Here is a 57,671-nt window from a genome sequence, read left to right as displayed (position 1 = left end):
CACCTCGCGTTTTCGGCTGTCAACGGTCATTTAAGTTTGTCAGCAAAGCTTGGTCGAAGCAAATGCGGAGAACCACCGTCCCGCATCCGCAACTCGAGCCGGACACTGCAGGTCGGGCTTAAGATGGAGCAACAGCTAGGGGTCGGCAACAGTCTACAATGCGCCTCCAAGGCTGGCCGTTCACGCCATGCACCGAAGCTCCTGAAAGCCGCCCTTCAGCCTCGCTACAGTAGCAAGGTCCCGAACGCGCACTCATTGCTCGCCAGCGAGATCGAACTCTGATCCTGGAAAGGGGTGCCCCGGCAACGCTGGGAATACCAGTCTTGAGCCGTTGCCAAGACGGCGAATGGTCATGCGCTTCTCTCGTCATGGTCGTGCAGAATTTCCATATTTCCATCTTCGAGGTATCATTCGCAGGCGCATTGGGCGCGACACAGGAGTCGGCTGGTGACCAGCATACGAGTTTCGCAGGACGTCTGACATGGACGCGACCTCAAGCCGGAGAGCCACAGGTGTGCGGCAATTCCTTGATCTCGAGCAGCAGCGCGATTGGATCGCGGGCAAGATCGACTTGCCGGACGGGGGCGACCGCTCAGAGTCCCTGGAACAGCGCTTCAAGTATGTCGCTCGATTTGAGAAGCTACTTAGTCACCCGCAAGCGGGGGAAGTGCTGGAGATCCTCGGGCTGTACGGTCCAAACTGCATTCCCTTGCTGCGCAAGACCGAGCGATACTACTGGTCGGTTTCCTGTCTGCCGTCGACATCGGACAAGCCGCTCGTACGCGTCAATGCGAGCTGGATGGAGCTTTTCACGCTCTATGCTCAAGGCGACGATATCCGCGCCAGATTCATCTTGCATCTTTCGGATTTCACAACCGATCGTTCAGCCACGCCGAGCCGGGTGGACGAAGCCTTTCTCGAGCAAAGCGTGGTGGAGCCAGAGGACATCAGTTATTTCTTCCCGCGTGGTGCGGACATTTTCGGCATCAATGTGCGCGGCTCTGTCTCGATCCGCAAGCTGCTCGGGAGCCGCCGCGTTGTGTGCGCCATTCGCACGTTCAACCTGACGCACATGAACCGCGGGCGAAATGCCTATCAGGCAAGCCACTGCTACAGCGTGGCCGATTACATGCAGGCAGTTTGAGGGGTTTTGCAGGCCATTCGACGTCGCAGCGCCACTTCGTGATCCCGAGAACGAAGCTGACAGCCGATGCGCGCATGTCGAGCGGCTTTGCGCCCCCATGTCGGCCGCAGAGACCAGCTTGTCCGCTGCCCGGAAGCAGACGTCGCCAGCGACCGGGCTGGACGACTTGTTTGCGCCTCATGGTGGTCATTGAGCCAGCGGCCGCTTCCGCTGCAAGGCGGACATGACGCATTGACAAGGCGGGTTGCAGTTGCGCAACAAGGAGGCGTACTCATTCCGAACCGTCCGACGCAAACACGCAAGCGATGCGATTTAGTATGGCCTAGTCTGAAGTTTTGGCAAATCGGGACTCAAGCTCCACTGGCTGGCCGTGATGTGTATGCAAATAGGCTTGCCGCCACTCTTCGCGCCGGCGTGCCAATTCTACGCATGAGACGTTCCCTCCAGCATCGAGAATACGCTCGAGCGCGGACAACACGGCAGTGTAATAGGTGGACGTATCGTCAGCACTGTCGGCGAGCCTTGCGAGACGGAGCTCTTTGCCCAAGGTTTGGGTCCATTGTGATTGCGGAATTGGGCCCGACCCAATCAATAGATCGGCGATTGCCATTATTTGGGCGTGCCACGGCTCAGCGAAAATCGGTTCGCCGTCTCTCCTCCTCAACGGCCCGCAGCCGCGATCAGGCAAGTTCAAGGTAGCTCTCCCAAAGATCGACAAAAACGCAATCCCGCCGGTCCTTTGCTTCCGGCCAAAGCTCCGACGCGGCGAAGCTGATCGTATAAAGGTGCTCCGCCCTTTGTTCTCCCCGTGCAGACGCATCCGGAAAGACATGCCCGCCATGATGGGCGAAGATACTTCCCCTTCTGCCGCGGACATAACCGGGAAGACGAGTATGTCCCGAATGCCCCGACATCTTCCCACGCACGGCCCCCCCGAGGGCAAACAACGCCGGAGCGTCGATTTCAACCGCGTAGCTGCGTGGATTCTTGACATACGCTCTCGCCTCATCGGCGTGGTAGTCCGCGGGAACGATCAACTCGCGGCAGTGCCGGAACCAGTCAATCGACCAGTCGCAGTCGCAGTCGCTGTCGCCGGCGGGGGCCTGCGCCAATCCGAAAGCGCGCATTTCCAAGTCTTCATGGAAAAGTTCACTATCGCCCAACCCTTTAATTGGGCCAAAGCCTTCCCGCCCCCGAGATCGTGGACTCCGTCCATCAGCGGCCTCTTAGCAACGACGAAAGATTCCTTTCAGTGCCGATCATCGAATTGCGGGTCGCGAATCGCGCGAGAGTCCTCGTCCAGGCCCTCTGTATCCTCCGGCTGTTGTGGCAGCACGAGGTATCGCCTTTCCGCCGTCGAGTCCCAGACGCGCACTTCTGCGGTGTCTTCGAGTTCGACGCCGCCTCCACGCTAGCAGAGTCGGCCCAGGCGCCCTTCATGGAGGCTCCCAGCATCCGGCTCCAGGCGCGCCGACCTCGCTTCGGGGCAGGTTGGTCGTGGAAGCGTCCATGCCTCCACGACGTCTTCATCGAAACCCCCCGGAGGCCCTTACGGCCGTCTGAGCGGCTCCGGAAGCAGCTCAGCCGGGAAGTCCTGGTAGGAGACTGGCCGCAGGAAGCGATAGATCGCCAGCGTCCCGACCGAGGTCGATCTTCCGTCTGACGTGGCCGGATACGGGCCCCCATGGACCATCGCCGGGGATACCTCGACCCCGGTTCCGAAGCCGTTGACGAGAAGTCGGCCCGCGAGAAGCTCTAACTGCGGGATCATCGTCGAGGCGGCCGCGAAGTCCTCGGCATCCACGTGCAGGGCGATGGTCAACTGACCATCCAAGGATTCGACGACTCCACGTAGCTCCGCTTCGTCATGACAGCGGACGATCAGTCCCGAGGCGCCGAAGACTTCTTCCTGAAGCTCCGGGTCGCCGAGGAACGCTGTGGCTGTCGTCTCGAAGAGTGCGGCAGCAGCCTGATGGGGAGTTCCGTCCTTCCCTGCAGCGACCTGTGAGACGGACGATGACGACGACAGCCTTGCCACGCCCTTGCGATAGGCCTCGCAGATGCCGCCCGTCAGCATGGTCTGGGCCTGCGCCTTCGAAATCGCTGCAGTGGCACTTTCGATGAACGCGTCGAGCGCCGGACCGTCGACAGCGATGATCAGGCCCGGATTGGTGCAGAACTGGCCAGCGCCAAGGGTTAGAGCGGATGCAAACGATGTTCCGATCTCGGATCCGCGATTACGAAGCGCGTTCGGATAAAGAATGACGGGATTGATGCTGCTCATCTCGGCATAGACGGGTATCGGCTGCTTCCGCTCCGACGCGATCTTCATCAGCGCGGTGCCGCCCCGGCGCGAACCGGTAAATCCGACGGCGCGGATCCGATGGTCGGCAACGAGGGTCTGTCCGACCTCGAACCCTGCATCGAACAAAAGCGCAAACGTCCCCGGTGGAAGCCCGCATGCCGCGACAGCATCCATGACGGCTTTGCCAACGAGCACGGACGTTCCGGGATGGGCGGAGTGCGCTTTGACGACGACAGGACAGCCGGCGGCGAGGGCGGACGCGGTGTCACCGCCAGCGACAGAGAATGCCAGCGGAAAGTTGGATGCTCCGAATACGGCGACCGGGCCGAGAGCGATGTTTCTCAGCCGAAGGTCGGGTTTCGCGACGGGTTTGCGGTCAGCGTCAGCCGGATCGAAGCGAAGTTCCTGAAACTTGCCGTCGCGGACCTCTTTCGCGAACAGACGAAGCTGTCCGACGGTTCTGGCGCGCTCGCCTTCGATTCGTCCGCGCGGCAGGCCAGTTTCGTCGATAGCTCGCAGGACGAGATCGTCGCCGAGTGCGACGATGCCATCAGCGATGGCTTCCAGGAAGCGCGCTCGTTCATCGAGCGACGTCTCCTTGTAAGCCGGGAAGGCGTCCCACGCCAAAGCCGTGGCTTTCTCCACCTGTTCCTTCGTCGCGCCGGCGAAGCTCGGTTCCATCGGGCTGCCGTTGGCAGGGTTTGTTGCGGAGAAGGTCGCAGCCGCGCCACGCACGTTTGCGCCGCCGATGCGAAGGTCGCCGGAGAGTGTCATGTGGATCCTTTCGAATTGGGGAGCCATGACCGCCTCCCTATACAGAATAGGAGGATCGACATAAGTCGGCAGCGATTGGCTTTCGAACTCAGATAGGTGCCGCCGAGGGACCTGCCAACCCTTGAGAGCAAAAAAGTATTACTTTTTAATTTTTGATGGGCGATCCGGCGTGCGCGTGGAAGCCCGCGGGGTGCTGGTGACCGCCGAGATGCAAGCTTACGCCGCTTATGCAAGTGCGATCGCCGCGACGGCTTCCTTGGTGTCGACGATAGCGCTGGCATAGCTGGGAAGGTTGACCTCCAGCGCCGCGTGCATCATTTCTGAAGAATAGTCCGCAACCGCATCTTTCACGACCGTCACGTCGTAACCAAGCTCCGCTGCGTACCGGACGGTGGCCTCGATGCAGGTGTGGGCCACCAGCCCGATCACGATGATCCGCTGGATGCCGTGTCGCTTAAGCTCGAGATCGAGATCGGTGTTCGCGAAGCCGCTGGAGCACCAGTGTTCGGACGCGACGACCTCGCCAGATACCGGCACGAATTCGGCACGGAATTCACCGCCCCACGTCCCGAATTCGAAGCTTTTGCGGTGCCAGGCCGCACGCTGGATAGGCGCCACGAACTTCCAGTTCTCGTAGTCGCCTGCCCGATAGCGATGATGCATCGCAAAGAAGACCCGGAGGCTTGCTTTCCGTGCAGCAGTCAGCACCTCGAGCATGTGCGGAACGCAGTTGTTCGCCTCGGCGACCTCCTTGATCCGTGGCCAGATCTTCCCGCCTTCGGAGATGAAGTCGTTGTACGGATCGACCACCAGCAGACCGGTATTGTTCCGGTCGAAGGACAGTTGGGCCATGTGATACGCCTCCGCTCGTCAGGCCGCTTTCGTGGAGGAGGCGTTCTTCAGCGCCGCCCGCTCGATGCTCGCCGCAAAAAGGGGCGTTTCACCCTTGTTGTGTGCGATCGACATCGGTTGCCGCTGGGTCCGGAAAATCTCGAAGGGAATGCCTTGGCGGTCGAGGAAGGCCATCATTTCGTCCGTCGCATATGACCTGACACGGTTGGTGAATTCGCATCGGCCCGCGTCGAGTTTCTTGACGCTTAGCTCCCAGGTGACATGGATCGTCACCCGGCCATTCGGCGTGAACACGTCGGAATCGGAATCGAGGATGAGATGATCCTTCTCGCCAAGGGTTTCGAGGTAATGCTGGACCATCAGGCTGCCACCGATCGTCTCGACATTGATCGACATGCGCGTGCCGTCAGCCGCGGTCGTGAAACCCGCGGCAATGTGCGCCGGCGAGCAGCCCTGGTATTCCTTCTCCGGCAGAGTGAAGCACCATTTCGGAATATCCACCTTTTCGATGGGAGCGTTGATGATTGCCGAAAAGCTGGAATCGACGATCTGGTTTTCGATGCTGTGCATGTGACGTCTCCAAGGCTGGTTGGGTTGTCGGTGCGAATGACCACACCGCCGTATTCGCGGCTGGGAACCGCGCGATTCCCTTTGGTGGACAACTGGCAGGATGAACTGTGCGCCCGCGCGGCCTGCCGTTCTGACGCGCGGGCGCGGCTTCGGCCTACTTGTCGGCCAAAGTCTGGGTGTAGTGCCCGAGGCGCGCCTCGATGTCAGGGTTCGTCTGAAGCCCATTTCCATCAAGCACCTTCGTCTGACCGGAAAGAGCGAGCACGGGAAACAAGAGCAGAGCTGTGGCGGCCAGAGACGTCGACGACAGGGCGATGGTGCTTGTCGCGGTTGGTGGTCTGGTTTCCATGACTGCCTCCACTTTTGGGTTTGGGAGCGAACGCGTTTCGCTAGGATTCAATCTCGCAGACGAGTTCGATCTCGACGGGCATTCCAAGCGGTATGCTGGAAACGCCAAGCACGATGCGGGGCGGGAGCCGGGCGGCGCCGAATACGTCGCGCAGCAACTCGGAAGCCCCGTCGGCGACCTTGGGATGCTCATGAAAATCGGACGGGCAGGCAATGTAGACGCCCAGCTTGGCGATTGACCGTATTCTGTCGAGCGATCCAAGATGAGACCGGGCAGCGGCAAGACCGCTCAGACATGCGGTTCGAGCGGCGTCGTAACCGTCTGCGACCGAGATGTCCTTGCCGACCAGCCCAGTATAAAGCGGGACGTGCACGACGACGGGAAGCATGCCGCTCAGGAAAAGTAGCGAGCCGACCCGTACTGCCTCGACATATGCCCCGAACGGAGTGGGCGCGGTGGGGATGATAAGGCCGAGTTCCCGTATACGCGCTTCCGCGCTTGCGACTACCATTTTCCAAGATGTGCGCCGTTGTCGACGTGCAGCACCTCCCCGGTGATATTCGAAGATTCCGTTAGATAGACGACGCCATCCACGATCTCCTGGACAGCGGTGATTGTGGCCATCGGCGAGAGGGATTCCAGAAAATCCCTGGGGTTCTTCGCATGCAGGGGTGTGTCCACGACGCTCGGCGAAAGCGCGTTTACACGGATATTATCCCTGGCGAATTCGAGCGCGAGGCTTTTGGTGATCGCGTTGAGGCCGCCCTTGGTAATCATCGGCAGGGACGCCGTCACGCCGGCGATTGGGTGGTCCGTCAGCGACGACGTGATGGTGACCACGCTTCCCCCGGACTTCTGGCGCAACATCTGCCTGACGGCATGCTTGGTGAAATGAACGAATCCTTCGACGTTCGTCGCCGCCAGATGACGGAAGTCCTCTATGGTGTATTCGAGAAAGGGCTTGGTGAAGAACACTCCGGCATTGTTGACGAGCGCATCGATTGAACCGAACTGCTCGACTGCTGTGTTGGCGACGCGTTCGGCGGTTTCCGGATCCGCGACGTCCCCGTTGATCAGTTCGAGGCGGCCAGCGCGGTCGAGCTGCGTCGTCTCGCTGATGTTCCGGGACGTGCCGACGACGTTCCAACCCTTGTCAAGGAACGTCTTGACCAATCCGGCCCCGATGCCTTGCGAAGCCCCGGTGATCACCACAGTCTTGTGCTCATTCATGCCTGCCTCCGTTCTTGCTACGCGGAAACCTTCGTCTGCCAGGTGGCGGTCGATCGCTTGGTCGTCGATTGATCCGTCAATCCGGCTACGACCCGCGAAGGTGGCGGACGACCGCGGCGTCCTTCGCTCTGCCAGGATCATCGCGCCAAAAATCGAGCCGCGATATTGTACCAAGGTGTCTGCGATACCTTGGTATTGGTATCCACGTCAGGACACGAAGGGCCAATAGACGTGAGGGATCGCCCGAGGTATCAGGCTCGGGGGCCCAATAATGCTGATTTTCCCGAAGGCTGTCGGCGTGGACGGCAGCAATGACGGTCTCCAGGTCTTCCAGTGCGAGATCGAATTGCTCGGGATCGAGCCTTTTCGGATTTGCGGCCGAAGGCAGCCTATTTGAAAGCGGCGACACGCTTCTCTAACCACTCTGTCCGGATCCTTGCGAACTTCACGCACCTGAGCCGCCGCCAGCAGTGTTGTCGGTGATGCGCCTGGTATGCCAGGCTCGATATGGCGAAGGTCTAACGCGTCAGAACGTCATCCAACCAATCGAACATGCGCTGTTCCGTAAGCGTACGCGCGAGCGGCTGGCAGTGAAAATTAGCACCCTCTGCCGCCGTAAACGTCGAGAGCATTTTCTCGCCCGGGAGCATATCGGCCAGCTGCTTGGCCTGGCCCGGCCAGAACTGCTCATCCTCTGGGTCAGTGATGAACATCGGCGTCCGGATACGACCGACCACGTCGGTCAGATTGTATTTCAATACCTCCTGGATCGTTTTGAAGTAGCCGTCTTGCCGATAAGGCCTGGCCCGGAAATTCCACATCCTGGACGTCTCGCGTGAAAGCTTCATTCCCAAGGACATCTCAAGGTCGAACCGCCGCTCGTTGCCCTCGGCGAGCAGTTTCCTCAATCCCGACGGAAGATGCTCAATCCAGGACGTTGAGACTTCGACCACGCCCGGATCGGCCACTGCCGCAGCAATCCGATGTTCGAACGCCAAGGCGCGCGGCACCCAATAACCGGCTTGGCTGACACCGTAGATAGCGAGACGATTCGAGCCGACGTCCGGACGCTCGAGTAGGAAATCCACTACGGGGGTAATGACGGCTTCCGAATCGAAGCGGAATGGCACGTCTTTTTCGAACAGGAGCGACTGTTGGCCTGGTCCGTCAAACATCAGGACAGCATAGCCCCGCTCCAGAGCGGCCTTGGCGCAACCCCAAAGGCCGCTCAACGTGCCGTCGCTACCGTTCACGAGGATCAGGCAGCGTTCTGCGTCGGTGCCCGTGAGCTTGAAGAGATACCCCGGCATGGTTATGCCCTCATAGGGAATTTCCACCCGCTCGGTCTTGGCCGATGTTGCATCGACGAACCTGTCCCAAGCCTCGCGATGTCGTCGGAAGGTCGGTACTAGCAGTTCATCGCTATCCAGCCGATCTATGCTGCCAAGAGCGACGCCGAAATATGTCGATGCGCGGAGATACGAGCCGGCTGCACTGACAAGATGGCCACGCGCGGCACTTTCCTCTGCAATCGTCTGAACCCGCTCGCCGAGTGCCATCCACCGGTCGAACCAAGCCTGAGAATCCCCTTCGTCGATCTCGGCAATTGTCGACAAAACCTCCCCTATATCAGCGGCACCTGATGCCACTCTTCCAAGCGTTGTGCGCACCTCAAAGTCGGGGTCAGCATCCCTGTAGAATCCCGAGCTAAATACTCGGTTAGGATGCAGGAAGGGGTTTCTCATCATGCAGTCCTCCTGGCGGGGCTCAGATGAGTGAGTTTCTCAGCTTCAGTGAAATCCGCAAGATCTTCAAACATGACGTCTCTGATCGAAGATTGAGATTGCTTACATTGGCAGAATTTGTCCGAGCTGAATCCGGGTTGACGATTACTGGCGGCAATCCGCGTATGGACGAAAGTGATGTCTACAAATCGGAGACCGCGCCCTTGGGGTCGTCAGTCCGCTTCCGGCACCAGATCGGTCATTTCTCCAGACAGTGTGCGAAGTTTGTGCCACCTGCTATCAGGTAGAACGGCGGAGCAACGGACCTACGGCTCAGGTGACGCTCCCAGGAAGCCAAAATTGCAGCCGAATTGGGCGTTGTGTAGCTGCGGTAGCGCTGAGCCTACCCTCGAGCCGGCTCGTGCCGCGGAGGCACAAAGGCGCCACGGCACGAGGAAATGCGTCTTTCTCTCGGGAGGCACCGCAGCCACGAGTTTGGGCTGCCCTTCAAGGAAAACAAAACAGGACGGACAGGCTCCCAATGTTGCCAAACGTAGGAAGCCCGCTGACCGTTCTATCTGGCCGATAGCGTGTTTGTGACAGCCTCGACTACTTCGGTCGCCATCTTGAATTCCTTCTCGCGAGTGCTGATGCCGTGGCGTCGCGCAATCCAGTCGAAATCCGTGTAAGCGACGTGCACCGAGCTGTCTTCAGCCTGGTAGACGAGAACGCGCACCGGCCAATCCAACCCCGCGACAGGGTTTGCGGTGATGAATGTCGTGCCCAACGCCGGATTGCCGAATACGATCAGGCGCGACGGACGAACCTTGTTTCCCGCAGCATTGCCAAGTGCCGCCTGGTCGATGTCGTCGAAGAGAGTGATGTGCTTCTCGGCGACGTTATCCTTGATCTTCTGCACGGTCTCTTCGATCGAATACTGACTTTTGAGGACGACAACGCCGTCGGAGGGGTCAGCCTGCGCGCCGGCAGCCGGGCCGATCGCCAAAGCGAGTGCCAGGGCAAAGAACGGACGGTGTAGGTGTTTCATATGCGCTCTCCATGGATTTGGTGTGCGCGCCGTGGAAGGGAGGCGATCGAAAGGAGCGCACGTGGCCGTTCGATGCCCTGCGGATGGTCATTCATTGACGGACCGGTGCGACGTCGGCCTGCAGCCGGTTTGCCAGTCTTATGGCAAGGCAAAGCGCCACCACCAGTGCAAGAACACAGGAGTTCCAACCGAAGCGGTCGTGGAGCTGGCCGAGGACGAGACTCCCAAGGAGGCCGCCCGCATAGTACGAGGCGAGGTAGATGCCGCTCGCTCCCGCCTTGTCGCTTCTTGCCCTGCGGCCGACGACGCCCGTGGCCATCGCCTGAGCCAGGAAGGTGCCGACGGCGATCAACGCCAGGCCGGCCAGTACGACGGGAAGCTTGTGGCTGACGAGAGCCATGAGGCCAATGACGGCCATAGCAAGCGTGAGAACGATACCTAGCCTCGACCCGACCCGGCCAGCCAGTTGCCCGGCGAGAGGTGTTGTCAGGATCGACGGCAGGAAAACCAAATAGACGAGGCCCAGCGCCATCGGCGGCACGCCGAGCGCAACCAGTCTGAAATTCACATAGGTGTAGGTCCCGATAAACACGAAGAGGATCAGGAAGCCTATGGCGAAAGCGCGTGTGAGCTCGGCATCGCGGAGATGGGCTCTCCACAGGTGCATGGAAGACGCCCCAGTCTCGTTGACCCTCATCATCCGGGCGGCGGTGGTCATGGTGAAGGCGGCTATGAGCGCGCCGACAAGGTTGAGGCCCGCGAACATGATGAAATTGACTGGGAGCCCGCCAAGTCCGGTGACCGACGCCGAGAGGATGCGACCGAAGAGGTTGCTGGCGACATTGCCCGTGACATAGGCTGCGAGCGCCGTACCCGCCGTGTCGGCGGAGAAATGTTCGGAGAGGTAGGCGGCCGTCAGGGTGAAGGCCGTCGACATGCAGAGCCCCTGCGCGATGCGAAGGACAGTGAACACGACGATGTCATCGGTGAAGGCCAGCAGCAATGTCGGGATCGAAAGAACTGCAAGACTGATCCAGACACCGCGACGTCGGTCGATATTGCTTCCGAACAGCGCCACGACAAGACCGGCGACCGCCATGCCGAATGTGCTTGAGTTGACAGCAAAGCCCATGGTCGCGCGGCTGACATTAAACTTCTCTACCAGCGACGGCAGCACCGCCTGGGCCGCGAACAGGTCCACCAATGTCAGGAAAGCGATGATTGCTATCAGCGCGTAGCGCCAGTTGTTCGCTCTGGACGCCGCCGCGACGGCCTGCGTCCTGTGCATGATGTCTCCGAGGTCGGCCATGGCTGTTCCTCCTTTGGGGTGGGGCATTTCCGGCTGTGGCGCCGGAAATACCAAGATGAGGCGCTGATGTCGGCTTGACGCCGGTCACATCGATTCATTCTGCTGTGCTTCGGACGTCAGGATGTCGGCCGAGTAGAGTACGGCGGGTACCTTGCCGTTGTTCTTCCACCAATGGGACAAGTGGCCGAACTCCGCGGTAACGTCGCCCTGCTTATGGAGGATCGGGACTTTGCAGGTGCTGCGGTATTCCGTGATCGATCCGGACACGACCAGAATATTGGCGGGACGGCTGTCATGCGAATGCCACGGCACTATACCGCCCGGCTGTACCACGAGCTTGCGCATCCGCAGCATGCTGGCCTTCCACGCATCGCCCTTGGGCGAGAGATCTATCGAGGAAATCACCTCGTCGGTCACGCCCTTCGGCATCATGGGCCCGGGGGCCATGGCCATTTCGGCGACCTTGCCGGCGGGGCAGTCGCCTGCAAGGGCCGAGGAAGAGGTCAGGCCTGCGCCGACCGTCACCGTGGCGAGCGCGAGCATTGCGGCAAAGGGCATGCGGTTTGTCTTGCGTTCAATCGGCATGAAGGTTCTCCTCTGTTGGCCCGCCGGCTGAGTTGCGGCGGGCATGGAAGGATCATGGCGAACGAGGCTGCTGGTTTGAAATGCCGCCTGTTTCTGGTTTTCATAGCTCCACGCTATCGCCGGCGCCGCGGCGCAAGGAGGTGCCGCGCGCCGGGCGGACCGGAGCGGAAAAAAGAGTTGGGGCGGGCTAGTTCAATGCGGGCGCGGCGAAGGGCACGCCCAGCCGTAGGACTTCACGGCGCCGACGAAGGTCGAAACCGCGGGAGAGAAACGACGACCGGCGACCGTGACGAGGCAAACCTCCCGCGTTACTTCCGGCTTTGTGACGGGGCGGATCTGCAGCCCCGGAATGACGGCGCTGTATTCCGGGATGAAGCATATCCCGAGTCCGCCGGCCACTAGGTTCTGGATCCAGTCCTCGCGCTCGCTGGAGTAGGAAACGATCGTCTTCACGCCTTGCTCGTCACAAATGTCGGTGAGGTAGTCCCAATACTCGCAATTGACCCGTCTCAAATAGATCTCGCCGTCGATCGCCGCGATCGGGATGGCATCGTACTGGCCAAGCCGATGGCCGGCGGGAAAGGCCAGCATGAAGCGTTCGCGGAACAGCGACGTGACGTCATAGCGTTCGGGAAAGCCGGTGGCGTTCGACATCAGGGCGACGTCGATCTCGCCCGATTCGAGAAGATCGGAAAGCCTGGTGGGAATGCCCTCGACGAGCTGTAGCTGGATGCCCTTGTGGCGCATGTTGAAGTCGGTGAGCAGGCCGGTGAAGCGACGCGGTCCGATGGTGCACATGATACCCACCTTGAGATGCGCTTCGTTGAGACAAAGGAAGCGCGAGGCCTCCTGCCGCACCCCGAGGAGTTCATCCTGGACCTGCTGGAAGCGCGGTCGGAGAAGGTTGCCGAGGTCGGTGACATGGGTGAGATTGCGTTCGCGCCGAAAGAGCAGGCCCCCGACCTCGTCCTCCAGTTGTTGGATGGCGCGGCTCAAAGCCGGCTGCGTTACATGGCACTTTTCTGCCGCGCGGGTGAAATTACGTGTCTCGCATACGGCCAGAAAATATCGGATATGATGAATATCCATTGCCGTCCCCGGTTTTAGAGCCTCTTACGATTGGATCGTTCGCACGCATTCTAATTGGGCCGGCATTTTCCGCCAATGCGACCCAATTATCAATTCCATGCCGAGGCGGCATTTCCGCGAAAAGGAATGTCGTTCCATTGTGACAGCCATACGCCTCTGAGCGCCGCTGACTGCAATGGAGAACGCCATGCTGAACGCTCTTGATTCTGAAATGAACGCAATGGTTGGCCGCAAGCCGCTGGAAGGGCGAAGCGCGATCGTCACCGGTTCGACGAGCGGGATCGGCCTCGCCATAGCCCAGGCGCTCGCGCGGGCAGGAGCCGCGGTGATGCTCAACGGCTTCGGTGTTGCCGCCGAGATCGAGGCGCTGCGCGCCGAACTCGCCGAGGAGAATGATGTCGATGTCGTCTATGACTGCGCCGACATGTCGAGCCGCGATGCCATCCGGATGATGGTCGAGCGCGCAAATGCCCGCTTCGGCCAGATCGACATCGTCGTCAACAATGCAGGCGTTCAGCATGTGGCGCCGATCGGCGAGTTTCCGGCCGAGAAGTGGGATGCGATCCTGGCGATCAACCTCTCCGCCGCCTTCCACCTCGTGCAGGCGACCTTCGACGGGATGTGCGGCCGCAACTACGGCCGGATCATCAATGTCGCCTCGGCCCACGGCCTGGTGGCCTCTCCGTTCAAGTCGGCCTACGTCGCGGCCAAACACGGCATGGTGGGCTTCACCAAGACGATCGCGCTCGAAGGCGCCGAGTTCGGCGTGACGTCGAATGCCATCTGCCCCGGCTATGTCTGGACGCCGCTTGTTGAGCACCAGATCGACGACCAGGCCAAATCCCACAACATCCCCCGAGACGCGGTGATCCGCGACGTTTTCCTGAAGGACCAGCCGTCCAGGCGCTTCGCCACCGTGGAGGAAATGGGGGCTTTGGCGGTGTTCCTGTGCGGCGATCTCGCCGCGTCCATCACGGGGGCGGCGATCCCGGTCGATGGTGGCTGGACGGCGCACTGACGAGCCGCAGTAGGGCTCTTTTTCAATGGAGGAGATGATGAACGAACACGTTGAGGCCAAGGCCATGCGGCAGTCCGCCGAAGCGATTACGCAGCGCGAGGCGCGCACACTCAATCTGGCACTACAGGGGGGAGGTGCCCACGGCGCCTTCACGTGGGGCGTTCTCGATCGGTTGCTCGACGAACCCAAATTGTCCTTCGAGGGGATCGTCGCCACCAGCGCCGGTGCCATGAACGCCGCCGTCATGGCGTACGGTCTGGCGGAGGGCGGCAGGAGCGGGGCACAGGCCGCGCTCGCCAATTTCTGGCGGCGAGTAAGCCACGCGGCCGCGTCGGGACCATTGCAGCCGACGCTGTTTGACCGGATCACAGGATCGCGGGCGCTGGAATACTCCCCCGCCTTCATCATGCTCGACATGATTACGCGTCTGATGTCGCCCTATCAGTTCAATCCGTTCAACTTCAACCCTCTCAGGCAGGTGCTCGAACAGTCGATCGACCTCGATGCCATTCGCATGTCTCGCTGTCCGGTGAAGCTCAACATCTGCGCCACAAACGTGCGCACCGGCAAGGTCAAGGTGTTCGGCAACGACGAGGTGTCGGTTGATGCAATCATGGCATCCGCCTGCCTGCCGTTCCTCTTCCAGGCGGTGGAGATCGATGGCGAGGCCTACTGGGATGGTGGGTATATGGGCAATCCCGCGATATTCCCGTTGATCTATGGCTGCGACACCCCGGATGTCCTCGTCGTGCACATCAATCCCATCGAGCGCGCGGAGGTGCCGCACACCGCAAGCGAAATTCTCAACCGGATCAACGAGATCAGCTTCAATTCCTCGCTCCTTCGCGAGATGCGGGCCGTGGCCTTCGTGACGCATCTCATAGACGCCGCGAGCGCTCCGCTGCCCAATCTCAAGCGCATCTTCGTGCACGGAATCTCGGACGATGAGACAATGACCAGCCTCAGTGTCTCCAGCAAGCTCAATGCCGATTGGGGTGCACTCGTCGACCTGCGCGATCGCGGCCGGCAATGCGCCGAGCTCTGGCTGCTCGAGAACTACCAGGACATCGGCAGCCGCTCGACCGTGGACATCAGCGAACGCTACCTTTGAGCTGGTGATCGCAGCATAGCGAAGGCATCTCCGCCTCCCTAAGATGCCTTCCTCGGCCCCCGTTTCGCGACGGGGGCTTTTTTATTGCCGCATAGGGGCCGCGTATCAAAACCATGCCGAGACAGCATTTCAAGCACGACGGGTCTTCTGGGACACTGAACTCGGTCAAGTCGATGGACGGCTTGATGCCAACCGAAACCAGGAGCTTTCACCATGAATGCCACCCGTCTTCTCATTGGTTCGACCATTGCCGCGATGGCGTCGATTGCGGCATCGGCTGCGTCGGCCGGTCCCACAGCCCAACCGGAATTCTCGTTCGAAAAGTGCTTTGGCGTCGTCAAGGCGGGCCTCAACGACTGCCAGACCACAAGTCATTCCTGCGCCGGTACGGCAACCGCCGACAACCAGAAAGACTCGTGGATTTACGTCCCCGCCGGCACCTGCACCAAGATCACCGGCGCCAGCACCCAGCCGAAGGCCTGATCACTCGCGCCTCCACCAGACAGTCGAAGGGGAAGATCAATGTCCAAGATATTTCCGAGCAATCCGGTGCCGACAGCCGCGGGCATCGGTCTTCGCTCTCGCCACCTTGCGGAAATGCTGGGCCGCCGCCCGTCGGCTGGCTGGCTGGAAGTGCACGCAGAAAACTATATGGGCGATTCGCCCGCTGTTGAGGCGCTCGAGGTCCTGCGCGAAACCTATCCGCTCTCCATTCATGGCGTCGGCCTCTCGCTTGGCAGCGCCGCCGGCCTCGACAGCGACCATGTCGAGCGCCTGCGCAAGGTCTGCCTGCGTTTCCAGCCGGACCTCGTTTCGGAACATCTCGCCTGGAGCACGGCCGACGGCGCCTATCTCAACGATCTCCTGCCGCTGCGCTATGACGCCGAGGCCCTGAAGACCGTCGCTGCCAATATCCGCCGGCTGCAGGATGTGCTGCAACGCCGCGTTCTGATCGAGAATCTCTCCGCCTACCTGGCCTTTGACCACTCGACCATGACCGAGGCCGAATTCCTGTCCGAGCTGGTGCGGCTGACCGATTGCGGGCTGCTGCTCGACGTCAACAATGTCTATGTCTCGGCCGCGAATCTTGGCTTCGATGCCAAGGCTTTCATCGACCTGCTTCCGGCTCATGCCGTCGGCGAGATCCATCTCGCCGGTCATGCCGTCAATGAATTGGATGGCGACGTCGTACTGATCGACGACCACGGTTCGCGCGTGCCGCCGGCCGTATGGTCGCTTTATGCCTATGCGTTGCGGCGGATCGGGCCTCGCCCGACACTGATCGAGTGGGACACCGAGGTACCGGCGCTCGACGTGCTGCTCGGTGAAGCGATGTGGGCCGACATGCTCGCTCAGTCGATTGCATTCGAACGACGCGCCGTTTCGCCACCGGTACGGCAGCCCGTGGGCGGGTTCCATGGCATGGTCATTCCCTTCGGCAAGGACCGTGGGCGTGGCCCGATGCCGGCGCTCGCTGCTCTCGCGACCATCACGCCGTCTGTCTTCGCCAACCGTGGCGGCAAGGGGAGGAGAAGCAATGCTCTCTGATCTTTCCCTTCAGACTGTGGTGGCGCAGGCGATACTTTCCGACAGCGCCGTCGATCTCGCGCCATTGATGCGAAGAGGTTCTTTTGACCCGTTGCTGCGTTTCAACGTCTATCGCAACAACATGATGGCGTCACTGACGGCGACGCTGATCGCGGTATTCCCCGTGACCCTGCAACTCCTCGGGGAGCCCTATTTTCGATATGTCGCCGGCGCATTCATCCGGAGCAGTCCACCGACAGAACCGAGGCTCGTCCGCTATGGGGGGACATTTCCCCGCTTTCTCGCCGCGTTCGAAGGCACTCGCTCGATGCCCTTCGTCGCGGAGACGGCGAGGCTCGAGTGGCGGATCGCCCAGGCCTTCGATGCGCCGGCACTACCGGCATGCGGCCTCGCTGAGTTCTGCGACGGCCGGGCGGAGGACATCCCCAATCTTTGGCTGCAACCGTCGCTGCGGCTTTTGGTTACGCGTTGGCCGGCGCTTGAGATTTGGTCCGCCCACCAAGCAAATGGTGATCTCGCGGCCCTCGGCCGCATTGGCCGCAGGTCGGAACGGGTCGCCCTTTGGCGCGACCGCGACGACATCCGGTTTCTTCGGCTGGACGCAGTCCAATTCCGGTTTCTCCATTCCCTCAGGGCGCACAGGGATATGGAAGCTGCGGTAAGCAGAACCCTGGTGCGGGCACCCCACCTCGATCTCGCCAGCGCCCTTGGCGGCGTCTTTGATGCCGGGCTCGTTGCAGGCGTTCGCCGCCCCACCCATTGACCGTCACAAACGCTGAAAAGGATGGACACCATGACCATGATGAACACAACTCAGATGGCTCCAACCGGGGGCGTTGCCGGCCTCTACTTCCGGGTGCTGCAGCTCGCCGACAGAGTGCCGCTCTCGCTGGTGCAACTCATCTCACGCCTCGCGGTGGCGCAGGTCTTCTGGCAGTCGTCGCAGTCCAAACTCGCTTCCTGGCCGGTGACGACGCAGCTCTTTGCGATGGAGTACCGGTTGCCGTTCATCGATCCGGGCATTGCGGCCGTCATGGCAACGGCAGCAGAGCTCACCGGTGCGATCCTGATTCTGCTCGGCGCTGCCTCGCGTCTCGCGGCGCTGATGCTCCTTGGAGTCATCGCGACGATCCAGACCTTCGTCTATCCCGAAAACTGGCCCGACCATCTTCTGTGGACCGCTCCACTGCTCCTGATCCTTTTCCGTGGCCCAGGTGCCATCTCTCTCGACCATCTGGCGGCGACCTATTTCATCAAGAAAGGGCTTTGACATGCGTGTCGCGACCGACGAAGGAGGCGATACCGCCGCCGCGACGGGCGTCGACGGGAAACCAGTGCCCGGTGTAGCGCGCCCCGCCAAGCAGATGGGGCAGTATGCGGCCGACAGCATCCTCAGCCGCATGGCCGGAAACGAGACACCGCCGTTTCGCTACCGAAATCTCGGCAACATGGCGACGATCGGGCGAAAGGCGGCGGTCGCTGATTTCGGCCATTTGCGCCTGTCCGGTCTCCCGGCCTGGATCGTCTGGAACCTCGCGCATCTCTGGTTCCTCGTTGGTTTCCGCAATCGCGCTGTCGTCTTTCTCGACTGGGCATTCGCATATCTCCGCTACGATCGCAGTGCCCGTCTGATCATTGACCGTCATGAACGCTAGCGCCTTTCCGCGCATCAAGATGGGGCGCCTGGTGGCTGGGTTGTTGTTGCTCGCCGTGCTCTCGACAGCGGCGCTTGTCCACTTGATCTGGCACCGAACAGCGACCGCGAACGTCGAGACCGTGGTGGCAAGCCTCGATGCGCAGAGCACCGGCGCTGTTCGCAGCGAGCTTGCCTCGCATCTCGCCCTGGTTTCGAGCACGGCGGAAATCGTGCGTTCGGTGTTTTTCCAGGGCGCGATCAAGGCGGACGACGAGGTGAAGCGCGAATTTCTGTTCCTGTCGCTCCTGCGGGAGCAGCCGGCGATCGCCTGGATCGGATTTGGCTTCCCGGACGGACGGTTCTTCGGTTCCCACGCCGCGGCCGACGGCCGCATCGAAATGGTCGAGATCGGCAACGGCATGCCCGGTATGCCGCGTCCGCTACGGCGCGATCGCTACAAGCTCATTCCCGGCGATATCTTCTTCGAGAACCGCCTGCATGCCGAGAGCCCCTATGTCGCTGAAGGTTCGCAGTGGTACCGCGCCGGCAAGAATAGCGGCGAGCCGGTCTGGAGCGTCGTCACCGTCCTGCCGAACGGCTTCGAGCCGGCGATCGTCGTCTCCAAGCGCGTCGAGGTGTTCAGCAATTTCGAGGGAGTGGTGATGGTGGCGGTCAGCCTGAAGAGGCTCTCGGCAACTCTGCAAGGCCTCAACGTGCCCAGGGACAGCAAGGTCTACGTGCAGGCGAGTGACAACACGGTCCTTGCCACGTCGCAGCCTTCCGAAGGCGTAGTGGCGGCGCATCTCGCGGATTTCCCCTCGTCCGACACGCTGTCGGCAGCGGTTGCCGTCGCGGAACGACAGAACACGACCGGTTCTTTCCGAGCGGTGGTCGACAGCCCGGCGCTCGGTCCCGTATTTGTCTCGTCGAGCGTGCTTCCCTTCGAGGGCTGGCGCTTGATCACGGCCATACCGAGGCGAACATTCGCCGGCGACATCGACGGCAATACCCGTCGCGTGCTCGTCATCGTCGTCGGTATCGCACTCATCTCGTCGCTCATTGCGGTGCTCTTCGCTCGCCTGTTCTTCGCAAGGCCCTTGCTGCGGCTGGCCGAACAACTCCGTTCGATCGAGCGCTTCGACCTCGACGGCGTACGGCACAGTCCGACCCCGCTGGCGGAACTCAACGATTTCTCCCAGGCACTCAAACGCATGTCCACGGGTCTATCCGCATTCGCGCGTTTCATGCCCGTGGACGTCGTGCGTCCACTGGTGGAGGGCAGCATCGAACCGAAACCCGGCGGAAAGCTGACCGAGATCACCGTGCTCTTCGCCGACCTGCCCAGCTTTACCGAACTGGCGGAGACGCTCGGCGCGGATGTCGAACCAATCCTTACGCGCTTCCTGACGCTGTCGATCGCCGCGATACATGCGGAAGGCGGCACGGTCGACAAGTTCATCGGCGATGCGGTTATGGCGATCTGGAACGCGCCGAACGACGTGCCGGATCATGCGCTGCGCGCCTGCCGCGCCGCAGAGGCCATTCGCGAGGCGATGCATTCGATGCCGCCGGTTTCGCCCAAGCATGACGCGATCCGCGTCCGCATCGGGATCAACACGGGCGTGGCGCTGGTCGGTAATATCGGCTCCGCCGAGCGACTGAGCTACACCGCGATCGGCGATACCGTGAATCTTGCAAGTAGGCTCGTTGGCGTCGCGAAGGAGCATGACGCTGAAATCGTGCTCAGTGAGACCACGGCGGAAAAGGCGGGAGATCGCCTTTCCGCCCGACCGCTCGGCACGGCCCCGATTCGGGGCAAGACCTTGCCTGTGAAAATCTATACGATCGATCGGCGGGACGGGTGAGGAAGCATGTTGGCGGCCGACGAAACGCGCGTCCCAATGAGATCGAACATAGAGATCTCAAGCTTATGAGAGCCCTTCGCGATTTGCTTGATAGAGGGCAGAGTGTAGGGGGTGAAGCTCACTCGTTGCCCGCGATGAAATCAGGCATCATTCGCATGTGCCAGCAACATCGGCGACAAAACAAACCTGCGTAAATGACGGACTGTGGCGCGGTAGGGAGAGGCTAGTCGCACGGTCCGCTCCTGGCGCTTTGCGGATATCGTTTCCGCGTCGATTGTCCAACGCGCCTGAATATACAAGTCTCCGTGGACTCGGGCCTCGCAAGCAATCTCCCTACGATTCCACCCCTCCGAGGCCTTTTTGCGTTTATGCCCGAAGCGTCCCGGACCCAAGCTTCTCCTTGGACCTATCGGTGATGGGACAACTTCGCAGGTATCAGGTTCGTGTCGCCTGTGCGTCCCGAGTATGAGACAATACCTATTTAGAAAGAGGGGACAAGAATGGCTTAAGTCGATCCGCTAGCTGGTGGTCGTCTGAGGACATCTCAAACCGTAGGCCGTGGCGGGGCTTCGTCGTGGCCTTCGAAGGTATCATGACATGCGCGCCAGCGGTGAGTGCGCGAATGTCAGCAGCATTGCCAACCCGCTGCGGCGAACCTTTCAACGCATAGCGTTCAGGCGGTTTTCGGCCAGATTTTCGCTTCGGTAAACCGTTGATTTTCTGCCACCGCGATTCCGCTTGAGGAATGATGCGCAGCATTTCCGATCAAGCTGACAAGGCCATTTCGAGTGACTTTGAAGCCGCGCGGGCGTCTTTCCGAGCCTTGGCGGGCGAGGGTGGCCCCCGTTGCCTAGCCCCAGGAGGACGGGAAATTCAGCGGCGGCGGATCAGGGAAAGACCACGAAAATATAAACACGTAGAGGGCCGCCGGTGGGATCGGAGACCGGGCCTTGAGCGCAGCTGAGAAAATCCCTGGTCGCAAAGCAGTATTAGCGCTCAACCGGAACCTACTCCATTTTCACTACATAGACAGTTTCGGAAAAATGGCGCCTTATTGGCGATACGGGGAGTAAGACACGTATGGGGGCGAGTGGGAAATGGGGTCGATTTCCGTTGCGTTGATCGATGACCATCCGTTGATGCTGGCTGGTTTGACCGATTTATTCAAAGTGAGCGGAGATTTCATTGTTGCGGCAACGGGTACCACGGCCAACGATGCTCTTCAGATCAACCGCGAATTTGCACCCGACGTATTCGTCGTCGACCTGGTAATGCCAGGGAATATATTCGAAGCCATTTCGAATATCGTTGCTAGCTCACGAAAAGCGAAGATCCTGGCCTTCACCGCCATGACGAGAAGCGACTATGCCGTGCGTGCACTCAACGCCGGGGCGAGCGGATACATCCTGAAGGGAAGCAGTGCCGACGAGCTTCTTCAGGGTGTAAGGGCGGTGCATAGCGGGGAAACCTTCATAACGCCCGGCTTTGCGTGCAAGGTCATCGAAGAGTTGAAAGTCGCCTCGCGCAGGAAGATTGCTGCGGCCGCGGTCAAACTCAGCATTCGCGAGGGGCAAATCGTCAGCATGCTTCTCAGGGGCTGTACGAACAAGCAGATCGCCGCGGATCTGCATATCGGCGAAAAGACCGTCAAGAATTACATGACGATCCTGATGCAGAAGCTGCACGCGCGAAATCGCCTGGAGGTGCTGATCGCGGCGCAGAAGCTCGAAGTTGAAGACCCTCGAGACCGGGAGCCTATTCTACGGCATTAGCGCAATTCCAGAAAAATGCGAAGCGGTCTTGCGTCCGGAATCGTTTAAAAACAAAGAGATATAGCATCTCCGCGGGGTAGAAACGACAATGCTCTACGCATTGTTGCTCTCTATTGGCACGCGGGCGACGAGCTTCATTCCCGATTTGCCCCGCTGCCTGATCTGAACCGAGCCGCCGAACGCCTCCACGCGATTACGGATGCCTTGCAGACCAAGCGGCCGGCGGCGGTCGCCTGTAGGTCCCGTCTGCACCAGTCCCGGTCCGCCGTCGGTGATCATGATGGTGATGAACTTGTCGTCGGCGCTGGCGATGACGCGCTGGTCGCGCCCGTCCGCATGGCGAAACGCGTTATTGAGCCCTTCCTGGACGACGCGATAGAGACAGATTTTCAAAGGATGGGCCGTTCGCGCCGGAAGCCCGCTGTAGCGGGATTTGACGACGGATCCCGTGGTGTGCTCATGCCGCTCGACGGCAGTGCGAAGGGCGGCCTCCAGCGACAGGCCCTCGATTTCAGGAAGGACGAGGCCGTTCGAAAGCTCCCGCAATTCCGTCAGCAGCCGGCTGGCCAGCCGCGACGGGGTGATATCGTCGAGAGCGACGTTCGGCCCTGCCGACGCCGGGGAGGCCGCGGCAGGTTGCACGGGCCGGGTTCCCAACCTGAGAATCAACAGGCTGAGCAGTTGTACCGGCCCGTCATGCAGATCGGAGCCGATGCGGTTCAGGAGGTTCTCATTCGACCTGCTGGCATCCATGCGGGCACGGTCGGCGGCCTTGCGCAGTTGCCTGTTCTGCTCCGCCAGCGCCCGTGCACTTGCAAGCTGCACCTGCAGCGTCACGCTCTGGCGGTGGATGATGTTGCTGGCCCGGCGGACGATGAGAAAGAGCAGCCCCATTATGGCGACGGTGGTTGCGCCGACGATCCACCAGGTTCTCCGCTGAACACGGTCACGCTGTTCAATGAATTCCCCGGCCTCCTCGTAGATTTCGCCGACCGCAATGACCTCGCGGATATTGGAGCGATAGATTGGCCCGTAGATCTCGATGAGCGGTCGCCCGTCGCGTAGTTGGGTACCGGTCTCGTCATCATGACCCGTCTCCAGCTGGGCAACGACGTGGCCCGAAAACGCCCGGTCGATATCGGCCGATGGAAGTCGCTTGCCCATCAGTGCCTTGTCGGTGCTGTAGATCACCGTCCCGTCGCGACGCCAGATCCGGAAGCCCTCTATCCGCCTTGCCAGGTCGGTCCCGACCAGCAGTTCATCGAGCTCCTTCTGGCGCTGTGCCGAGACCTCCGGGCCGTCGGCGCCTTCCTGGAGGTGGCCGGCAAGGAAACCTTCCATGTAGAGGGCACCCGATTCGGCCCGGCTTCGAAGCTGGTTTGCTGCAATCTGCGAGCTCAGCCATTCGCCGAGGACCGCCATCGATCCGCAGATGATCAATGCTGCCACGACCAGGAATTGCGTCGTCAGATCAAGGTTATGCCAGAAGCGCCACCCTCGAGTGGTCTCCGTTGCGGCGTCCCCTTCGCCAGTGACATAGGTCACATTTTCCTTTGGGTACAAAGTCCCTGCCTCCCGTCGACGAAAGTCCGCTCAATTTCGCGGACCTTTGGAACTATCCCGTCGGCTCCCCTTCGCGACATTATCGCATCATCGAAGCCCATGCTTGCGTTTTTCCTGGCGCCGGAAATCGTTTCCCGTCGCGCTCAGGAGGGAGAGGCAATCGGCATGGGAGAATACCAGGCGCATCGCAAGGCCGCTGCAGAATGCAGCGATCTATTCCGGGGATCCAAGGGGAGAGTAAAATGGTCAGCTACATTCGTTCCGATCTCGAGTTCATTCTTGCGCAAATCAAGATTTCAGAGGCTCATGCCGGCGGCCAGCCGCTGTATGGTCCAGGTGGCCTGATCCCCACCTACAACCTGGCATGGGGCCTTCGGACCGTCGACGGGACATACAACAACCTGCTGCCCGGTGAGGAGCAGAACGGTGCTGCCGACAATGAATTTCCGGAACTGCTGCCGCCGGCCTTCAGGCCCACGCCGAGCGTACCTGTCGATTTCGACGGTCCCGGACCCGCTCCGGCCATCATCACTGCGCCATCCTATGCGCCTTCCAACGATCCGAACTCGATCGTCCTCGATCCGAGCCTCCGGATAATCTCCAACCTCATCGTCGACCAGACGCTCAACAACCCAGCGGCTATCCTGACGGCTCTCCAGCGTGCCGGCATCGTGCCAGCCGAGGACCAGATGACCGTCACCGCCCAGATCTCGGCGGCATTCGAGCCTATTGAGCCGCTCTTTACGGCGTTGAACAATGCGATCGTCACCTCGACTGCCGCCGCCGCCGCTGCGGCAGCCAATCCCGATGATCTCGATCTGGCAGCTGCAGCGGCCACTGCTGCGGCTGCGGTCGTTGATGCGCAGGCGGCGCTGGACGGCGCCCGCGCCGCACTCGACACATTGCTGGAAGCCAGTGGCGTCGAGCTTGACGGAGCCAACGTTTCTATTCCGAACACGGCCCCGGATGAAGGCCTGTCCGCACCGTTCAACTCATGGTTCACGCTCTTCGGCCAGTTCTTTGATCACGGCCTCGATCTCGTCAACAAGGGCGGCAGCGGCACGGTCTTCATCCCGCTCCAGCCGGACGATCCGCTCTATGTCGAGGGCAGCCCGACCAACTTCATGGTGCTGACCCGCGCCACGGTCGGTCCCGGTACCGACGGCGTCATGGGGACGGCGGACGACACCCGGCCGGTCAACACGACGACCTCCTTCGTCGACCAGAACCAGACCTACACCTCGCACTCTTCGCATCAGGTCTTCCTGCGCCAGTACGTCTTCAATGCCGCGGGCGATCCGGTTGCGACGGGCAAGCTCATCGAGGGCGGCAACGGCGGCATGGCCACATGGGCAGACGTCAAGGCCCAGGCCGCGACCCTTCTCGGCATTCAACTGATCGATTCCGACGTCGGCAACATCCCGCTGCTGGCGGCCGATCAGTACGGCAAATTCATTCCCGGCCCCAACGGCTTCCCGCAGATGGTGTTCCCGGGCGCCAACCCTGGCGATCCGCCAATCCTCGTCGAAGGCAACCCCTTGGCCAATGGCGGTCTGGGCGTGCTGACGGCAGGCGCGATCCGCACCGGCCACGCCTTCCTCGCCGACATCGCCCATAACGCTGTCCCGACAGGTCTTGCCGACGGCGACATTGAAATTGGTCTCGGCAATCCCGACAATTCGCCGACCGACGGCCAATACGACAACGAGCTTCTCGATGCGCACTACATCGCCGGCGACGGCCGCGCCAACGAGAACATCGGCCTGACTGCCGTTCACCACGTCTTCCATTCCGAGCACAACCGGCTGATGGAGCACACGAAGGCCGTCGTTCTGGCGACGGGCGACAACGCCTTCATCCAGGAATGGCTCCTTCCCGGCGCCAATATCGCTGACGGCGTGCAGGATCTCGAGTGGAACGGGGAACGCCTCTTCCAGGCGGCGAAGTTCGGCACAGAGATGCAGTATCAGCACCTCGTCTTCGAAGAGTTTGCCCGCAAGATCCAGCCCAACATCAACGTCTTCCTCGTGCCCGATGGTTTCGACGTCACCATCGATCCTTCGATCGTCGCCGAGTTCGCGCATGTGGTCTATCGCTTCGGTCACTCGATGCTCACAGAGTCGATCGACCGGTTCGACCCGACATTCACCGCGAACGACATCGGACTGATCGAAGGCTTCCTCAACCCCACCCAGTTCGACACCAACGGCACCGGACAGACGGTCGACGCAGACGTTGCGGCCGGCGCCATCATCCGCGGCATGACCAGGCAGGTCGGCAACAGCATCGATGAGTTCGTCACCAGCGCGTTGCGCAACAATCTGCTCGGGCTGCCGCTCGACCTGGCGACGATCAATCTTGCCCGCGGCCGCGATACCGGGGTGCCTTCGTTGAACGCAGCACGGCGCAGCTTCTATGAGCAGACCAACGAGGACGCCCAACTCAAGCCATACGAGAGCTGGGTCGATTTCGCCGGTCATTTGAAACACGAAGCTTCGATCATAAACTTCATCGCCGCCTACGGCACACACTCGCTGATCACCGGCCAAACCACGATCGACGGCAAGCGCGATGCCGCGTTGACGATCATCACGGGCGTATCGGTGGGTGGTCTCGCAGTGCCGGCGGACGCGGTCGACTTCCTCAACAGCACCGGCGCTTGGGCGAGCGGTGCCAATGGCGTCACGACGACGGGTCTCGACAATGTCGATCTGTGGATCGGCGGTCTTGCCGAAGAGATCATGCCTTTCGGCGGCATGCTGGGCTCGACCTTCAACTTCGTCTTCGAAACGCAGATGGAGAAGCTGCAGAACGGCGACCGTTTCTACTATCTGCAGCGCCTGGACGGACTGCACCTGTTCGGCGAAATGGAAGGCAATTCCTTCGCCGCGATGATCATGCGAAACACCGATGCGACGCACCTGCCGTCGGATGTGTTCTCGTCTCCCGGCCTCATCCTCGAGGTCGATCGCACCAAGCAGTATAACGAGGGACTGGGCGAGACCGCCGGCGCCGATGGCATATTGCTCGACGATCCGACCACTGCGGCCAACGAGGCGGCGGACAATCTCGGTGTCGACCCGGTCGGTGCCGGCCTGCTGACCCAGTTGGTCATCCGTGACAACCCGATCACGCCCGGCGTCGATACCAACTATCTGCGCTACACCGGTGGCGATCACGTCGTCCTCGGCGGCACCAACCAGGCAGATACGCTGATTGCCGGCATCGGCGACGACACGCTGTTCGGCGATGGCGGCAATGACAGGCTCGAGGGCGGATTCGGCAACGACATCATCAACGGCGGCGCCGGCGACGACATCATTCGCGATGCGGGCGGCGACGACAACATCAAGGCCAACGAAGGCAACGACGTCGTCCACGCCGGACCGGGCCTCGACCTCGTCATGGGCGGCACGGGCCAGGACTTCATCGTGCTCGGCACGGACATGGGTTCGGAAGTCTTTGCCGGTGAAGGCAACGACTTCATTCTCGGCAACAAGAACGCCGAACGCATCCTCGGTAACGAGGGCGACGACTGGCTCGAAACCGGTACCTTCGACGGTGCGCCTGGCGACAATTTCGATGAAATCTTCGCCCGGGATAGTATTCGAGGCAATGACGTCTTCCTCGGCGACGGTGGGTTCGACGAGTTCATCGGCGAAGGCGGTGACGATATCTTCGTCGGCAGCCCTGGCCGCGGCAAGATGGCGGGCATGTCCGGCTTCGACTGGGCGACCTACCAGGAGAACAACGCCTTCGTGAACGCCGATCTCTCGGTTCCGATCGTCTTCGACGAAGCTCCGACCCTTCCGCAGAATACCGCGCTCGACGAGTTCGAGTCGGTCAACGGCCTGTCGGGTACACGGTTCGGTGACATTCTCGCTGGTTCCAACGAGGACGCAACAACCCTGGCGCCACTCGCTCAAGGTGGCTCGACCGGCTTCCTCGGCAGCGGGCTCGATGCGCAGGGCATAGCCCTGATCACCGGCCTGCAGGCCGTGCTCGGAGCCGGTGTCACGTCCTTTGCGGCCGGCGACATCATCCTCGGCGGCGACGGCAGCGATCAGATCACCGGCAACGGCGGCGATGACATCATCGACGGCGACAAGTGGCTCAATGTGCGGATTTCGATCCGCACGACGATGATCAACGGCTTGCCGGGGCCAACAGAACTAGCTTCCGCCTCCAGGATGACCGCCAATGTGACCCTGCGTGTCGCCAACGGCCAGGTGGTGGAGACCGGTGGAGAACTCGTCACCAAGCCGCTTACGGCGTGGATGCTCGAGGGTACGATCAACCCCGGACAGCTCACGATCGTCCGCGAAATTCTGACCGATACCACCACGGGCGATATCGATACGGCGCGCTTCCAGGGCTTGCGGAGCGAATATGCCTTCTCGGCCACCGCCGACGGGCAGGTCATCGTATCGCACGCCATTGAAGACCAGCTCGATGGCACGGACCGCCTGCGCAATATCGAACGGGTGCAGTTCTCCGACAACAGCGCGCTCAACATCTTCGTCGGCACGCCCGGTAACGACACGCTCAATGGCACGGCACAAGACGATCTCATGCTGGGCCTTGCCGGCAACGACACGCTGAACGGCGGGGATGGCAACGACATCCTTGTCGGTGGTCCGAGCACGGCAGCGGTTGCCGGGCCAACCATCTCCGACAACTTTGACACGGGAGGCCTGACTGGTGGCACCGGCTGGGCGTCACCTTGGGTCGAGACCGGCGACAATGGCGGGACCAACAGCGCCACAGCAGGTCAGATCCGCATCGATGACGCCAACAGCAACGTGTTGCAGTTCCGCGATGACGACACCGATGCCGGCAACGGCACGGCAACCGTCTCGCGCACATTCAGTCTTGCGGGGGCCTCGGCGGCGACGATCAGCTACAGCTACAACGAGCAAGGCTTCGACGCCGGAGAGACGGTCACTGTTCAGTTCGCCGCGGATGGGGTTAACTTCAACCAGACCATTCAGACCATCAACAACAACTCCGGAAACGGCAATATCCTCAATCTTGCACTGAACGGACCGTTCGGCGCGACGTCGGCCATTCGCTTCGTGGTTGCCGGTACCAACGCAAACAGCGCGGCAAACAACCTCGACCGGGTGGATATCAACAACCTAGTGATCAACACCGTCGGTCCTGCCGAGACGCTGAATGGTGGCAACGGCGACGACACCTACTCCATCAACGTTGGCGACGGCGTCGACATCATCAACGAGACGAGCGGCATCGACCGCATCGCAGTTACCGGGGCGGTGCCGCCGGCACTGCCGCTCGCACTCACCGGCCTGAACATGCTCGCGGCTGCCGGCAACGACCTGGTCGTACAGTTCAACGGCCAGCAAGTCACAGTCAACGATCAGTATGACACCGCAGGCGAAGTGGTCGAGTTCATCAACTTCAATGGCAGCACGTTCCTGGATTACGTGCTCACCGGCGACTATGCGCTGAGCACAGACGACACAGGAAACCGTACCGCGGCGGCAGGTATCAATACGGCTCTTGCCGGTACGACGGGCGGCGACACGCTGATCGGCAATACCGGTTTCGACCTGCTGTTTGGTAATGAAGGCAATGACGACCTGCAGGGCGACCTGGGCGAAGACTTGCTGGTCGGCGGCAGCGGGAACGATGTCCTCAACGGCGGAGACGATCTCGATACTCTGTTCGGTGGGATCGGCAACGACACTTATGTCGACGACAACGCCGAAGACATCATCATCGAACTGGCCCCTGACGGAATCGACACCGTCGAAACACTAGCCGCCATCTACACGCTGGAACTCATCGCCAATGTTGAGAACCTCGAATATACCGGCATCGATGCCGATCAGTTCGTCGGCACCGGCAACGCGCTCAACAACGTCATCAGCGGCGGCGACCTTGCCGACACGCTGAGCGGTCTTGGCGGCAACGATACGCTGAACGGCGGCCTCGGCGCGGATACGCTCACCGGCGGCGACGGCAACGACGCCTTGAACGGCGGCGACGACAACGACACGCTCGTCGGCGGTATCGGCAACGATACGATGAACGGCGGGGCCGGCGCAGACAACATGCAGGGCGGCGCCGACAACGACACCTATACCGTCGATGATGCCGGCGACGTGGTGACCGAAGCTGCAGCGGCCGGTACCGACCAGGTAAACGCCTCGGTCAGCTACACTCTGGGTGCAAACGTCGAAAACCTGACGCTGACCGGTGCTGCCGCGATCAACGGCACGGGCAACGGCGGTGCCAACACGATCACCGGCAATGGCGGCGTCAACCAGCTTCTTGGCGGCGGCGGCGATGACATCATCAACGCCAACGCCGGCAACGACGTGATCGATGGCGGCACAGGCAACGACACGATCGATGGCGGCGGCGACGCGGATACGATCGTCGGCGGTGAGGGCAACGACACCATCAACGTCACGAACGGCAACGATCTCATCCGCTACACCGCTGCCAATTTCGGAGCCGACGTCATCACCGGCTTCGACTTCACGGGCGGCACTGCCACCACGCAGGATCGCATCGATCTCAGCGCGCTCGGCATCACCGCGGCAAATCTTGCCACGCGGGTGACCGAAACGACGGTCGGTGGCAACACGGTCCTCCAGGTGAGGGATGCGAGCCTGGCGATCATCGGCACGATCCAGCTCAATGGCGTATCGAATGCGAACGTCGACGCGACGGACTATGTTCTTGCCGTCGCAGGCGCTGCTCCAATCAACGGGACGGCCGCAGCCAACACGTTGAACGGCACCGCCGGCAACGACACGATGAACGGCCTTGCCGGGAACGATACGATCAACGGCCTTGCCGGCAACGATACGATCACCGGCGGTCTGGATGCCGACAACGCCAATGGCGGCGACGGCGACGACACGATCCTCTGGAACGCCAATGCCACCGGCGCGACCGATGGCAGGGATGTCGTCAATGGCGGTCTCGAGGGGGTCGCAGGGGATACCTTCGTCATCACCGGCAACGCCACCGCCGAGACCTACCGGATCTATACCCGCCAGGCCTTCGACGATGTCCCCGGCAACAACCTCAACGGCATCAATGCGGCTACCGAGATCATCATCACCCGGAACGGCACCAATGCCGCGTCCATCATCGCGGAATTGAGGGAAATCGAGGAAATCCGCATCAACAACATCGATCCCTCGGGTGCGACGGGACCGGCCGGCAACGATACGTTCAACATCATCGGCAACTTCGCCAATACGAGCCTGCGGCTCAACACCATCACCATCGATGGCGACGTGGGCGATGACACGATCGATATCTCGGCGCTGACCTCGGCCCATCGCATCGTCTTCAAGTCGAATGGCGGCAACGACACCATCGTCGGAACGCTGCGGCCGGAGGATGTGATCGAACTGCCGCAAGGCAAGACCGCAGCCGACTACACGACGACGACCGAGAACGGCGTGACAACCATGACCAGTGGGGATCACAGCATCAGGTTCACGGCAGCGGGCGGTATGCCGCAGATCGGTGGCGATGATGAAGAGGTGCCTGGCGGCGATGACGTGCTCGGCGGCAACGACGATCCGGCCGGCGGCGACGATACGCCGACACCGCCTCCCGCCCCGAGCGTCGGAGCCCCGGTCATGGGCACTGCCAACGCCGATGTGCTGCTGGGCACGGCAAACGGCGAAACGATTGTCGCCTTTGGCGGCAACGACACGGCAGTTGGCGGCGGCGGCGCCGACATCATGCGCGGCGACGACGGTGACGACTTCATGAGTGCCGAAGGCGGCAACGACATGGTCTTCGGCGGCGCCGGCAACGACGACCTCATGGGTGGCGAAGGCAACGACATGCTCTATGGCGATGCCGGATCCGACCGGGTCTTCGGCGATGTCGGCAACGACTTGATCCACACCGGCGCCGGCAACGACACGGCGTTCGGCGGCGAAGGCAACGACCTCTTCGTTGCTGAAGCGGGCGACGGTGACGACACCTACTATGGTGACGGCGGAAGCGACACGTTCGACATGGCGGCCATCACCGCCAACCTGACGGTCGATCTCGGAAGCGGCTTCATGGGCAGGGGAAGTTCCTCAAGCAGTCAATCGGGCAACGACACCTTGTGGAACGTCGAGAATGTCGTCACCGGCTCCGGCAACGACACGATCACCGCAAACAGCGCCGTCAACATCATCGACGGCGGCGCCGGCAACGACAAGTTCCGCTTCCTCTCCGAAGCGGATGCCGACGGGGATACGATCGTGGGCTTCCAGCCGGGAGACAAGATCGACTTCAGCGGCATCGATGCCAATAGCGGTTCGACCGGAAACCAGTCCTTCACGCTGGTTGCGGCCTCGACACTCAGCGGCGCGGCACAACTGGTCGTGACCCATGAAACCCGCGAGGACGGTGATTACACGGTCGTACAGGGCAGCGTCGACGGCGACAATACCGCAGAGCTGCGCCTGAGCATCAAGGGCAATCACAACCTCACCAGCACGGACTTCAATCTCTAGTCCGAAAGCGTGGCGGGCCGGTTCTTACGGTCCGCCACGCACATTCATGAGCAGAGAGCGGTGATGACGATGCGTTTCAGAACCTCATTCCTGGATACCACCGAAACGGGCGGCTCTTCCGACCCGAGCGGCAGGGCGCGGATGCGCCCGGGTATCCTCGGGACAAACAGGGATCTGCATCTGGATTCGTGATCGCGAGTTTGCTGTGGCCTGTCGGCTGCGGCCGGCGCGCCAATTCGTTCAACGAGAAGAAAACGGTAGACGAAGATGCGTTCCAAAACTCCCCTGACGGGCACCAAGCGGAAAAATGCGGAAAAGCTGACGCGAGGATTTCGAGGGATATTCGTTTTCCTCTTCATCACCTCCGGTATCATCAACATACTGGCGCTGACCGGCTCCTTCTACATGCTGCAGATCTATGACCGCGCCCTGACGAGCGGCAGCGTTCCGACCTTGCTCGGCCTCTCGCTTCTGGCGATCGGCCTCTATCTATTCCAGGGGCTTTTCGACATCATCCGCTCACAGGTCCTGGTCCGCATCGGCGCCCGCCTCGATCGGAAGATTGCGCCAATGGCGCATCAGGTTGCCATCGACATGCCACGCTTCGGGTTCTCGACGGCGGAAGCGCTGGAGCGCGGCCGCGATGTCGATACGGTTCGAGGCTTCCTCGGCAGCCAGGGACCCGTTGCCCTGTTCGACCTGCCGTGGATGCCGCTCTATCTGATATTCGTGTACATGCTCCATCCTTACCTCGGCGCGCTTACCTTTGCGGGCGCATTCGTCCTGTCGCTGTTGACGATCGCGACCGAGCTGATGACCCGTCGCCTGGCAAGCGCCAGCCACCAGGCCGGCATCAACCGCAACGCGATTGCGGATTCCAATGCCCGCAATGCCGACATCCTGAAGGCGATGGGTTTTGCCGGAAGGGCGGTCGACCGTTTCAACCAGGCCAACCGGGATCATCTCGAGCTTCAGACGCGCACCAACGACATCAGCGGAACATTTGGCGCGCTGTCCCGTGTGCTTCGCATGGTGCTGCAATCGGCGGTTCTCGGGCTGGGTGCCTGGCTGACGATCAAGGGCGACCTTTCCGCCGGGGCGATCATCGCCGCGTCGGTTGCTTCGGCCCGTGCGCTTGCCCCGGTCGATCTTGCGATCGGCAACTGGAAGAGCGTGGTTGCGGCCCGCACCGCGTTTCAGCGCCTCAAGGAGACCGTGATCGCTCTTTCCGGCACGGATGCACCGATGTCCCTGCCTGCTCCCGCCGAATCTCTGAAGGTCGAGAGGATAACCGTTGCCGCGCCGGGGTCCGGCCGCGTTCTCCTCAGCGAAGTCAGCTTCGAGATCAAGGCCGGCCAGGCGCTCGGCATCATCGGGCCAAGCGGCGGGGGCAAGACGACGCTGGCGCGTGCCCTGACCGGCATCTGGCCGACCCTTCGCGGAAGCGTCAGGCTCGACAATGCGGAACTTACGCAATGGCCGGACAGCACGCTTGGCCGGTACATCGGCTATCTGCCACAGGACGTGGCGTTGCTGGATGCAACCGTCGAGGAGAATATCTCGCGCCTCGAGCCGCAAGTCGATCCGCGTGCCATCGTGGAAGCGGCGCAGATCACCGGCGTTCACGAGATGATCGTGCGCATGCCGGACGGATACCGCACGGCTCTTGGTCCGCAAGGCGCATCGCTCTCGGCCGGCCAGCGCCAGCGCATCGGGCTGGCGCGCGCGCTTTATCGCAATCCGTTCCTCGTCGTCATGGATGAACCCAACTCGAACCTCGACGGCGAGGGCGAGCTGGCTCTCACCCAGACGATCAAATCCATCCGGGCGCGCGGCGGGATTGCCGTCGTCATTGCCCACCGCCCCAGCGCTCTTGCCGCCGTCGACCTGGTGGCGGTCGTCCAGAACGGCAAGATGGTGGCGTTCGGACCGAAGGACGAGATCCTGAAATCGTCCACTCAAGCCGAGACAATCAACAGGCCAACACCTGCGGCGCAGACTGCGCAGCGCATCACATCGAGGGTGTTCGAATGATCGACGTAAAGGGAACCAAATCCGCCAAGCCGGAAACAGACGAGTCCTACGAGCACTACGTCCTGAAAAACCAGGACAAGCGGTCGAGCGTGCCGCTGTTCTTCACGATCTTCCTCACCGGAATCGCGCTCTATCTGAAGAGCGCCTTTCCGGGTTCGGCCAAGGCGCTGCCGCAGGAGGAGGAACCCGAGACGCCGCAAGACGAGGCCGCAGCACCGCCGGAGGTGATCGAGATCGGTCTTCCGGAGGCCGCCTTCGAGATGGATGCGGTTGCGCCCGAGCCGAAGAAGGCCAGGCAAACCGATGACGATCTCTTCGACTATCGGGATTCAACCCAATACGTGCTCAACGATTCCCCGTTGATCGACATTCAGAAACTGCCGCTTCCAAGTTTTGCCTTCCTCAAGAAGATGGGCGGGGTATCGGTATCGTTCAAGGCGGCGAACGACAACGGCTGGACCGCCGGGCGGAGCGCAGGCCCGGGCAATGGGAGCCGTGGTACGGCCTCCGGCCATCCGTACCCGGACGACGACAGCGAGGGAGCCGAAGGCAAATACGACTACCGCGAAGGAGGCGAGGATGACGGCGCTGAGCCCGACGTAGACGGCGCGAAGGCGACGAACCGTGCTCCGCGCACGAACGGTCCGGTCCAGCTGATGGATGTGTTCGGCTGCACCGCCGCGCTGATCGGTCTCGCGGATTTTCTGCGTGGCGCCTCCGATCCGGACGGCGACAAGCTGTCGATCAAGAACATAACGGTGTCGTCGGGGCAAATCACCCAGACCGCGGACGGCTGGCTGTTCGATCCGTCGATGCTGGGGCCGGTGACGGTGACCTACCAGATCACCGATGGTCAATTTTCCATAGTCCAGATCGCGCAGTTCGCCGTTCTCAGGAACCCGCCGGTCGTCGGCACCATCGGCGATGACGTCATGCTCGGCACCGAATGCGCCGATGACATCGACGGGCGGGACGGCAACGACAACATCGACAGCCGCGCGGGCAGCGATACGGTGAACGGCGGCGCGGGGAACGACCATATCATCGCCGGCAGCGGCAATGACGTCGTCTTTGCCGGCGAAGGCGACGACATCGTTCTCGGTGGACTGGGCAACGACCAGATATGGGGCGGCAACGGCAACGACAGGCTCTACGGCGAGGACGGCCAGGATACCATCTTCGGCGATGCCGGCGACGACACCATCAGCGGCGGTAACGACGACGACATGCTATTCGGCGGCGCAGGCGCGGATATTGTCATGGGCGACGCCGGCAACGATCGCATCAACGGTGGTGAAGGCAATGACAGGCTCGATGGCGGCGATGGCAACGACATCGTCCTCGGGGAGGCGGGCCTGGACGAGCTCGACGGCGGGACAGGCGACGATTTTCTCTCTGGCGGCGATGACGAGGATATCGTCAACGGCGGCGGCGGCGAGGATGTCGTTGCCGGCGACGCCGACGGTGCCGCCGACCTCTATGACGGCGGCAGCGACACCGACACCCTCGACTACTCCGCCACGAAGGCAAGCACGCATATCGATCTCGCTGCGGGCACGGCTGTCGGCGCCGAGATCGGCGAGGATACGATCTCCAACTTCGAAATCCTGCGGGCCGGGGTCGGCGATGATGAGATTGCCGGCAGCGACCAGGTCGATGAAATCCATGGCGGTGATGGTGCCGACCAGATTACAGGGGCTGCGGCCGACGATCGCCTGTTCGGGGATGAAGGCGCAGACCAGCTTTCCGGCGGCGATGGCGCAGATATCGTCGATGGCGGCGGCGGCGACGACGAGGTCATCGGCGATCTCGACCTCGCCGCCGACGATTACGATGGCGGCGAGGGCATGGACACACTCGATTACTCGGCGGCGCTGATGTCCGTCGTCATCGATCTCGTGGCCGCAAGCGCCAGCGGCGCCGAGATCGGCGGCGACAGCATCACGAACTTCGAAGTGATCAAGACCGGCGAGGGCGCCGACGAGATGAGGGGCGGCGCGGCGGACGATGTTCTCATCGGAAACGGCGGAAGCGACATCATTTCCGGAGAGCGTGGCGCCGATACTCTCTTCGGCCAGGCCGGCGACGATGTCCTGAGCGACGGGGGGGGCGCCGATGTGGTGTTTGCGGGCTCTGGCAACGACGTGATCCTGGCGGCGGCTGACGCCGCGGATGACCGCTATCAGGGAGAAGAGGGCTTCGACACGCTCGACTATTCGCAAGCCGCGCACGGCGTGCTGATCGACCTGACGACGGGCACGGCAACCGGTTTCGACGTCGGCCAGGACATCATCGATGGGTTCGAGAAAGTCGTCGGCGGAGCGGGCGACGACACGGTCATGGTCAGCACCGCGGCCGTCGTCATTCAGGGCGGAGATGGTGCCGACATGTTCCAGTTCGAAATCCCGAACGGCCGCTCTGGAGCACAGGTCATGCACCAGATCCTCGATTTCATGGTCGGAGACCGGATCGAGATGTCGAAGTACCAGATCTTCGAAGACGTCATGGAGACGCTCGAAGAGCGTTTCGTGGAGGCTTTTGGCGAACAGGAGAAGGCCGAAACGCTGCCGATCCGCATCCGCCACGAGGGCACGGGGGATCTCGAAACGACGCTGATCGAGGTCGACATGGACAAGGACGAGCATTTCGAGATGACCGTCAACCTGAGCGGCCACCATCTACTGATGATCGTCGAGAACGCTTGAGCGAAACAGTGCAATTGCATGGGATGGAGTGAAGACATGTTCGACAGCAGTAACCGAAAGACCGGCATGCAGCACCCCTCGGATGACGAGACGGACAGCGCGTTTCCGGTCGCGAGGCGCGTTTTCGCGGGCGTAACCCTCGGCCTTCTCCTCTTTGCCGGCGCGGGCGGCTGGGCGGCGACCACGCAACTCACCGGCGCGATCATTGCGTCCGGCGTGGTCAAGGTCGACCAGAACCTGAAGTCGATACAGCACCGCGACGGCGGCATCGTCAGCGAGATTGCCGTGAGGGAAGGGGACTTCGTCACGAAGGGCCAGATCCTCCTCAGGCTTGACGACGCGCAGACCCGTGCCGAGCTTTCGATCGTGCGCACGCAGCTCATCGAACTGATGGCGCGGCAGGCGCGGCTGATGGCGGAGCGCGACAACCTCGGCAGGATTGAGCTCACGCCGGAGCTCAGGGCGAAGCTCGACGAATTTCCGCATCTGTGGTTCGGCGAGAACCGGCTCTTCGAGGGCAACCGCAAGAACAGCGACAGCCAGAAGCAGCAGCTGGAACTCGGAATCTCGCAGCTGGGCGAAGAGATCAAGGGGCTCGAGGCCCAGCACGCATCGAAAGCGGACGAGATCGCCCTGGTGAAAGCCGAGCACGGCAAGATCAAGGGGCTGACGGACAAGCGACTGATCGATACTTCGCGCAAATACGTCATCGATCGCGAGATGGCCAAGCTCGAGGGAGAGAGCGGCGAGGTGCAGGCGAACATTGCCCGCGCCCGCGCGCGGATGAGTGAAATACAGCTGCAGATCATCGCTATCGACGAGACCGCTCGCACGGAGGCTCAGCGCGAACTCAGTACCATCGAGCCGAAGATATCGGAGCTGAAGGAGCGCCGCTTCGCCATCGAGGACCGCCTGGCCAGGACCGACATCCGCGCGCCGCTCTCCGGCACGGTCAACGAACTCTCGATCCATACGATCGGCGGCGTCATCACGCCCGCGGAGAAGCTTGTGACCCTTGTGCCTGCCGATGCGGCATTGAAGATAGAAGCCAAGCTGTCGCCGACCGATATCGATCAGATATTCCTGGGTCAGCCCGCAAAATTGCGCTTCTCCGCGTTCAACCAGCGTGCCACGCCTGAGCTCCACGGCAGTGTCGCCTATGTTTCCGCCGCGACCAGCAGCGACCCGGCGACCGGGCAGATCTACTATCTGGCCGACGTCGTCGTTCCCTCGGAGGAGCTGGCACGACTTGGAAACAACAAGCTCGTTCCCGGCATGCCGGTGGAGGTGTTCGTTTCGACCCAGGAGCGAACCGCGATCTCGTTTCTCTCCAAGCCTCTGACGGATCAGTTCAACCGTGCGTTCCGTGAGGAGTGATTGAGAGACAGGGCAGGAAGAGAAGCGCCTTTGTCCCGTGAGCGGAACCTTCGAAAGAGGCGCCGCTCGCGGACAGGCATTTCAGGCAGCAGGTCCGGTTACCGCTCGACGGGGTGAGGCAGCAGATTGTGCTGCAGGTCCAGCCAGGGCGGGTCCTCCACATACATTTCCTGAATGAGCTGTTTGACTAGGTCGATATAGCGCGAGTTGTCGCCGACCCGGTGATTGAGGATGACCGGAGATGTCGCATCCTCCCCCTCGAGCAGCCGGTAGTGCACGTCCGACCGCATCTGACGTGCAGAAGCAGGGATGATGCATACGCCCGCCTCGGCGGCAACGAGCCCCAGGGCGGTCTGGATTTCACGCACTTCCTGAACTTCGGCCGGGCGCGCGTCGCGGCGGTGCAGCAGGCTCAGCACATGGTCTGCATAGCTGGGCCGTGGTTCCTTTGGGTAGACGATGACCTTCTGGCCGGCAAGCGCGGCGACCGGCAGCGGCGAGGGATCTTGCGCCAGCGGCGTGCCTTTTGGGACCGCCGCGACGAGACGTTCCTCGCGCAAGACGATCCCGACCACGTTCGGATCGCTGTGGCGCAGGCGGCCGAAGCCGATGTCGATGCGACCTTCCTTGAGTGCGGGGACCTGCTGCACGGACACCATCTCCAGCAACTGGATGTCCAGCTCGGGCGCGTGCTGACGCAGCTTTCGCACCAATGACGGCAGTCCGCCATACAAGGTCGATGCCACGAAACCGATGGATAGGACACTGTTCTGATTGAGGCCGACGCGGCGTGTTGCCGCCTGCATCTGCTCGACCCGGCCAAGGACCTGCAATGCCTGTTCGTAAAACAGCCGTCCCGCCTCCGTCAGCCGGACCGGGCGCGTCTTGCGAATGACGAGAGGTACTCCCAGTTCTTCTTCGAGCAGTTGGATCTGCCGGCTGAGAGGCGGTTGGGCGATATGCAGCATCTGCGCCGCACGCGTAAAATTCCGTTCGCGAGCAACGGCCACGAAATAACGAAGCTGGCGCAGGTCCATCGAATATCCTCGGCCCGAATGTCTAAATCCACATCGCTGACGATATGTTGCGGCGCGGTAAGTGGCGCCAGCTTAGCATTTTTCTCGTCTTGATACCATAAAGGTATAATAGCAGACGCAAATGATGTTGGACGCGCCGTTCTTCTCGTCGCAGACTTCAACCATGAGCAAAACCTTCAAGACAGTCGCCCCAACAGCAGCTCCTTTCCCCGTCGTCGAGCGGGTCGAGACCCTGCTCGTCGATCTGCCGACCATCCGTCCGCACAAGCTGTCCGTCGCGACGATGAACGGCCAGACGCTGATGCTGGTCAAGATCCATTGCAGCGATGGCGTCGTCGGGATCGGCGAGGGGACGACGATCGGCGGACTAGCCTATGGTGGCGAAAGCCCTGAGGGCATGAAGCTCGCCATCGATACCTATTTCAGTCCGGTGATGGTGGGCCAGGATGCGACGCGCGTACAGGCGCTGATGGCTCGCATCGGCAAGATGATCAGGGAGAACCGTTTCGCCAAGTGCGCGGTGGAAACCGCGTTGCTCGATGCCCACGGCAGAAGGCTCGGCCTGCCTGTCAGTGAACTGCTCGGAGGCCGTCTGCGCAGCCGCCTGCCAGTCGCATGGACGCTTGCGTCAGGCGATACGGCAAAGGATATCGCCGAGGCAGAGAAGATGCTCGACCTGCGCCGGCACAGGATCTTCAAGCTGAAGATTGGCGCAAGGGACCTGCTTGAGGACATCGCCCATGTAGCAGCGATCAAGCGGGCGCTGGGCGAACGCGGCTCGGTGCGCGTGGACGTCAACATGGCATGGAGTGAAATAGAGGCCGCCTATGCAATGGCCGCCTTGGCCGACGCAGGCTGCGAACTGGTGGAGCAGCCTGTCGCCTCGGCTGCGGCGCTGGCGCGGCTCGTGCGTCGTTTCCCTATTGCGTTGATGGCAGATGAATCACTGCAGGGACCCGAAACCGCCTTCGAGATCGCCAAGGCCAGCGGGGCGGACGTGTTTGCCGTCAAGATCGAACAAAGCGGGGGGCTCTTCAATGCCCAGCGTGTTGCGGCCATCGCTGATGCGGCCGGCATCGGCCTCTACGGCGGCACGATGCTCGAAGGGGTATTTGGCACAGTTGCATCCGCGCAGGTGTTCTCCACGTTCGTCAACCTGCAATGGGGCACCGAACTCTTCGGTCCGTTGCTTCTGGCAGAGGAAATCCTTGCGACGCCCCTGGACTACAGCGAGTTCGAACTGACGGTTCCCGCTGGCTCCGGTCTCGGTATCGAGCTGGACGAGGAACGCGTGGCCTTCTTCACGCGCGACGGACTGCGCAAGACAATCAGCGTTGCCGGGCAAGGAGGCTGACCATGCTGTTTCATGTACGGATGAGCGTGAACCTTCCACACGACCTGCCGGCGGCTGAGGCGGCCGATATCATCGCCCGGGAAAAGCACTATTCGCAGGAACTGCAGCGCAGCGGCAAGTGGCGGCACATCTGGCGCATCGCCGGTCACTACGCGAACTACAGCGTTTTCGACGTGAAGGACAATGCGGAACTGCACGAGATCCTGTCGGGGCTGCCGCTGTTCAAATTCATGGCGATCGAGGTGACCCCGATGCTGCGGCATCCGTCAGCGATCCGCGAGGACGATACCTAGATCGTGATTGGCGGTGCTCCCCGGAGGACGGGAACCGCGTCGGTTTTCAAAGCAATCCAAGAGGAGGAAGAAATGAACGTGAGGATTTTCGACAGGCCCGACATCCAGGACTTTCTCAAGGTCCTGAGCGGCCTTCACAACGACGGCGGCAATCCGCGGGTAAAGCAGATCGTCCATCGGATCATGTCCGACCTATTCAAGGCCATCGACGATCTCGACATCACCCCCGACGAATACTGGACCGGCATCGCGTGGCTCAACGAGATCGGCGCAGCAGGTCAGGCCGGCCTGATCTCACCCGGTCTGGGCCTCGACCATTTCCTGGACGAGCGCCTCGACGCCGTCGATGAGGCGCTCGGCATCGAAAACCCGACCCCGCGCACCATCGAAGGCCCGCTCTATGTGGCAGGTGCGCCCGTGTCGCAGGGTTTTGCCCGTCTCGACGACGGTACCGATACCAACGGTCACACCCTGATCATGCATGGCATCGTCTATGGCGGAGACGGCAAGCCGTTGCCGGGCGCCACCGTCGAAGTATGGCACTGCGATACACGCGGGTTCTATTCGCATTTCGACCCGACCGGAAAGCAGGCGCCTTTCAACATGCGTCGCACGATCGTTGCTGACGAGAAGGGCTGTTACAAGTTCCGGAGCATCGTGCCCAACGGCTACGGCGTGCCGCCTGGCAGTCCCACCGAACAGCTGCTTTCAGCGCTTGGCCGCCATGGCCAGCGTCCGGCACATATCCACTTCTTCATCGGTGCCGACGGCCATCGCAAGCTGACGACGCAGATCAACATCGAAGGTGACCCGCTGGTCAACGACGATTTCGCATACGCCACCCGCGACGGCCTGGTTCCGGCCCTCATCGAGCGGACCGACGAGGCCAGCATCAAGGCCAACGGCCTCAGTGGTCCGTTTGCGGAGATCGAGTTCAACATTCACCTGACGGCCCTGGTGGATGGCGTGGACAACCAGATCAACGAGCAGCGCAAGCGCGCAGCCGCCTAGGCGGCTGAACCGGCGGCCGGGATGGGCCGCCAACCCCGAAACCATCGTCATTCTAGACATTGTTGCAAGGCTGCGCCCGTCACAGCGCGCTCTTTGCGGGAGGATAGGTCATGTCTGCGATTATCGACAAAGCCCGGGACCTCGACTACCTGCTCGCCACCGCCGTGCAGGACGACAAGGAAGCCGGCACATTCCGCTGCCGCCGCGACATCTTCACCAACGAAGACCTGTTCGAGCTGGAGATGAAGCACATCTTCGAAAGCAACTGGGTCTATCTCGCTCATGAGAGCCAGATTCCCGCGAACAACGACTACTATACGACCTATATCGGCCGCCAGCCGGTGGTCGTGACGCGCGACAAGAACGGCGAACTGCACGCCGTTATCAATGCCTGCGCACACCGCGGTGCCATGCTGTGCCGGCGCAAGCACGGCAACAAGGGCAGCTTCACCTGTCCCTTCCACGGCTGGACCTTTTCCAACACCGGCAAGCTGCTCAAGGTCAAGGACGAGAAGACCACTCAGTATCCTGAACAGTTCGCGCAGAACGGCTCGCACGACCTGAAGCGCGTTCCGCGCTTCGAAAGCTACCGGGGCTTCCTGTTCGGCAGCCTCAAGGAGGACGTGCCGGCGCTGAAAGAATATCTCGGCGAGACGAAAGTTATCATCGACCAGATCGTCGACCAGGCGCCGGACGGGCTGGAAGTGCTGCGCGGCAACTCGTCCTACATCTATGACGGCAACTGGAAGCTGCAGATGGAAAACGGCTGCGACGGCTACCACGTCAGCTCCGTGCACTGGAACTACGCCGCGACGATGGGGCGACGCAACGAGGAGGGCACGAAGGCGGTCGATGCAAACAGCTGGAGCCGGTCGGTTGCGGGCGTCTACGGTTTCGAAAACGGCCACATCCTGCTGTGGACCAATACCGTCAACCCGGAGGTTCGCCCGGTGTACCACCGCCGGGACGAGATCAGGGCACGCGTCGGCCAGGACAAGGCGGATTTCATCGTCAACCAGACCCGCAATCTCTGCCTCTATCCGAATGTCTTCCTGATGGACCAGTTCAGCACGCAGATCCGCGTGACCCGTCCCATCAGCGTCGACAAGACGGAGATCAACATCTTCTGCTTTGCCCCGAAAGGCGAAAGCGCCGAGGACCGCGCACTGCGCATTCGCCAGTATGAAGATTTCTTCAACGTGTCCGGCATGGGAACGGCCGACGACCTGGAGGAATTCCGTGCCTGCCAGGCCGGCTATGCGGGTACCGCCGCGCTGTGGAACGACCTGTCGCGGGGCGCGCCGCTCTGGATCGACGGCCCGGACGAAAACGCGAGGCGAATGGGCATCGAGCCGCTGCTGTCCGGCGAGCGCAGCGAGGACGAAGGCCTGTTCGTCCGCCAGCACGAATACTGGGTGAGGGTGATGCGCGACGCGCTGTCCGCCGAAAAGAACGGAGTGGTCGCATGAGCATCTCCAACGAAGCCATCTGTGCTTTTCTCTACCGGGAAGCGCGTCTCCTTGATGATCGCGAGTGGGACGAATGGCTGACCTGCTATGCACCCGACGTGACTTACTGGATGCCGGCATGGGACGACGACGACCGGCTTACGGAAGATGCCCAGTCGCAGATCTCGCTGATCTACTATCCGAGCCGCGACGGTCTGGAAGATCGGGTATTCCGCATCAAGACGGAGCGTTCCGGTGCCTCCACGCCGGAGCCGCGCACCAGCCACAACGTGACCAATGTCGAACTGCTGGAGGATCGCGGGGACGAGGTCGACGTGCGCTACAACTTTCACACGTTGAACCACCGCTACAAGGTCACCGACCATTTCTTCGGCACCATGTTCGTCACGCTGCGCAGAAGCGGCGGCGGCCTGCTGATCGCGTGCAAGAAGATCGTGCTGAAGAACGACTACATCCGCCAGGTCATCGACGTCTACCACATCTGACAGGCGTCGCCGGACGGCACGGGAATTGACGAGGAGGGTTCCATGGCCAGCTACAGCATCGCATTGAACTTCGAGGACGGGGTGACCCGCTTCGTCGAATGCAAGGACGGCGAGAAGGTTCTCGATGCCGCCTTCCGCAACAAGATCAACTTGCCGATGGACTGTTCCGACGGTGTGTGCGGCACCTGCAAGTGCCGCGCCGAGAGCGGCAGTTACGATCTCGGCGACGACTTCATCGACGATGCGCTGACTGCTGACGAGGCGGAGAGCGGTCTCGTGCTGACCTGCCAGATGAAGCCATCCTCCGATTGCGTCATTGCGGTCCCCACGACCTCGGTTGCCTGCAAGACCGGCCAGCAGACGTTTTCTGCGACGGTGGCCAATGCGGTGCAGCACAACGATGCCGCGATCGTGCTGGAACTGGATGTCGATGCACATGCGCCCGCCTTCCTGCCCGGCCAATACGTCAACATCGACGTGCCGGGCAGCGGTCAGCATCGTTCCTATTCCTTCAGCACGGCGCCCGGTGCACGACGCATCGGCTTCCTGATCAAGAAGATCCCCGGAGGCGTGATGAGCAGCTGGCTCGAGCGGGCCGAAAGCGGCAGGAAGCTCGAACTGACCGGACCGCTCGGCAGCTTCTATCTGCGCGACGTCCAGAGGCCGTTGCTGTTCCTGGCCGGCGGTACCGGTCTTGCGCCGTTCCTGTCGATGCTGGAAGTGCTGGCGTGCGCGAATTCGCAACAGCCGGTTCATCTCATCTATGGCGTAACCCGGGACCTGGACCTGGTTCTCGTCGAGGAAATCGCGGCCTACGCGAAGCGGCTTGCCAACTTCACCTTCAGCACCGTTGTCGCGGAAGAGGCCTCCAGCCATCCGCGCAAGGGCTGGGTGACCCAGCACATACCGGCCGAGGTGCTCCATGGCGGCGATGTCGACGTCTATCTGTGCGGACCGCCGCCGATGGTCGATGCCGTGCGCAAGCACTTCGACGACAACGGCGTGAAGCCCCGCAGCTTCCATTACGAGAAGTTCACGCCGAATGCGGCGGCGAAGGAGGCCGCATGAGCACGCGCCACTTCGCGGGCCGTTTTGCTGGCAAGGTGCTGGTCGTGACCGGCGCCGCGCAGGGGATCGGCCGCGCCGTGGCGATCCGCGCGGCAGAGGAAGGCGGGCGGGTCGTATTCGTCGATCGCGCCGATTTCGTCGAGGCCGTGGCGGCGGAGGCTGGCGAGGGCAACACCGCCGCCTTCAACGCCGATCTGGAGACCCATGAGGGTGCGACCGCCGCCATGCGCTTTGCCGCCGAAACCTTCGGCGGCATCGACATACTCATCAACAATGTGGGCGGCGCGATCCGCATGCGGCCCTACGCTGAATTCGAGGCGCAGCAGATCGATGCGGAAATCCGCCGCTCGCTGATGCCCACACTTTACTGCTGCCATGCGGTGCTGCCGCACCTCTTTGCGCGCGGCGGCGGGACGATCGTCAACGTGTCTTCGAACGCGACGCGCGGCATCCATCGCGTACCTTACTCGGCGGCAAAAGGCGGTGTGAACGCAATCACGCAATCGCTGGCGATGGAGCTGGCAGAGCGCAACATCCGCGTCGTCGCCACGGCACCGGGCGGCACAGAGGCGCCGCCGCGCCGCGTTCCACGCAATGCTGCCGGCGACAGCGAGGCCGAAAAGGGCTGGATGGCTGAGGTCGTGCAGCAGGTCAGGCAGTCCAGCTTCATGAAGCGCTACGGGACGATCGAGGAGCAGGCCGCGCCCATACTCTTTCTGGCCTCGGAGGAGGCATCCTACATCACCGGAAACGTGCTGTCGGTCGCCGGAGGGGATATCGGCTGAAGGCCGAGATTTGAATGCGTAACGACTCGGGGAGGAGTGACAATGCGCAACATCGATGTGAATGACGCTATCGACAACAATCCCTTCGGGGGCTTCCAATGGACGGTCGTGGTGCTGTGCGCACTGCTGTTGATCGTGGATGGCTACGATGTCTTCGTCGCCGGCACCGTCCTGCCCACTCTTATCTCCGAATGGGGCCTGACCAAGCCACAGGCTGGGGCACTGCAGGCATGGGCGCTGTTCGGCATGATGTTCGGCGCCCTCATTTTCGGCCCGCTCGCCGACAGGATCGGACGCAAGAGAGGCATTGCGATCAGCTTCCTGCTGTTCACCGTTTCCACGCTTCTCACCGGATTTGCGAGTTCGCCGGAGCAGTTCAAGGTGTTCCGGTTCATCGCCGGCCTCGGCTGCGGCGGGCTGATGCCGAATGCCGTGGCGCTGATGAACGAATATGCGCCGAAGCGCCTTCGCGGGACCATGGTCGCGCTGATGTTTTCCGGCTACTCGGTTGGCGGCATGGTTGCGGCGGGCTTCGGTATCGGAATGATCCCGCAATATGGCTGGCAGCCGATGTTCTTCGTTGCCGCGGTCCCGATGCTGATGCTTCCGCTCGTTCTGTGGAAACTGCCGGAATCACTCGGCTTCCTCATCCGCCAGGGACGGCAGGAGCAGGCCAAGGCGATCTATGCGAGGATCTACCCGACCGAACGGCTTGGCAAGAACGACACGCTGGTCTTTTCGGAGACGAAGGGGGCGTCGGCGTCGATGCTCGAATTGTTCCGCCATCAGCGCGCCCTGCGTACGGTGATGCTTTGGGTGGCATTCTTCTGCTGCCTCTTGCTTGTCTATCTTCTTTCGTCCTGGCTGCCGAAAGTGCTGCAGGAAGCCGGCTTTGCGGAGAGGGCCAGTCTGCTGAGCCTCTTCTCCCTCAACTTTGGAGGCATGGTTGGAGCTGTCTTGGGCGGCTGGCTCGGTGACAGGTTCGGTCTGGCCAAGGTCGTGGTCGGCTTCTTTGCTGCCGCTGCTGTTTCAATCGCTCTGATCGGTTTCGATCTGCCTGTGGCGATGCTGTTCTTGATGGTTTTCGTTGCGGGAGCCACGACAATCGGCACGCAAATCCTGCTCTATGCCAGCGTGGCACAGCTCTACAATCTGTCGGTCAGGTCCACAGGTCTGGGTTGGGCATCGGGTGTGGGCCGTATCGGCGCAATCGTAGGTCCTACTCTTGGCGGCGTATTGCTGGCGAAGGAATTTCCGATCCAACAGAACTTCCTGATTTTTTCAATCCCGGCAGTGGTATCCGCCTTGGCTATGCTGGTCTTCGCGATCAGCAGCGCCCGCCGCTCCAGCGCTCTACGGCTTGCCGCCGCATAAGGGACTGTCGGCTCGCGTTGCTTGCGGCGCTACATCTGCACAGGGTGGGAAGTCGATGACGATCCCACCCCCAAACCTCGGCGCGCAAGGTCGAGGGATCATATCAGCCGACCTGATATATCTGTGGCGGCGTATTTTCAATCGATCTCATTTAGCGATACCTTGCGGGCGGACGTGCCTTAGCGTCAGACGGCCCATCCAGGGCTGTCCGATAACAACAATCACTTATTGCAGGGAAGATATCGATGATACGCAAACAAGCATTTTGCCTGCTGTTGGCCAGCACTCTCGGATTTTTCGGTGCAGCCAACGTCCTCGCCCAGGACGCAGCGAAGAAGCCCCACGTTCCCCTGGAGAAGACCATTGGTCAGGTGACGCAGAAGGGGCCGGTTTCATCGCTGGTGGTCGTGAACTCGGAAGGAGCAAAGCTCGAGGGCGGAAAGCTGACCCTCACGGGCGTAGCCAAGAGCGCCATCCTGTTTGCCGATCGGCCGGTCAGGGCCGCAGGCCATCTAGGGACCGACGAACTCGTCAAGCAGTGGGGCGAGGGGCCGGACAACTTCGAGCAGGATCCGCCGAACGCGACGGTTTCCGTCCTCGGAGGAGGATCCGACGTGAGCGACGCCGTCGTTACCCTTAAATCGCCGAAGCTCGATGGCACGACGCTGACCTTCGACGTCGCGGTTCTTGAGGGAAGCCTCGATGGCGCGACGGGACCCGCTGCACTGTTCATCGACCATTGGCGCGGCTGGAACAATGCGGGCTGGTATGGCCTCGGTCTCGCTACAGGGGCTGCGCTCGGCGCCTCGGTGGTGCGCCCTGCCTACCCGGCGCCATACTACGAGCCTTATCCATACTATCCGCCGGTGGCTGCGAACCCGTGCCCTCCCGGCTATTGGCTCGGTCCCTGGGGTCATTGCCGCGACACGCCGTATCACGGCAGGCTTCCCAACGGGGCCTGGCAGTAAGGTTAGCGTAGGCGTCGTGCCAATGTGACCATCACGCTTTGGTCCACAATGGTTCGACGCGGCCAGCGGCACGCTCGGCACGTAATGAGCCAGCCGATTACGACGATGTCAGCCTTTCCGACGGAGATGCCCCGGCGTGTGTTGGTCCACGCCGGGGTGGGCCGTCCGACGGCAAGAGGGTTAAGCGCGCCGGTTTGTACTGGCCCGACTGTCCAACAGATCAGCCTCACATTTGTTCCACGCCCGTAGAAGAAGCCTGCGCGAGAGGGGATATTTGGCACAGGCGATCGACCCGTATGGGCAAGCGTCGGCAACTCTTGCTCCCAGCAAAGCGCCAAAGAGCGTTTTTGAGGCATGCGGCATCGCTTCCGAGATTTCGTAAACCGATCGTTGACGATTGCGATGCATTGTCCTGTTGCGCGACATGTATTGCGTTCGCGCCTCGGGGGCCTCTGATGCGGTTATATTGGCAAATCTGCAGCGTTTGGACGCTGGCATTCGTTTTGGCGATCCTCGTCGGCATGAATCCGTTCGGACGGGACGCAGCTGCGCCGATCGTGACAGGCTCCATCCCCGCAGCTCAGCACTAGGTCTTTGCTCCCTTAGAGCTGAGCCTCCGTCGCGTGAGGTGACGGCGTGATCGCTCGCTGATTTCCTTCAGGAGAGAGGCGATGTCGTAGGGCTTTGGCAGAAAGCCCGCTCCGTCAGGAAGGGCGTCGGCCTCGATGCTTCTGCCGGAGGTCACGATAAGGGCCAGGTCCCGACGGCTCAACGAGAGCAGCCTTGCGAGGTCCAGGCCATTAAGAGGCCCGGGCATATCCACATCCGTGATGACTGCGTCGATCTCTTCGTGGATTCCCAGGGCGGCAACGGCTTCGAGTGCGTTCGCGGCCTCCACGACTGCGTAGCCAGAACTTGCCAATGCATCAGCCAGACTGAAGCGAAGCAATGCTTCGTCCTCAACGATCAACACCGTGTTCAATGAGGTCATGTCGGTCTCCCACTAGTTGCTGGGAGCTAACGCATGACAGCGTGAATCCGACGATCCTATCGGCAACCCGGTCGATACATGTTTAATAAAATGCAAACAAACCGAGCGCTACGCGGCGCCAGGCGTCGCCGGCGTCATCGTGAAAAGGGTGATCGAGGATCGGGTTGTCGATCATCAGCAGCTTAAATCAACATATTATTAGTGAAAGTGCATACACATTGCACTTCCTCCTGTATGATGCTGCTAACGGAGGAAACACAACATGTCGCCAGAATGGCCACTTTTCATCCTGCAATGCCTTGCGCTTGCAGGCCTAGCCGGCATCTTCTTTGTGCGCGGAGCAGGGGATTAGCGCATGGCGCCTTGAGGCACCAATCGCGCCATCTTCTTCACCGATGAAGCGTAGCGCGTCGAAACGCGCCGGACGCCATCGATGCTCCGAAGTATTATCAGTATCTGCCGAGCTTCTTCCATGCCCATTTGGCAGAACGAAACGCCGTCCAGCTTCGCTGGGCGTTGTGTTGCTTCATCAATGATCGAGAATAGATCTTGTTCTTGGTGAACGTAGTACTTCTGCATGCCGCTCCCTGTCTCGCGCATTATCTCGATTTACTAATTTACGCAGGAAGGCGATTTCGGAAATTGCCCAATAAAGATAGACGCTTGTCGAATATAGGTAGTGCGCCGTGGTCGATGCGGCCTGGCCTATATCTTCCGATATAGGGCGGCGATGGAAGTTCTCATTGGAACGCCAACGGCTAAGCCGATAGCCGTATTGCCCAGCGCTGCACCAGTCGCTGCCCCGAGACCGACACCTCGGCCCGTAGCACTCCCTCCGGAGAGAGTTGCATCATCCTTGCGGAAGCAGGAATTGCGTTCTAACAAACACGGCGCCGCGTGATGATCGCGTATCGCGCAATCGCATCGGGGCCCGCCAAGCGAGCGCATGGCGTGCCTTGCTGCGACTAGGAAGAGGCCGGTTCAATTTAGGCCGAGCTCGGAAACCCATCCGAGTGGAGAAACGGCAAATCAGCCGGCGCATTTTTGAAAGACCACAAATGACCTTGCACTTTGATATTGAAGCGGTGGCTGAGGAAGCCAAAGCCTGGCGGCAGCAGATCCACCAATATCCCGAACTTCTGTTTGACCTGCCGAACACGGCCGCCTTCGTCTCCGAGAAGCTCAAGGAATTCGGTTGCGATGAAATCGTGACCGGTATCGCCAAGTCCGGTGTGGTCGCGATCATCAACGGTTCCAAGGGACCGGGAAAGACGATCGGCCTTCGCTGCGACATGGACGCGCTGCCGATGTCGGAGCAAACGAATCTGCCATATGCGTCGAAGATCGCGAACCGGATGCATGCCTGTGGCCATGACGGACATACCGCAATGCTTCTTGCCACTGCGAAGTGTCTTGCCGCCAATCGGAATTTCACCGGCAAGGTCGTGCTGATCTTTCAGCCGGCCGAGGAGGGCGGCGGCGGCGCGCACGTGATGATCCAGGAGGGACTGCTCGACCGTTTCGGTATCGAGGAAGTCTACGGCATGCATAATGAGCCCGGTGTCGACGTCGGCTCCTTCGCTATCCGCAGCGGTCCGTTCATGGCCGGTGCCGACCGTTTCCTGGTGACGATCAACGGGAGGGGCGGACACGCGGCGTCCCCGAACCTGACCCGCGATCCGGTCCTGGTCAGCGCCCACCTGATCACGGCGCTTCAGTCGATTGCCTCGCGGTTCACCGACCCCTTTGATCCGGTCGTCGTCTCGGTGACCTACATGAGTGGCGGAAACGATCGCGCCCTCAATGTCATTCCGGCGTCGACCCAGATCGGAGGAACCATTCGCACGATGAAGCCGGACACGCGCAAGGCCGTGGAACAGCGCTTTCGCGACATCGTGGCAATGACGGCCAAGCTTTTCGAAACGGAGGCCGAGATCACCTGGATGCCGGGTTATCCGGTGACCGTCAATGATGCAGAGAAGACCAGGACTGCCGTATCGGCCGCCGAGCGAGTGGCCGGCGAGGGCAGGGTGGACAGCAACTATGCCCAGTCGATGGGCGCGGAGGACTTTTCCTATATGCTCCAGCAACGCCCCGGAGCCATCATCCTGATTGGAAACGGCGACAGCGCCTATCTTCACCATCCGGCTTATGACTTCAACGACAAGGCGCTTGCCTACGGCATGAAGTACTGGCTGTCGCTCGTCGATCAGGAACTGGGGGTCCGCTAGGCGGGCTCCACTTGTCTTTCGCACTGCCCATCCGGCCAAGAGCGCCTGCTGGTACGCTTCAGCTGGTCGCATGACGAAATCGACATGCTTCATGCAGCGCGAGGAAGAGTGGCAGTCCACCGGCGGCGGGAGGCCGGCATTCCCCTGGCAAGGGTGTCCTGTGGCATGAACTGACCGGTTTGCCGCGAGAAGACCCAAACGGTTTCCTCGAGTGAAGGCGCCGAGTTCATCCGAAACGATAGACGCTGCTTCAACCTGTCGGACGACGCACTTCGGCCAGGAAGTCGTACTCCTCCGGCATGTTGTGAATGTCCGTTCCCGTCCTTGCGACGGTCCAGTAGTCCTTGCTCGCACCAAACACAGTCGAGATGCGAACCACCTGCCAATCGGTTTCGCCCCTGCGTCTCGCCCAATAGTAGGTCTCGGCGGTGAGTTCCGAAATCGCGATCATTTCCACACTTAATCTCCAGGATTCGCAACGCCGCGGTGGCAGGGCGGCAACTCCCGAAGGCATTCTTCGCGGGAATCGCAGCCAACCTAGCTCTGAAAACGGATTGCCGGGAATACTGCGGATGGAGGCCAAACGAAACCCCCGGCCGGGAAAATCCCCATGCCAATGCGTCAAGGGCATCCAATGCAGTGGTTGCTCAGACACGAGTACCTATTCCGCTTGGTGCTGAATGACGCGGTATCGGCGGAAGACGAACGGTCAGAAAGCGGCGGTGGTTTTGAACGGGGCATCCCCACATTTTGCGTATAGCCACATTCGAATGGTCTGATCGTCAAATGGCTGCCGTACTAGCCGAACGGGCGTAGACGAATTGCAGGCTCTTTTTTTTCGTCGACTGGCTACACAATGGGGGTTCAGTATCGGGCGATATTTCCCGCGTGCTAGCGGGGCTCACGCTTGGGGCAGAATGGAGAGACGGCGATGGCGGAAAATCGTCCCCTGTCAGAAGAGGCGCCGAGCGCGAGCTCCAGCCAAAACCTGCTCTCCAGTTCCAATGCAGGGCATCTGGCTCTCGTTCCCACATGGCTTCCGCTCGAGTTCGCACAGGATTCCAGCCACAATTCGGCGGGAAGCGGCGGCGACGGAATGAGCATTGGCACCATCGGCAGCAATACCTTGGCCGTCTTCGTGCCATCCAACGCCGCCATCGCAGGCCCTCATTCATCGGCAGATGCCTATCAAGGAAATGATGCCCTTATCAACCAGCATGCTGTCGAGATGGCCGGCATGGGCGGGCACGGCGGAAGCGGCAATATTGCTGTTGATGGTGGCGGAGAGTCTTACAATCACGCGGGAAGCGGCGGCAACGGCATATTCTATGGCGGTCTTGTCAGTACGGATACCGCCGTGTTCGCCCCCGTCAATACCGCCGTGGCCTTTGGTCCGGGTTCGACGGCCCATGCGGAGCAAAGCAATAACGCCATGTTCCTGCAAGGGGCGACCCAGATCGGCGGCGTGGGTGGTTCTGGCGGAGATCACAATTTTGCGGGCGGCGGCGCACCTGAGAGCCACGGGACTTCCTTGACCTTCACGGGCGACAACTATGCCGGTCATGGCGGCAACGGCACCTTCATCGGCAGCATGGTCGACGTGAATGTGGCCATCTTCTCTCCGATCAACATTGCGGTCGGTGCAGCGGGCGGCGCGGCCGAGGCCCACCAGACCAACAACGTGGAATTCCTTCAGGGCGGCATGCAAATCGCAGGCATCGGCGGCGACGGGGGCAGCTTCAACTTGTCGTCCGACACGATTTTCACTGGCGCGGGCGTCGGTGGAGGCGGCGGATCGGGGTATTCGAACGGCAGCATGGTCGATGTCAACGTCGGCTACTACCACCCCATCAACATCGCCGTTCCGGCCGGCGGCACCGCGGACGCCCAACAGATCGACCACGTTCTCTATGACCAGCATACACTGCAGGCGGGCGGCATTGGCGGTCATGGCGGCGAAGGCAATCTTTCGGATGCTCACTCCGCGCTGGTGGACGATATTCTGCACAGCCTGCAGGCCTGAGGCTTGGCAACGCTATCACCGAAGCATTGCTACTCCCTGATTTCCCGCGTTTCGACCCGCGCGGCGAGGTGAGCGCCGGATACGGTCATCTGTCCCTTAGCGTGGATACATCCTCCCCCGAACATACCCAGCCAAAGGGACGTCCCCGAATATCTAGCTAGTTCGCGAGCACGTTCGCGCGCACCATTTAATCGCGGTAACTTGCCTGGCAATGATATGCCGGGTGTCCGGCCGTGGGAGATACGGACAGAACGACGCAGAGGAGTCACGCTATGCCCATTCCGACACTATCCGACACAGTCCAACTCAATCACTCCGACGCCGGCGATGCGAGTGCCGGCAATGGTGGCAATGGCTACAACCATGGCGATATTTTCTACCAGCCGACTGCGTACCTAGAGAATACACAGAAAGTCTATGGCGCAGACACCGACGTGCACAACGGGAGCCACTTCTGGCAGCACGCGGACTGGGAGGCCGGTGGCGGCGGACCCGGCGGGTTTGCTCAAGGGCTGAGCGGCACCCTGGCCGGCATCAACTCCAACACCGGATCTGGCGGCCCTGGCGGCAATGCCGCATCCAACGGCAACCAAGGTCTCACTGGCGGTACTGATGCAGTCTCCGTAGCCGCACAGACGGTTGCAACGCAGACCAACACACAGGTCGCCGATCAGAGTGCCACGATCATCGCCGGCATGGGCGGTAATGGCGGCAACAACGCGGTGGCCGTGGGCGGGTACATTGCGACGGCACTGATGCATACCAACCCGCATACCGAAACCGAGACCACAAGCGTCAGCAATGCTTTGGACCATTTCGACAATTCGTTCGGAACCATTGATCTCCACCATCTGGGCTCATGAGTTCCGGCAGCGAGGACCGCCGGCGCCGGCCGGCGATCCTCATAATTTCTCGACCGGCTGAACCACCCGTCGCCTTCTCAGTCTCGAGAGCGCCGAGATCTGATAATGACAACGAACCCTGCCCAATTGCACCGGCCTCCGACGCATCTGGCTGTGGCCCTTCGGGCCTGTTTCGGAGCTTTCGGCTTGGTTTTCCTTTATAGCTGCGGCTATAATCTGTTCCTGCTCGCTCCTTCCATCTACCTGCTGCAGATCTACGATCGCGTCCTGTCGAGCCGCAGCGCTGACACGCTGGTGATGCTGACGCTCATCATCGCCGTGGCGGTCGTGGTGGGCTCCATGCTGGACATCGTGCGTAGGGCAGCGCTTTTCCGTATCGGGAGTTGGCTGGATCACCGCCTGCGCCCCGTGGTTCTCACCGCGTCGTTTGAATATGGTGCAAGCACCGATGCCGTCGCGGCCGCGGACTGCTACAGGGATCTTGCCGCGCTGCGCCAATTTCTCGACTCGCCGGCGAGTTCCCTCCTGTTCGACGTGCCTTGGGCTCCGGTATTCCTCCTGCTGCTCTTCCTCGTTCATCCAGTGCTTGGAGCGATTGGACTCTTCTGCGCGGTCGCCCTTTTATTGCTTGCGATCCTGACTGAATTGGCAACGCGAAGACCGCTGGCGCAAGCGAATCTTGCGCTCTCCAGGAGCTATTTTAGGTTCGCCACCGCCCTGAAATACCTTCAGGTCATCCGCGCAATGGGGATGCAGGATGGCGCCGCACAGCTTGTCTATCGCGATGCCGAATCGGCAAGGAGGGCGCAGGATAACGCTATGCGCCGGACCGAGATCATAGTCGGAATATCGAAATCCATCCGAACGCTGACGCAAATCGTGATGATGGGGGCGGCTACGTGGCTTGTTCTGGAGGATGGCAGCAGCCCAGGGATCATTTTCGTCGCGAGCCTCCTGCTTGGCCGTGGCCTCGCACCGGTCGAAGGCGCGATCGGCGCGTGGCGCTCCTTCGCCTTTGCACGCAACGCCTACAATCGTCTCAATCGGATGTTGATCGCCGTCGCGTCGCAGGACGAAGTTCGGATGATACCCATACCGGAGGCCACTGGCCTCATACTCGAGAATGTCGGATATACGCTGCCGTTCACTGATCGGCCCATATTGAGAGGCGTCAATCTGCGGTTGGCTCCCGGCGATTGCATAGCGCTCATCGGCCCATCGGGGTCCGGCAAGTCGACGCTGGGGCGGATCATGGCGGGCGTTCAGCCCGCGACGAGCGGATGCGCGCTCCTTGGCGGGGTCGACATATCCGCCCTGCGTCTCTGCGGCGGCGTGCGCCACGTCGGATATCTCCCGCAGGATATCGAATTGTTTGGCGGTGCCGTGAAGGATGTCATCGGCCGGCTCGACGGCGCAGATCCCGGCAAGGCGATCGAGGCGGCCAAGCTCGTCGGACTGCACGACACGATCATGCGGCTGCCACAAGGATATGAGACCGATATCGGCGAAGGGGGAGGTCTGCTGCTGCGGGCCCAGCGCCAGCAGCTCGGACTGGCGCGAGCAGCCTATGGAAACCCTTGCCTGGTGGTGCTCGACGACCCGAATTCGAGCCTGGACTACGACGGTGAACGCAGGCTGTTCAACGCGATCGGGCAGATGCGCTCCAGGGGCATGATGGTGGTCATCATTACCCATCGCATGGGAATTCTCCCAGTCACGAACAAAATCGCCATCATGCGCAACGGAACCGTCGATGCCGTCGGAGAAAGCGAGCAGATATTCGAGACTTATCTCCAGCCGCCGGCGCCGACAGGAACATAAGGGAGATCCAACGAAATGTCCCTTGCTCATATCGACACTGGTTCCACGAAGCTCAATGTTCGGTCGAACAAATTCAATCAGGGAGCGGATCCGGTCGGGAAAATTCTCGATTATTCGCCGTCATATGGCGGCGACGCCATTGTACTGGCTGCGGCCTCGCCGATGTCGAGGCTGCGCGCGGTTGTTTGGACCGGGAACCTGTTGATCTGCTTCTTTATAATCGGTTTCGGGGCATGGTCGGCGCTCGCGCCACTTCATAGTGCTGCGATTGCATCGGGCGTCGTCGAGCCTGAATCCAACCGCAAGACCATCCAGCATCTGGAAGGCGGCATCGTCCGGAAAATCCTCGTCAAGAACGGCGATGTCGTTACCTCCGGACAAGTCCTGATCAAACTCGACGACACGAAATCACGCTCGGAGCGCGACAGCATCCAGGGTCAGCTATGGGACGCCGAGGCCAGGCGCAGCCGCCTGGTCGCAGAACTGGAGGGTCGTGACCAAATCACCTATCCCCGGGATCTTCTGGCGGCAGCGAATGACAGCGTATTCGTCAGCACCGTCATCAGCGGGCAGCGGCGGATATTCGAAACGCGGCGTCAGGTGATGCAGTCCGAGATTGCGATCACGCAGGAAAAAATGAAGCAGGTGGAACAGGAAATCGTCGGGCTCGGCGCGCAGAAGGTGGCGCTGGTCGACAGGGTCGAAATTTCACGGCAGGAACTGGAAACCGTCACGACGCTCAATGCCAAGGGGCTTGAGAAGAAGAGCAGGCTTCTCAATCTGCAGCGGGAAAGAGCCGACATCGGTGGCCAGCTTGGCGAAGTGGAAGCCCAGATCTCCCGCGCGCACCAGGTGATCAATGAATCGGAGGCCTATCTCGTGAAGCTGCGAAGCGATCGACTGGACGAAGTCGCCCAGAGCCTGAGGGACACGGAAAGCCAGGTCATGCAACTGGATGAGCGTTTGCGGGCAATCAATGACCAGCTTACAAGGACCGAGATCCGGGCACCCCAAGATGGCCTGATCATGGACCTTCGCATCCATACGGCAGGCGGCGTCATCGGTGCGGGCGAACCGCTTGTGGATCTTGTGCCGCGCGACGACCGTCTCGTGGTATCGGCGAACGTCCGGCCGGAGGATATCAATCTCGTTCATTCGGGGCTCGAAGCTCAGGTTCATCTCCTCCCATACAGTCAACGGCGCGTTCCGCTTCTCAGGGGCATAGTGGAATATGTTTCGGCCGACCGTCTTGTCGACAAGCAAACCGGCCAACCCTATTACGCGGCGACGATCCATGTGACCGACGAGCGCCTGGCAAAAATGAAGGATGTGGAGCTTGTTGCCGGCATGCCCGCCCAGACAATGATCGAGACGGGAAAAACCAGTGTGGCGCTCTACGCACTGAGACCGCTTCTCGATAGCTTCAACAGAGCATTTCGCGAGGATTGAAAGATGCTGCAGCGGGCTGCTGCGCATGCGATACAAATGCGAATGCAGATTGGCTCTTCCGTTCCTCCCCGGGGCCACTGCATTCCTGCTCGAATTCTTCGAAGGGGGGCGCCAATGGGCAAGAAAAAATTCAATGATGATGAGATCATGGATATTCTTCGGGAGCACCGGGCGGGGCTGACGGTCAGCGATGTATGCCGCAGACACGCGATCAGCGAGCCGACATTTTACCGCTGGCAATCCCTGCAGTTCAAGAATGCTGGCTTCGACGCCAAACGTCTGAAAGCGCTGGAGGAAGAAAACCAGAAGCTCAAAAAGCTGTTGGCCGAGGCCATGC

Annotated in this window: 48 protein-coding genes and 2 pseudogenes (1 of these 50 only partly in view); 29 read left to right on the top strand and 21 right to left on the bottom strand. The window is 61.2% G+C overall.

Annotated features, from left to right (window positions below; translation table 11 throughout):
• Nucleotides 1-481: 481 nt before the first annotated feature.
• Complete coding sequence (locus tag EV286_RS28910; protein WP_132960704.1) at nt 482-1,144, top strand: hypothetical protein; 663 nt, start codon at nt 482-484, stop codon at nt 1,142-1,144.
• 322 nt (nt 1,145-1,466) lie between these two features.
• Here the strand turns inward: EV286_RS28910 and EV286_RS32905 are convergent, their stop codons facing one another.
• The 16 genes and pseudogenes from EV286_RS32905 to EV286_RS28835 all read right to left on the bottom strand — a co-directional run bounded on the left by EV286_RS32905 (nt 1,467) and on the right by EV286_RS28835 (nt 12,979).
• A complete protein-coding gene (locus EV286_RS32905) occupies nt 1,467-1,832 on the bottom strand; it encodes a hypothetical protein (RefSeq protein WP_348633592.1) in 366 nt (121 codons plus the stop codon).
• Nucleotides 1,825-2,181: an SH3-like domain-containing protein gene (locus EV286_RS28900; protein WP_348633591.1), complete on the bottom strand. Its 357-nt coding sequence runs from the start codon at nt 2,179-2,181 to the stop codon at nt 1,825-1,827. The genes EV286_RS32905 and EV286_RS28900 overlap by 8 nt, the downstream gene beginning before the upstream one ends.
• Nucleotides 2,167-2,325, bottom strand: a pseudogene (locus tag EV286_RS32900) (nitrile hydratase subunit beta); the annotation flags it as partial. The gene EV286_RS28900 and the pseudogene EV286_RS32900, both read right to left, overlap by 15 nt.
• Before the next feature lie 68 nt (nt 2,326-2,393).
• Nucleotides 2,394-2,519 carry a nitrile hydratase subunit alpha gene (locus tag EV286_RS28895; RefSeq protein ID WP_348633590.1) on the bottom strand — a complete coding sequence of 42 codons (126 nt, stop codon included), beginning with the start codon at nt 2,517-2,519 and terminating at the stop codon, nt 2,394-2,396.
• 174 nt (nt 2,520-2,693) lie between these two features.
• Complete coding sequence (locus tag EV286_RS28890) at nt 2,694-4,223, bottom strand: aldehyde dehydrogenase (NADP(+)) (RefSeq protein ID WP_132960729.1); 1,530 nt, start codon at nt 4,221-4,223, stop codon at nt 2,694-2,696.
• A gap of 225 nt (nt 4,224-4,448) precedes the next feature.
• The gene (locus EV286_RS28885; RefSeq protein ID WP_132960702.1) at nt 4,449-5,075 is read right to left on the bottom strand and encodes an isochorismatase family cysteine hydrolase; all 627 of its coding nucleotides are present in this window, start codon (nt 5,073-5,075) and stop codon (nt 4,449-4,451) included.
• Between the two features lie 18 nt (nt 5,076-5,093).
• Complete coding sequence (locus EV286_RS28880; RefSeq protein ID WP_132960701.1) at nt 5,094-5,645, bottom strand: hypothetical protein; 552 nt, start codon at nt 5,643-5,645, stop codon at nt 5,094-5,096.
• A gap of 154 nt (nt 5,646-5,799) precedes the next feature.
• Nucleotides 5,800-5,994, bottom strand: a complete 195-nt coding sequence (locus tag EV286_RS28875; RefSeq protein ID WP_132960700.1) for a hypothetical protein — start codon at nt 5,992-5,994, stop codon at nt 5,800-5,802.
• Between the two features lie 40 nt (nt 5,995-6,034).
• The gene (locus EV286_RS28870; RefSeq protein ID WP_132960699.1) at nt 6,035-6,505 is read right to left on the bottom strand and encodes a RidA family protein; all 471 of its coding nucleotides are present in this window, start codon (nt 6,503-6,505) and stop codon (nt 6,035-6,037) included.
• Nucleotides 6,499-7,224 (bottom strand): SDR family oxidoreductase, encoded by a 726-nt coding sequence (locus tag EV286_RS28865; RefSeq protein WP_132960698.1) that lies wholly within the window; start codon nt 7,222-7,224, stop codon nt 6,499-6,501. The genes EV286_RS28870 and EV286_RS28865 overlap by 7 nt, the downstream gene beginning before the upstream one ends.
• Nucleotides 7,225-7,516: 292 nt before the next feature.
• Nucleotides 7,517-7,731: pseudogene (locus tag EV286_RS28860) on the bottom strand (transposase); the annotation flags it as partial.
• 11 nt (nt 7,732-7,742) lie between these two features.
• The gene (locus EV286_RS28855) at nt 7,743-8,972 is read right to left on the bottom strand and encodes an alpha/beta fold hydrolase (RefSeq protein ID WP_132960697.1); all 1,230 of its coding nucleotides are present in this window, start codon (nt 8,970-8,972) and stop codon (nt 7,743-7,745) included.
• Nucleotides 8,973-9,522: 550 nt separating this feature from the next.
• Nucleotides 9,523-9,996: a DUF302 domain-containing protein gene (locus tag EV286_RS28850; RefSeq protein WP_132960696.1), complete on the bottom strand. Its 474-nt coding sequence runs from the start codon at nt 9,994-9,996 to the stop codon at nt 9,523-9,525.
• Between the two features lie 91 nt (nt 9,997-10,087).
• Nucleotides 10,088-11,305, bottom strand: coding sequence for an MFS transporter (locus EV286_RS28845; RefSeq protein WP_132960695.1), 1,218 nt, complete (start codon nt 11,303-11,305; stop codon nt 10,088-10,090).
• Between the two features lie 84 nt (nt 11,306-11,389).
• The gene (locus EV286_RS28840) at nt 11,390-11,890 is read right to left on the bottom strand and encodes a cupin domain-containing protein (protein WP_132960694.1); all 501 of its coding nucleotides are present in this window, start codon (nt 11,888-11,890) and stop codon (nt 11,390-11,392) included.
• Between the two features lie 192 nt (nt 11,891-12,082).
• Nucleotides 12,083-12,979 (bottom strand): LysR family transcriptional regulator, encoded by an 897-nt coding sequence (locus EV286_RS28835; protein WP_132960693.1) that lies wholly within the window; start codon nt 12,977-12,979, stop codon nt 12,083-12,085.
• A gap of 187 nt (nt 12,980-13,166) precedes the next feature.
• Here EV286_RS28835 and EV286_RS28830 point away from each other — a divergent pair, with 187 nt between their 5' ends.
• From EV286_RS28830 to EV286_RS28790, 9 genes are all read left to right on the top strand, one after another.
• Nucleotides 13,167-13,997, top strand: a complete 831-nt coding sequence (locus tag EV286_RS28830) for a 3-hydroxybutyrate dehydrogenase (protein WP_132960692.1) — start codon at nt 13,167-13,169, stop codon at nt 13,995-13,997.
• 64 nt (nt 13,998-14,061) lie between these two features.
• Nucleotides 14,062-15,108, top strand: a complete 1,047-nt coding sequence (locus tag EV286_RS28825; RefSeq protein ID WP_245500870.1) for a patatin-like phospholipase family protein — start codon at nt 14,062-14,064, stop codon at nt 15,106-15,108.
• Nucleotides 15,109-15,321: 213 nt separating this feature from the next.
• On the top strand, nt 15,322-15,591 hold the full coding sequence (locus EV286_RS28820) for a DUF2282 domain-containing protein (protein WP_132960690.1): 270 nt from the start codon (nt 15,322-15,324) through the stop codon (nt 15,589-15,591).
• 39 nt (nt 15,592-15,630) lie between these two features.
• Nucleotides 15,631-16,656, top strand: a complete 1,026-nt coding sequence (locus tag EV286_RS28815; RefSeq protein WP_132960689.1) for a DUF692 domain-containing protein — start codon at nt 15,631-15,633, stop codon at nt 16,654-16,656.
• A complete protein-coding gene (locus EV286_RS28810; RefSeq protein ID WP_132960688.1) occupies nt 16,646-17,419 on the top strand; it encodes a putative DNA-binding domain-containing protein in 774 nt (257 codons plus the stop codon). The genes EV286_RS28815 and EV286_RS28810 overlap by 11 nt, the downstream gene beginning before the upstream one ends.
• 30 nt (nt 17,420-17,449) lie before the next feature.
• Entirely contained in the window at nt 17,450-17,926 is a 477-nt protein-coding gene (locus EV286_RS28805; RefSeq protein WP_132960687.1) for a DoxX family protein, read from the top strand.
• A gap of 1 nt (nt 17,927) precedes the next feature.
• On the top strand, nt 17,928-18,311 hold the full coding sequence (locus EV286_RS28800; RefSeq protein WP_245500865.1) for a hypothetical protein: 384 nt from the start codon (nt 17,928-17,930) through the stop codon (nt 18,309-18,311).
• Entirely contained in the window at nt 18,301-20,157 is a 1,857-nt protein-coding gene (locus tag EV286_RS28795) for an adenylate/guanylate cyclase domain-containing protein (RefSeq protein WP_132960686.1), read from the top strand. Before EV286_RS28800 ends, EV286_RS28795 begins: the two co-directional genes overlap by 11 nt.
• A gap of 1,097 nt (nt 20,158-21,254) precedes the next feature.
• Nucleotides 21,255-21,929 carry a response regulator transcription factor gene (locus EV286_RS28790; protein WP_132960685.1) on the top strand — a complete coding sequence of 225 codons (675 nt, stop codon included), beginning with the start codon at nt 21,255-21,257 and terminating at the stop codon, nt 21,927-21,929.
• Between the two features lie 93 nt (nt 21,930-22,022).
• Here EV286_RS28790 and EV286_RS28785 read toward each other — a convergent pair whose 3' ends face one another.
• Entirely contained in the window at nt 22,023-23,492 is a 1,470-nt protein-coding gene (locus EV286_RS28785) for an ATP-binding protein (protein WP_132960684.1), read from the bottom strand.
• 242 nt (nt 23,493-23,734) lie between these two features.
• Between EV286_RS28785 and EV286_RS28780 the strand changes: the two genes are divergently transcribed.
• From EV286_RS28780 to EV286_RS28765, 4 genes are all read left to right on the top strand, one after another.
• On the top strand, nt 23,735-31,996 hold the full coding sequence (locus EV286_RS28780) for a peroxidase family protein (protein WP_132960683.1): 8,262 nt from the start codon (nt 23,735-23,737) through the stop codon (nt 31,994-31,996).
• A gap of 267 nt (nt 31,997-32,263) precedes the next feature.
• Nucleotides 32,264-34,030 (top strand): type I secretion system permease/ATPase, encoded by a 1,767-nt coding sequence (locus EV286_RS28775; protein ID WP_132960682.1) that lies wholly within the window; start codon nt 32,264-32,266, stop codon nt 34,028-34,030.
• Entirely contained in the window at nt 34,027-36,735 is a 2,709-nt protein-coding gene (locus EV286_RS28770; protein ID WP_132960681.1) for a cadherin-like domain-containing protein, read from the top strand. Before EV286_RS28775 ends, EV286_RS28770 begins: the two co-directional genes overlap by 4 nt.
• A 36-nt stretch (nt 36,736-36,771) precedes the next feature.
• Nucleotides 36,772-38,112: an HlyD family type I secretion periplasmic adaptor subunit gene (locus tag EV286_RS28765; RefSeq protein WP_132960680.1), complete on the top strand. Its 1,341-nt coding sequence runs from the start codon at nt 36,772-36,774 to the stop codon at nt 38,110-38,112.
• A gap of 98 nt (nt 38,113-38,210) precedes the next feature.
• On the opposite strand, the gene EV286_RS28760 is transcribed toward EV286_RS28765, so the two are convergent.
• Entirely contained in the window at nt 38,211-39,149 is a 939-nt protein-coding gene (locus EV286_RS28760) for a LysR family transcriptional regulator (protein WP_132960679.1), read from the bottom strand.
• Between the two features lie 163 nt (nt 39,150-39,312).
• Here EV286_RS28760 and EV286_RS28755 point away from each other — a divergent pair, with 163 nt between their 5' ends.
• The 9 genes from EV286_RS28755 (at nt 39,313) to EV286_RS32335 (ending at nt 47,956) form a co-directional block, all read left to right on the top strand.
• Nucleotides 39,313-40,503 (top strand): muconate/chloromuconate family cycloisomerase, encoded by a 1,191-nt coding sequence (locus EV286_RS28755; protein WP_132960678.1) that lies wholly within the window; start codon nt 39,313-39,315, stop codon nt 40,501-40,503.
• A gap of 2 nt (nt 40,504-40,505) precedes the next feature.
• Nucleotides 40,506-40,796: a muconolactone Delta-isomerase gene (gene catC, locus EV286_RS28750; RefSeq protein WP_132960677.1), complete on the top strand. Its 291-nt coding sequence runs from the start codon at nt 40,506-40,508 to the stop codon at nt 40,794-40,796.
• A 72-nt stretch (nt 40,797-40,868) separates the two neighbouring features.
• A complete protein-coding gene (catA, locus tag EV286_RS28745) occupies nt 40,869-41,807 on the top strand; it encodes a catechol 1,2-dioxygenase (RefSeq protein WP_132960676.1) in 939 nt (312 codons plus the stop codon).
• A gap of 110 nt (nt 41,808-41,917) precedes the next feature.
• Entirely contained in the window at nt 41,918-43,276 is a 1,359-nt protein-coding gene (locus EV286_RS28740; RefSeq protein WP_132960675.1) for a Rieske 2Fe-2S domain-containing protein, read from the top strand.
• On the top strand, nt 43,273-43,761 hold the full coding sequence (gene benB / locus EV286_RS28735) for a benzoate 1,2-dioxygenase small subunit (protein ID WP_132960674.1): 489 nt from the start codon (nt 43,273-43,275) through the stop codon (nt 43,759-43,761). Before EV286_RS28740 ends, benB begins: the two co-directional genes overlap by 4 nt.
• 42 nt (nt 43,762-43,803) lie before the next feature.
• The gene (gene benC / locus EV286_RS28730; RefSeq protein WP_132960673.1) at nt 43,804-44,829 is read left to right on the top strand and encodes a benzoate 1,2-dioxygenase electron transfer component BenC; all 1,026 of its coding nucleotides are present in this window, start codon (nt 43,804-43,806) and stop codon (nt 44,827-44,829) included.
• Nucleotides 44,826-45,614, top strand: coding sequence for a benzoate diol dehydrogenase BenD (benD, locus tag EV286_RS28725; protein WP_132960672.1), 789 nt, complete (start codon nt 44,826-44,828; stop codon nt 45,612-45,614). Before benC ends, benD begins: the two co-directional genes overlap by 4 nt.
• 42 nt (nt 45,615-45,656) lie before the next feature.
• Nucleotides 45,657-46,988 carry an MFS transporter gene (locus EV286_RS28720; protein ID WP_132960671.1) on the top strand — a complete coding sequence of 444 codons (1,332 nt, stop codon included), beginning with the start codon at nt 45,657-45,659 and terminating at the stop codon, nt 46,986-46,988.
• 245 nt (nt 46,989-47,233) lie between these two features.
• Nucleotides 47,234-47,956, top strand: coding sequence for a hypothetical protein (locus EV286_RS32335; RefSeq protein WP_245500864.1), 723 nt, complete (start codon nt 47,234-47,236; stop codon nt 47,954-47,956).
• Between the two features lie 586 nt (nt 47,957-48,542).
• Here the strand turns inward: EV286_RS32335 and EV286_RS28710 are convergent.
• Together EV286_RS28710 and EV286_RS28705 are read right to left on the bottom strand one after the other, a co-directional pair.
• On the bottom strand, nt 48,543-48,947 hold the full coding sequence (locus EV286_RS28710; protein ID WP_132960670.1) for a response regulator: 405 nt from the start codon (nt 48,945-48,947) through the stop codon (nt 48,543-48,545).
• A gap of 348 nt (nt 48,948-49,295) precedes the next feature.
• A complete protein-coding gene (locus tag EV286_RS28705) occupies nt 49,296-49,526 on the bottom strand; it encodes a hypothetical protein (protein ID WP_132960669.1) in 231 nt (76 codons plus the stop codon).
• A gap of 479 nt (nt 49,527-50,005) precedes the next feature.
• Here EV286_RS28705 and EV286_RS28700 point away from each other — a divergent pair, with 479 nt between their 5' ends.
• Entirely contained in the window at nt 50,006-51,178 is a 1,173-nt protein-coding gene (locus EV286_RS28700) for a M20 aminoacylase family protein (protein ID WP_165932974.1), read from the top strand.
• A gap of 250 nt (nt 51,179-51,428) precedes the next feature.
• On the opposite strand, the gene EV286_RS28695 is transcribed toward EV286_RS28700, so the two are convergent.
• The gene (locus EV286_RS28695; RefSeq protein ID WP_132960726.1) at nt 51,429-51,629 is read right to left on the bottom strand and encodes a hypothetical protein; all 201 of its coding nucleotides are present in this window, start codon (nt 51,627-51,629) and stop codon (nt 51,429-51,431) included.
• Between the two features lie 480 nt (nt 51,630-52,109).
• Between EV286_RS28695 and EV286_RS28690 the strand changes: the two genes are divergently transcribed.
• The 5 genes from EV286_RS28690 to EV286_RS28670 all read left to right on the top strand — a co-directional run.
• Nucleotides 52,110-53,201, top strand: a complete 1,092-nt coding sequence (locus EV286_RS28690) for a hypothetical protein (protein ID WP_132960668.1) — start codon at nt 52,110-52,112, stop codon at nt 53,199-53,201.
• Nucleotides 53,202-53,473: 272 nt separating this feature from the next.
• Nucleotides 53,474-54,064, top strand: a complete 591-nt coding sequence (locus tag EV286_RS28685; RefSeq protein WP_132960667.1) for a PE-PGRS family protein — start codon at nt 53,474-53,476, stop codon at nt 54,062-54,064.
• Between the two features lie 105 nt (nt 54,065-54,169).
• Nucleotides 54,170-55,885 (top strand): type I secretion system permease/ATPase, encoded by a 1,716-nt coding sequence (locus tag EV286_RS28680; protein WP_132960666.1) that lies wholly within the window; start codon nt 54,170-54,172, stop codon nt 55,883-55,885.
• A gap of 15 nt (nt 55,886-55,900) precedes the next feature.
• On the top strand, nt 55,901-57,334 hold the full coding sequence (locus EV286_RS28675; RefSeq protein WP_132960665.1) for an HlyD family type I secretion periplasmic adaptor subunit: 1,434 nt from the start codon (nt 55,901-55,903) through the stop codon (nt 57,332-57,334).
• A 114-nt stretch (nt 57,335-57,448) separates the two neighbouring features.
• Nucleotides 57,449-57,671: the 5' portion of a transposase gene (locus EV286_RS28670; RefSeq protein WP_165932973.1), read on the top strand. It continues 56 nt past the right edge of the window; only the first 223 of its 279 coding nucleotides appear in the window; the start codon lies at nt 57,449-57,451; its stop codon lies beyond the right edge, outside the window.

Source organism: Rhizobium sp. BK251, assembly GCF_004345245.1.
GTDB lineage: Bacteria > Pseudomonadota > Alphaproteobacteria > Rhizobiales > Rhizobiaceae > Rhizobium.
Note: the sequence above shows the minus strand (reverse complement) of the source record. Positions and strands in the feature narration are given on the sequence as shown.

Excerpts from the sequence above, each read along its gene's own strand:
- EV286_RS28910 (WP_132960704.1), top strand. The coding sequence starts at position 482 with ATGGACGCGACCTCAAGCCGGAGAGCCACAGGTGTGCGGCAATTCCTT.
- EV286_RS28890 (WP_132960729.1), bottom strand. The coding sequence starts at position 4,223 with ATGACACTCTCCGGCGACCTTCGCATCGGCGGCGCAAACGTGCGTGGC.
- EV286_RS28885 (WP_132960702.1), bottom strand. The coding sequence starts at position 5,075 with ATGGCCCAACTGTCCTTCGACCGGAACAATACCGGTCTGCTGGTGGTC.
- EV286_RS28880 (WP_132960701.1), bottom strand. The coding sequence starts at position 5,645 with ATGCACAGCATCGAAAACCAGATCGTCGATTCCAGCTTTTCGGCAATC.
- EV286_RS28875 (WP_132960700.1), bottom strand. The coding sequence starts at position 5,994 with ATGGAAACCAGACCACCAACCGCGACAAGCACCATCGCCCTGTCGTCG.
- EV286_RS28870 (WP_132960699.1), bottom strand. The coding sequence starts at position 6,505 with ATGGTAGTCGCAAGCGCGGAAGCGCGTATACGGGAACTCGGCCTTATC.
- EV286_RS28865 (WP_132960698.1), bottom strand. The coding sequence starts at position 7,224 with ATGAATGAGCACAAGACTGTGGTGATCACCGGGGCTTCGCAAGGCATC.
- EV286_RS28855 (WP_132960697.1), bottom strand. The coding sequence starts at position 8,972 with ATGATGAGAAACCCCTTCCTGCATCCTAACCGAGTATTTAGCTCGGGA.
- EV286_RS28850 (WP_132960696.1), bottom strand. The coding sequence starts at position 9,996 with ATGAAACACCTACACCGTCCGTTCTTTGCCCTGGCACTCGCTTTGGCG.
- EV286_RS28845 (WP_132960695.1), bottom strand. The coding sequence starts at position 11,305 with ATGGCCGACCTCGGAGACATCATGCACAGGACGCAGGCCGTCGCGGCG.
- EV286_RS28840 (WP_132960694.1), bottom strand. The coding sequence starts at position 11,890 with ATGCCGATTGAACGCAAGACAAACCGCATGCCCTTTGCCGCAATGCTC.
- EV286_RS28835 (WP_132960693.1), bottom strand. The coding sequence starts at position 12,979 with ATGGATATTCATCATATCCGATATTTTCTGGCCGTATGCGAGACACGT.
- EV286_RS28830 (WP_132960692.1), top strand. The coding sequence starts at position 13,167 with ATGCTGAACGCTCTTGATTCTGAAATGAACGCAATGGTTGGCCGCAAG.
- EV286_RS28825 (WP_245500870.1), top strand. The coding sequence starts at position 14,062 with ATGCGGCAGTCCGCCGAAGCGATTACGCAGCGCGAGGCGCGCACACTC.
- EV286_RS28820 (WP_132960690.1), top strand. The coding sequence starts at position 15,322 with ATGAATGCCACCCGTCTTCTCATTGGTTCGACCATTGCCGCGATGGCG.
- EV286_RS28815 (WP_132960689.1), top strand. The coding sequence starts at position 15,631 with ATGTCCAAGATATTTCCGAGCAATCCGGTGCCGACAGCCGCGGGCATC.
- EV286_RS28810 (WP_132960688.1), top strand. The coding sequence starts at position 16,646 with ATGCTCTCTGATCTTTCCCTTCAGACTGTGGTGGCGCAGGCGATACTT.
- EV286_RS28805 (WP_132960687.1), top strand. The coding sequence starts at position 17,450 with ATGACCATGATGAACACAACTCAGATGGCTCCAACCGGGGGCGTTGCC.
- EV286_RS28800 (WP_245500865.1), top strand. The coding sequence starts at position 17,928 with ATGCGTGTCGCGACCGACGAAGGAGGCGATACCGCCGCCGCGACGGGC.
- EV286_RS28795 (WP_132960686.1), top strand. The coding sequence starts at position 18,301 with ATGAACGCTAGCGCCTTTCCGCGCATCAAGATGGGGCGCCTGGTGGCT.
- EV286_RS28790 (WP_132960685.1), top strand. The coding sequence starts at position 21,255 with ATGGGGTCGATTTCCGTTGCGTTGATCGATGACCATCCGTTGATGCTG.
- EV286_RS28780 (WP_132960683.1), top strand. The coding sequence starts at position 23,735 with ATGGTCAGCTACATTCGTTCCGATCTCGAGTTCATTCTTGCGCAAATC.
- EV286_RS28775 (WP_132960682.1), top strand. The coding sequence starts at position 32,264 with ATGCGTTCCAAAACTCCCCTGACGGGCACCAAGCGGAAAAATGCGGAA.
- EV286_RS28770 (WP_132960681.1), top strand. The coding sequence starts at position 34,027 with ATGATCGACGTAAAGGGAACCAAATCCGCCAAGCCGGAAACAGACGAG.
- EV286_RS28765 (WP_132960680.1), top strand. The coding sequence starts at position 36,772 with ATGTTCGACAGCAGTAACCGAAAGACCGGCATGCAGCACCCCTCGGAT.
- EV286_RS28760 (WP_132960679.1), bottom strand. The coding sequence starts at position 39,149 with ATGGACCTGCGCCAGCTTCGTTATTTCGTGGCCGTTGCTCGCGAACGG.
- EV286_RS28755 (WP_132960678.1), top strand. The coding sequence starts at position 39,313 with ATGAGCAAAACCTTCAAGACAGTCGCCCCAACAGCAGCTCCTTTCCCC.
- catC (WP_132960677.1), top strand. The coding sequence starts at position 40,506 with ATGCTGTTTCATGTACGGATGAGCGTGAACCTTCCACACGACCTGCCG.
- catA (WP_132960676.1), top strand. The coding sequence starts at position 40,869 with ATGAACGTGAGGATTTTCGACAGGCCCGACATCCAGGACTTTCTCAAG.
- EV286_RS28740 (WP_132960675.1), top strand. The coding sequence starts at position 41,918 with ATGTCTGCGATTATCGACAAAGCCCGGGACCTCGACTACCTGCTCGCC.
- benB (WP_132960674.1), top strand. The coding sequence starts at position 43,273 with ATGAGCATCTCCAACGAAGCCATCTGTGCTTTTCTCTACCGGGAAGCG.
- benC (WP_132960673.1), top strand. The coding sequence starts at position 43,804 with ATGGCCAGCTACAGCATCGCATTGAACTTCGAGGACGGGGTGACCCGC.
- benD (WP_132960672.1), top strand. The coding sequence starts at position 44,826 with ATGAGCACGCGCCACTTCGCGGGCCGTTTTGCTGGCAAGGTGCTGGTC.
- EV286_RS28720 (WP_132960671.1), top strand. The coding sequence starts at position 45,657 with ATGCGCAACATCGATGTGAATGACGCTATCGACAACAATCCCTTCGGG.
- EV286_RS32335 (WP_245500864.1), top strand. The coding sequence starts at position 47,234 with ATGATACGCAAACAAGCATTTTGCCTGCTGTTGGCCAGCACTCTCGGA.
- EV286_RS28710 (WP_132960670.1), bottom strand. The coding sequence starts at position 48,947 with ATGACCTCATTGAACACGGTGTTGATCGTTGAGGACGAAGCATTGCTT.
- EV286_RS28705 (WP_132960669.1), bottom strand. The coding sequence starts at position 49,526 with ATGCAGAAGTACTACGTTCACCAAGAACAAGATCTATTCTCGATCATT.
- EV286_RS28700 (WP_165932974.1), top strand. The coding sequence starts at position 50,006 with ATGACCTTGCACTTTGATATTGAAGCGGTGGCTGAGGAAGCCAAAGCC.
- EV286_RS28695 (WP_132960726.1), bottom strand. The coding sequence starts at position 51,629 with ATGATCGCGATTTCGGAACTCACCGCCGAGACCTACTATTGGGCGAGA.
- EV286_RS28690 (WP_132960668.1), top strand. The coding sequence starts at position 52,110 with ATGGCGGAAAATCGTCCCCTGTCAGAAGAGGCGCCGAGCGCGAGCTCC.
- EV286_RS28685 (WP_132960667.1), top strand. The coding sequence starts at position 53,474 with ATGCCCATTCCGACACTATCCGACACAGTCCAACTCAATCACTCCGAC.
- EV286_RS28680 (WP_132960666.1), top strand. The coding sequence starts at position 54,170 with ATGACAACGAACCCTGCCCAATTGCACCGGCCTCCGACGCATCTGGCT.
- EV286_RS28675 (WP_132960665.1), top strand. The coding sequence starts at position 55,901 with ATGTCCCTTGCTCATATCGACACTGGTTCCACGAAGCTCAATGTTCGG.